Origin of the sequence: Sulfitobacter pacificus, from assembly GCF_030159975.1 — a bacterium.
In the GTDB taxonomy this organism is placed as follows: domain Bacteria; phylum Pseudomonadota; class Alphaproteobacteria; order Rhodobacterales; family Rhodobacteraceae; genus Sulfitobacter; species Sulfitobacter pacificus.
The window spans coordinates 1-57,671 of record NZ_BSNL01000002.1 but is presented as its reverse complement, the minus strand read 5'-3'; the positions used below and the strand labels follow the sequence as shown (position 1 = coordinate 57,671).

General features: G+C 57.1%; 38 protein-coding genes and 1 rRNA gene (1 of these 39 running past the window's edge). 23 read left to right on the top strand and 16 right to left on the bottom strand.

Features of this window, described 5'->3' with window-relative positions; translation table 11 throughout:
- From QQL78_RS17925 to QQL78_RS17905, 5 genes are all read right to left on the bottom strand, one after another.
- On the bottom strand, positions 1-666 hold the 5' portion of the coding sequence (locus tag QQL78_RS17925) for a fumarylacetoacetate hydrolase family protein (protein ID WP_284375724.1). Its footprint begins 258 nt before the window's first position; only the first 666 of its 924 coding nucleotides appear in the window; its start codon is at positions 664-666; its stop codon lies off the left edge, out of view.
- 12 nt (positions 667-678) lie between these two features.
- Complete coding sequence (locus QQL78_RS17920) at positions 679-1,797, bottom strand: cupin domain-containing protein (protein WP_284375722.1); 1,119 nt, start codon at positions 1,795-1,797, stop codon at positions 679-681.
- 83 nt (positions 1,798-1,880) lie between these two features.
- Complete coding sequence (locus QQL78_RS17915) at positions 1,881-3,818, bottom strand: caspase family protein (RefSeq protein ID WP_284375720.1); 1,938 nt, start codon at positions 3,816-3,818, stop codon at positions 1,881-1,883.
- A gap of 13 nt (positions 3,819-3,831) precedes the next feature.
- Entirely contained in the window at positions 3,832-8,709 is a 4,878-nt protein-coding gene (locus QQL78_RS17910; RefSeq protein ID WP_284375718.1) for a two-partner secretion domain-containing protein, read from the bottom strand.
- The gene (locus tag QQL78_RS17905; RefSeq protein WP_284375716.1) at positions 8,654-10,351 is read right to left on the bottom strand and encodes a ShlB/FhaC/HecB family hemolysin secretion/activation protein; all 1,698 of its coding nucleotides are present in this window, start codon (positions 10,349-10,351) and stop codon (positions 8,654-8,656) included. Before QQL78_RS17905 ends, QQL78_RS17910 begins: the two co-directional genes overlap by 56 nt.
- 375 nt (positions 10,352-10,726) lie before the next feature.
- Between QQL78_RS17905 and QQL78_RS17900 the strand changes: the two genes are divergently transcribed.
- A complete protein-coding gene (locus tag QQL78_RS17900) occupies positions 10,727-15,835 on the top strand; it encodes a hypothetical protein (protein ID WP_284375714.1) in 5,109 nt (1,702 codons plus the stop codon).
- Positions 15,835-16,533, top strand: a complete 699-nt coding sequence (locus QQL78_RS17895) for a CpXC domain-containing protein (RefSeq protein ID WP_284375712.1) — start codon at positions 15,835-15,837, stop codon at positions 16,531-16,533. Before QQL78_RS17900 ends, QQL78_RS17895 begins: the two co-directional genes overlap by 1 nt.
- Before the next feature lie 18 nt (positions 16,534-16,551).
- Here the strand turns inward: QQL78_RS17895 and QQL78_RS17890 are convergent, their stop codons facing one another.
- The 6 genes from QQL78_RS17890 to QQL78_RS17865 are packed head-to-tail and all read right to left on the bottom strand — an operon-like array spanning position 16,552 to position 21,705.
- Positions 16,552-18,003 (bottom strand): DUF4384 domain-containing protein, encoded by a 1,452-nt coding sequence (locus tag QQL78_RS17890; RefSeq protein ID WP_284375710.1) that lies wholly within the window; start codon positions 18,001-18,003, stop codon positions 16,552-16,554.
- Positions 18,000-18,398 (bottom strand): ExbD/TolR family protein, encoded by a 399-nt coding sequence (locus QQL78_RS17885; RefSeq protein ID WP_284375708.1) that lies wholly within the window; start codon positions 18,396-18,398, stop codon positions 18,000-18,002. The genes QQL78_RS17890 and QQL78_RS17885 overlap by 4 nt, the downstream gene beginning before the upstream one ends.
- Positions 18,395-18,826, bottom strand: coding sequence for an ExbD/TolR family protein (locus QQL78_RS17880; RefSeq protein ID WP_284375706.1), 432 nt, complete (start codon positions 18,824-18,826; stop codon positions 18,395-18,397). Before QQL78_RS17880 ends, QQL78_RS17885 begins: the two co-directional genes overlap by 4 nt.
- A 19-nt stretch (positions 18,827-18,845) precedes the next feature.
- Positions 18,846-19,472 (bottom strand): MotA/TolQ/ExbB proton channel family protein, encoded by a 627-nt coding sequence (locus QQL78_RS17875; protein ID WP_348540767.1) that lies wholly within the window; start codon positions 19,470-19,472, stop codon positions 18,846-18,848.
- 2 nt (positions 19,473-19,474) lie between these two features.
- Positions 19,475-19,900: a hypothetical protein gene (locus tag QQL78_RS17870; RefSeq protein WP_284375705.1), complete on the bottom strand. Its 426-nt coding sequence runs from the start codon at positions 19,898-19,900 to the stop codon at positions 19,475-19,477.
- Positions 19,901-19,920: 20 nt separating this feature from the next.
- The gene (locus QQL78_RS17865; protein ID WP_284375703.1) at positions 19,921-21,705 is read right to left on the bottom strand and encodes a hypothetical protein; all 1,785 of its coding nucleotides are present in this window, start codon (positions 21,703-21,705) and stop codon (positions 19,921-19,923) included.
- 217 nt (positions 21,706-21,922) lie between these two features.
- On the opposite strand from QQL78_RS17865, the gene tssA reads away from it, so the two are divergent.
- The 20 genes from tssA (at position 21,923) to QQL78_RS17765 (ending at position 50,220) form a co-directional block, all read left to right on the top strand.
- Entirely contained in the window at positions 21,923-22,951 is a 1,029-nt protein-coding gene (tssA, locus tag QQL78_RS17860; RefSeq protein ID WP_284375701.1) for a type VI secretion system protein TssA, read from the top strand.
- A 77-nt stretch (positions 22,952-23,028) separates the two neighbouring features.
- Positions 23,029-23,538 carry a type VI secretion system contractile sheath small subunit gene (tssB, locus tag QQL78_RS17855; protein WP_284375699.1) on the top strand — a complete coding sequence of 170 codons (510 nt, stop codon included), beginning with the start codon at positions 23,029-23,031 and terminating at the stop codon, positions 23,536-23,538.
- A 3-nt stretch (positions 23,539-23,541) separates the two neighbouring features.
- The gene (gene tssC / locus QQL78_RS17850; protein WP_284375697.1) at positions 23,542-25,038 is read left to right on the top strand and encodes a type VI secretion system contractile sheath large subunit; all 1,497 of its coding nucleotides are present in this window, start codon (positions 23,542-23,544) and stop codon (positions 25,036-25,038) included.
- 74 nt (positions 25,039-25,112) lie between these two features.
- Positions 25,113-25,628 carry an Hcp family type VI secretion system effector gene (locus tag QQL78_RS17845; protein WP_284375695.1) on the top strand — a complete coding sequence of 172 codons (516 nt, stop codon included), beginning with the start codon at positions 25,113-25,115 and terminating at the stop codon, positions 25,626-25,628.
- A gap of 87 nt (positions 25,629-25,715) precedes the next feature.
- Positions 25,716-26,540: a type VI secretion system accessory protein TagJ gene (locus QQL78_RS17840; RefSeq protein WP_284375694.1), complete on the top strand. Its 825-nt coding sequence runs from the start codon at positions 25,716-25,718 to the stop codon at positions 26,538-26,540.
- Positions 26,533-27,030: a type VI secretion system baseplate subunit TssE gene (gene tssE, locus QQL78_RS17835; protein WP_284375692.1), complete on the top strand. Its 498-nt coding sequence runs from the start codon at positions 26,533-26,535 to the stop codon at positions 27,028-27,030. The genes QQL78_RS17840 and tssE overlap by 8 nt, the downstream gene beginning before the upstream one ends.
- Before the next feature lie 5 nt (positions 27,031-27,035).
- On the top strand, positions 27,036-28,913 hold the full coding sequence (gene tssF, locus QQL78_RS17830; protein ID WP_284375690.1) for a type VI secretion system baseplate subunit TssF: 1,878 nt from the start codon (positions 27,036-27,038) through the stop codon (positions 28,911-28,913).
- Positions 28,877-29,908, top strand: a complete 1,032-nt coding sequence (tssG, locus tag QQL78_RS17825; RefSeq protein WP_284375688.1) for a type VI secretion system baseplate subunit TssG — start codon at positions 28,877-28,879, stop codon at positions 29,906-29,908. The genes tssF and tssG overlap by 37 nt, the downstream gene beginning before the upstream one ends.
- Before the next feature lie 24 nt (positions 29,909-29,932).
- The gene (tssH, locus tag QQL78_RS17820) at positions 29,933-32,641 is read left to right on the top strand and encodes a type VI secretion system ATPase TssH (RefSeq protein WP_284375685.1); all 2,709 of its coding nucleotides are present in this window, start codon (positions 29,933-29,935) and stop codon (positions 32,639-32,641) included.
- Between the two features lie 89 nt (positions 32,642-32,730).
- The gene (locus QQL78_RS17815) at positions 32,731-33,564 is read left to right on the top strand and encodes an ion transporter (RefSeq protein WP_284375779.1); all 834 of its coding nucleotides are present in this window, start codon (positions 32,731-32,733) and stop codon (positions 33,562-33,564) included.
- Between the two features lie 7 nt (positions 33,565-33,571).
- Positions 33,572-37,858 carry a type VI secretion system contractile sheath domain-containing protein gene (locus tag QQL78_RS17810; protein WP_284375683.1) on the top strand — a complete coding sequence of 1,429 codons (4,287 nt, stop codon included), beginning with the start codon at positions 33,572-33,574 and terminating at the stop codon, positions 37,856-37,858.
- A gap of 51 nt (positions 37,859-37,909) precedes the next feature.
- Positions 37,910-40,009: a type VI secretion system Vgr family protein gene (locus QQL78_RS17805; RefSeq protein WP_284375681.1), complete on the top strand. Its 2,100-nt coding sequence runs from the start codon at positions 37,910-37,912 to the stop codon at positions 40,007-40,009.
- Between the two features lie 9 nt (positions 40,010-40,018).
- A complete protein-coding gene (locus QQL78_RS17800) occupies positions 40,019-40,630 on the top strand; it encodes a DUF6931 family protein (protein WP_284375679.1) in 612 nt (203 codons plus the stop codon).
- Positions 40,627-40,938, top strand: coding sequence for a PAAR domain-containing protein (locus QQL78_RS17795; protein ID WP_348540766.1), 312 nt, complete (start codon positions 40,627-40,629; stop codon positions 40,936-40,938). Before QQL78_RS17800 ends, QQL78_RS17795 begins: the two co-directional genes overlap by 4 nt.
- Before the next feature lie 8 nt (positions 40,939-40,946).
- A complete protein-coding gene (tagH, locus tag QQL78_RS17790) occupies positions 40,947-42,428 on the top strand; it encodes a type VI secretion system-associated FHA domain protein TagH (protein WP_284375677.1) in 1,482 nt (493 codons plus the stop codon).
- 40 nt (positions 42,429-42,468) lie between these two features.
- On the top strand, positions 42,469-43,809 hold the full coding sequence (tssK, locus tag QQL78_RS17785) for a type VI secretion system baseplate subunit TssK (protein ID WP_284375675.1): 1,341 nt from the start codon (positions 42,469-42,471) through the stop codon (positions 43,807-43,809).
- A 21-nt stretch (positions 43,810-43,830) separates the two neighbouring features.
- Positions 43,831-45,243 carry a type IVB secretion system protein IcmH/DotU gene (gene icmH, locus QQL78_RS17780; RefSeq protein WP_284375674.1) on the top strand — a complete coding sequence of 471 codons (1,413 nt, stop codon included), beginning with the start codon at positions 43,831-43,833 and terminating at the stop codon, positions 45,241-45,243.
- Positions 45,243-48,824 carry a type VI secretion system membrane subunit TssM gene (tssM, locus tag QQL78_RS17775; RefSeq protein ID WP_284375672.1) on the top strand — a complete coding sequence of 1,194 codons (3,582 nt, stop codon included), beginning with the start codon at positions 45,243-45,245 and terminating at the stop codon, positions 48,822-48,824. The genes icmH and tssM overlap by 1 nt, the downstream gene beginning before the upstream one ends.
- The gene (gene tagF / locus QQL78_RS17770) at positions 48,824-49,507 is read left to right on the top strand and encodes a type VI secretion system-associated protein TagF (RefSeq protein WP_284375670.1); all 684 of its coding nucleotides are present in this window, start codon (positions 48,824-48,826) and stop codon (positions 49,505-49,507) included. Before tssM ends, tagF begins: the two co-directional genes overlap by 1 nt.
- The gene (locus tag QQL78_RS17765; RefSeq protein WP_284375668.1) at positions 49,504-50,220 is read left to right on the top strand and encodes a PP2C family protein-serine/threonine phosphatase; all 717 of its coding nucleotides are present in this window, start codon (positions 49,504-49,506) and stop codon (positions 50,218-50,220) included. The genes tagF and QQL78_RS17765 overlap by 4 nt, the downstream gene beginning before the upstream one ends.
- A 19-nt stretch (positions 50,221-50,239) precedes the next feature.
- On the opposite strand, the gene QQL78_RS17760 is transcribed toward QQL78_RS17765, so the two are convergent.
- Complete coding sequence (locus QQL78_RS17760; protein ID WP_284375666.1) at positions 50,240-52,429, bottom strand: serine/threonine-protein kinase; 2,190 nt, start codon at positions 52,427-52,429, stop codon at positions 50,240-50,242.
- A 38-nt stretch (positions 52,430-52,467) separates the two neighbouring features.
- Positions 52,468-53,028, bottom strand: coding sequence for an OmpA family protein (locus QQL78_RS17755; protein ID WP_284375664.1), 561 nt, complete (start codon positions 53,026-53,028; stop codon positions 52,468-52,470).
- 148 nt (positions 53,029-53,176) lie between these two features.
- On the opposite strand from QQL78_RS17755, the gene QQL78_RS17750 reads away from it, so the two are divergent.
- Entirely contained in the window at positions 53,177-54,055 is an 879-nt protein-coding gene (locus QQL78_RS17750) for a M15 family metallopeptidase (RefSeq protein WP_284375662.1), read from the top strand.
- A gap of 41 nt (positions 54,056-54,096) precedes the next feature.
- Here QQL78_RS17750 and QQL78_RS17745 read toward each other — a convergent pair whose 3' ends face one another.
- From QQL78_RS17745 to rrf, 3 genes are all read right to left on the bottom strand, one after another.
- Entirely contained in the window at positions 54,097-56,190 is a 2,094-nt protein-coding gene (locus QQL78_RS17745; protein ID WP_284375660.1) for an NAD-dependent epimerase/dehydratase family protein, read from the bottom strand.
- 7 nt (positions 56,191-56,197) lie between these two features.
- Complete coding sequence (locus QQL78_RS17740; protein ID WP_284375658.1) at positions 56,198-57,178, bottom strand: glycosyltransferase family 2 protein; 981 nt, start codon at positions 57,176-57,178, stop codon at positions 56,198-56,200.
- Between the two features lie 198 nt (positions 57,179-57,376).
- Positions 57,377-57,491: ribosomal RNA gene (gene rrf, locus QQL78_RS17735) — 5S ribosomal RNA — on the bottom strand.
- Positions 57,492-57,671 lie beyond the last annotated feature (180 nt).

Below are 57,671 nucleotides of genomic sequence, written 5' to 3'. Positions count from 1 at the left end.
GAGGTCCAGCCGTTGTGGATCGGGAATTTCATCAGCGGTCACAATGCAGGGGCCGAAGGGCGCATATGTGTCCATGCCTTTGGAGAAAATCCACTGCCCTGCGCGGCGGTTGTCGCGGGCGGAAATGTCGATCATCACCGAATAGCCAAACACATGGTCCAACGCATTTTCACGCGCTGTGTGGCTGGCGGTGGTGCCGATGATCACGGCCAGTTCGACCTCCCAATCAAGTTGTTGGGTCATATCCGCGTCATGGCGCACTGGGTCATTTGGGCCGACAACAGAGGTGGGCGGTTTAGAGAAAACCACCGGTTCTTTCGGCAGCGCATCATCGGTATCCAGCGCCTTTGCGCTTTCGGTGACGTGATCGAGATAGTTCAGCCCGATGCCAAAGATGTTCTTGCGTGGACGCGGGATCGGGGCCAGCAGGGTCACGGTTTCAATGGGCAGGGCCAGCGCGTTGCCCCAATCGCCATCCGCGATGTGCAGGGCCTCGCGCAGCTGGCGCACGGCAACCGGGCCAAGGTCGATGAAATCCAGCATGCGGGACGGCAGATCAAGGCCGGATGCCTCGCCAAAGCCTGCAACATCGACAACAATACCGTCTTCGATCACGCCAAGGCGTGCGGCCGCTTCAACATCGGTTTTATAGGTGACAAGTTTCATATTGGTCCTGACTTATGTGGGCTGGTGCCCGCCGTTTTCCCCCAATGCTTCTTCGCGGTAGAGGCCAAGGGCACGGATGACGGGCAGATCGTTTAGGCAAAAGAGAACAGCATCATCGCTGGCAGAGGCATTGGCATGTTCGTGCCATGCCCAGGAGGGGACGCAGAAAATGTCGCGCTCGGTCCAGTCGAACCGCTGACCGTTGATCACGGAATGACCTGACCCTTTGGCAACCTGATAGAGGTAGCTGCCGGTATGGCGGTGGGCCTTGGTCCGTTCGGACGGGGCCAGTCGTTGCATGCTGGCACCCAGCGTTTTCATCACCGGTCCGTTGGTGGTGGGGTTCACATATTCCATCAATGTGCCGTCAAACGGCGAGGGGTCGGAGACGCTGGCATAGGCGTTCAATGCCTCATAGGTGCGGTCCCATTCGTATTTGAACATCGGGGAATAGCCTTTGTCCCACGCGCCACCGCCCGGTGTCAGCCCGGCGTTGCCCCATGTCTTGGTCATGTCGTCGACGGCAAAGGCAACGGGTTCGCTGAGGTCTGGGTGGACCTCGAAAAAGTTTGCTTCCATTGCGTTGACGAAAGGGATGTCCAGGCCATCCTGCCAGATGCAGGGGGTGCCGTTTTCCTCAACCGCATGTTCGTGCCATGTGCCGTTGGGGGTCAGGACAAAATCGTTCTGGCCCAATGTCATCTTGTGCCCGTCGACAACCGTATAAGCACCGCTGCCTTCCATGATAAAGCGGATGGCGGAGGCGGAATGGCGGTGCGCGGTGGCTTTTTCGCCCGGATGCATGACCTGCAACCCGGCATAGATCCAGCCGACAGCGGCGGAAACATCGGTGCGGCCCGGGTTGTTGAAGTAGATCACCCGGCGGCCCGCTTTTTCCGGTGTTACCAGATCAACAGAACGCAGCACTTTTTCGCGCAGATCGGCGTAGCGCCACAGAACCGGAACCGATGTTGATTTCGGCTCCCATGGTTCGATCTTGTTGGCGACGGTCCACAGGGCACCGGTGTGATGTCCGTCAAGTTCGTCGTAATAGGCCAGCAGCTCCGGTGTGTCCTCGACATTGGCGCGGCCCGCCACATCCTCGCGGTGGTTTTCATCTGTCTGTGCCATACGATCCCCCTTTTTGTTTTAACCTTAAAGGATATCGTAGCTATTAAGGCTGACAAGGCAACCCTTTGCGGCACTTTAGGGTGTTATTCGATCAAAACATCCGGTTCAAAACCGCCATTTCGCCATGTTTCAAGGGCTGCGGCGAAATTTGGACCGCTCTGCCCGTCGATGGTGCTGGTGTAATATCCGGCGGCTTTCAGGCGCGCCTGCACGGCTTTGATGGTGTCGGGTGACCAGTCGGAGGTGTTCTGGGTCAGTTGCCGGATGCTTTCGCCGGCATCTTCGGCGGCACCGCGCAGCAGCATATTGGCGGCGGCGTCAGGGTTGCGCGGGGTGATGCGCCCCTCGTCCAACAGGATGGCGCTGGCCACATAGGCGCGGGGTTCGCCGGAGGTAATCGCCCGTTTGAAATATCCCAGCGCTTCCGAAGGATCCCCGGCGGCACCGTCACGGGCCAGCACCCCAAGGTTGAAAGTCGCAATGGCAGAGCCAAGGTCGGCGGCTTCTTTCAAGAGTTCAACGGCGCGATCTGCATCTTTCTCAAGTCCCTGTCCCTCGAAGAGGGCAACGGCAAGGTTGATCTTGGCGTCCGGGCTGCCAAGGCTGGCGGCCCGCTGGTAAAGCCGCAGGGCCTCTACCGGGCTGGCGGGCACGCCGTTGCCGGTTTCAGTGAGTAGGGCAAGGCTGACCATGGCGCGCAGATCACCGCGTGTTGCCGCCTCTCGGTAAAGCTGGACCGCCTGTTCCATGTCTCCTGCCGCCACAGTAGCGCGTGCAAGCAGGGCGGTATAATGCGGCAGTTCAGGGTTTTCTTTCGCGGCGGCCAGACAGGCCTGCATCGCCGACAATGCGTTCTCTTTCAACTTGCTGAACGGAACACCGGAGGTATTGGCCGTTGCGTCCCGCGGATGGGTGGCAAGCCGTTCACACAGACGGCCCGATCCTGCATCCCCTTCGGCAGGCAAGGTGGCAATCAAACGGCTGGCATCGCCCAGATAGGTGCCATTCGGATATTTCTCGATGTAAAATTCCACCAAGGGCCGCATCCGGCTGCGCCGTGCCAGTTGCCACAGGCGTTCCTCCTGGGCATCGCGTTCCTGCGGGGAGTAATCGCGCGACAGGGTGGCACCGGGATTGGCGGGATCGAGAAAGGCCAGTACCTCAGCAACATGTGCCCCTTGGGGGTAGCGTTCGGCGTAAAGCTCCATCAGCTGCGGATCGCCGGCGTTTGCGGCAACCTGCCAGAGCAGCGTTTCGGCAGAACCGGCATCGGGGCGTGGGTCGAACCGGAACTGGCGGGTCAGTGAAGAGTTTTCCCAAGGAATCTGACGCCCGCCGGTGGCGGCCAGCACGTCCTTGCGCACGTTGATCATCAAATCCGAGATATCAAGTCCGGGTGTATAGATATGACTGAGCAGGGCAGAGGTAAAAAAGCTGTTTCGTCCAGACCCATCATAGGCAACATTGTCAGGCTGGGTGGCAAAAGAGATCATAAAGTCACGCGCGTTGCCGATCCGCGCCAGTCCTTCGGAGACCGCGGCCACGGCCCCCTCAAACGGATCGTTGCGGCAGGCATCAAGGAAAACAAATTTGATGCCCGGTGCCTGTTCCATCTTGCTTAAGATATCGGTCAACCGGATGGTTTGGTCCTGCACATCCTGTGGAGTCTGGATTTCGGCATCCACCGGCACCAGGTAGTTTTGCCCGCCGACCTGAAACCCGTGTCCGGCATAATAGAATAGCGCCACATCAGCAGTATCGAGGCCGGCGACAAATTTATCCGCCAGCTCCGACATTTCCGCGCTGGTCAGATCGAGACCAAGCAGCACCTCAAATCCCAACCCCTCAAGTGCGACATGTAAATCCGTGGCATCATTGCCCGGATTGTCCAGCGGCGTGACCTGTTGATAGTCGGAATTGCCGATGATCAGCGCAACCCGGCGTTCTTGCGCCTGTGCCTGCAAGGGCAGGGCCACTGCAAACATCAGAAAGGCAATCGTGCGGATCAGGATCCTGCGCATTTGGCCCCCGGGGTTACAGTTCAACGGCGCGGACCAAAGATGTCTCTACCGTGTCAAACGCCTGTACGATCCGGGCACCGGTGCTGCGCTGTACGGCGGTCACTTCGGGATCTTCAGCGCGGATCAGCGAAATGGCTTTGCGGATTTCCGATTTGGCCGTGTTGATTGCGCCGATCGCTTCGCCAACCGCCTCGCGGCGGATTGCGCGGCGCTGTGCATCGGTGGTGGCGCTGGCCAGACGACGCTGGGCGCGGGCGGCTGAGGCTTTGATTTCATCCGCGGCGGTGCGGATCGTGGCAGATACGGTTTCCAGCCCTTGGGGCAGATCATTCACGATTTCATCCAAAGCATTGGCATAGGTATCCAGCGAGGCGCTGAGACAGGTCATGTAATTGTCAAAATCCTGATCAGCAGAGCCACAGGATTGGACCTGCAATTCAAGCTCTGTTGAAATCGTATCAACAAAATCTGCGGTTCTTTCCGCGTCTTGCAAGGTTTGTGAAGGCCCGCCGTTGCGGCCGGCTGATTGAATGCCGCCGGTGGCGCCCCGATCAGGGAAGGAAATGTTGATCGTGTCGCGCGGGTTGAAAATGGTTCTGCTGCCACCGGGGCCGGGAGTCACGGCAGGGGGTGCAATCAGGTTTTGCACAAAGAAGGTGCCGTTTTCTGTGGTGACATTGTAGTTTTCCAAACCTGTGCCGGTGACATCGCTAAGCTGGATGACGAACGGGCTGTCTTCAACTGTGGCGTCGGGGTTGGCACCGTCGCTGGTCAGGGTGACGCTGGTCACGGCGTCATCGTTGAACAGGGTGGCTGTTGTGAACTCTGTCCCGTTGAAGGTGAAAGGCTGATCAGGTTGTTTGAACTGATCCAGCGCGGTGACGGTCAGAGGGGCAGGGGTCACGGTAAAGCTGCCATCGGCGAAGACCAGCGTGTAATTCTCAAGACCGGTGCCTATGGCGTTGCTGGCGGTGATGGTGAAAGGCCCATCTCCAACCTGCGCGGTGCCATCCGCACCGGCACTGGTCAATGTCACACTGTCAACGCTGTCCCCTTCGGCCAGCCCGGTCACGGAAAATTCTGTGCCGTTGAAGGTAAAGACACTGCCGTAGACCTTGGTTTGATCCAGAGCGGTGATGATCAGATCGCCGGAGGCAACAATGAAGATGCCATTCACCAGGGTGATTTCGTAATTCTCAAGTCCGGTGCCCTGCGGATCAGTGATAAGGATTGCGGCTGCCGGGCCATCCCCGGTCAGGGGCGCATCAGCCCCGGCGGCGGCGCTGGACAAGGTTGCGCTGGTCACGGTGTCGTCGTTCACCAATCCTTCGACGGTGAATTCAGTGCCGGTAAAGGTAAAGACGGCGCCCAAGGATTTGCTTTGATCATCCGCTGTCACGGTCAGCGGCGCAGGGGTTACTTCGAGCGTGCCGGGGATGACGGTCAGAGTGTAATTGCTCAACCCGGTTCCGGTCAGGTTCTCAACCGTCAGATCATAGGTCGCCACATCTGCCGTTGCCGTTGCCCCGTCGCTGAGGATATCCGCGCCGGTTATTTCATCGGTGCCAAACAGGGTGTCTGTGGTGAAATCGATGCCTTCAAGGTCCAACTCTTCGCCATAGGTTTTGCTGGTTGCGTTTACGGTGAGGGTCAAAGGTGCCGGGACAACGGTGGCGTCTTTCGGGAAAGATCGCACATCAAAGACCTGTCCCAAATCGCTGGTGTAGCTGGTGGGGAAGGTAAAGGTGACATCGCCGACATTGGCATCGGACAAGACAATCTCGTCGACCATCACGGACAGGTCGCCGGTGTCATTCAACGGACCAAAGAGATAGTCAGCAGGCCCACCGGAAAAGATGCCAGCTTCGGCGGAAAAGCCGGTGGTGGTGCCGTTATATTCAAACTCCGGTATCGATTCTGTCGGGTCTGTTGCGGTTATGACTGGATCAATGGAATACAGCCGCGCCATATCAACGCCATCCTGTGGGATGGCCCAGGTGTTTGAAAAATCCCACCCGCCGGAGATGGCTGCACTGGTGAAGAGTTCGACATCCTGCAGGCTGGCGGTGGTTTCGCCAAAGGCGCCCTCGAACTGGCCAAAGCCGGTGGGGGTTCCGGTGATTTCACCCGACTGGCCGCTGAGGCTTTGGCCGGTGGTCTCGATATTCCAGAAAGAGGACAGAATGCTTTCGTTGGATGTGGTATCTGCGCCGACCAGCCCACCCGTCAGGGCGAAACCGCCACAACATCCCGGGATCAAGCTGACGGCACCTGTGGCAATCGCGTTCTCGATCGTGCCGCCAAAACGGTTTTCGCCGACCAGCCCGCCGATGGTTGCCTCGGCAAATGGCGCGGTATTGGCCGCAGTCACGGAGGCTTCGGAATAGGCGTCGCGAATGATGTCTTCACTTTCACCGACCAGCCCGCCAGCAAAACCTTCCTCGGCAAAGCGCAGGGTAACGCTGCCCGCGCTGCTGGCATTCAGAATGTCACCGTCGCTGATCCCGACCAGCCCACCCAGGCTGGTAACGCCCGCTGGATTGGCGTTGATGTCAGAAGGATCGATTGCATCGGTTACGGTGACATTTGCCGAGCTGTCCCTCAGAACGCCGAAGGGCATGTAACCGTTGATGCCGCCGCCCGCCTCACCATAGGAAACAACGGTGCCGGTCACATGGACGCCCTGTGTGAAACTGCCGTTGCTGCCGGCAAGGATGCCAGCGCGCCCGCCTGCAACATCCGCATCCAGAATGCTGAAATTCGTGATTGACGGGTTGTCGCCAAGTGATCCGAACAGGCCGGTATCACCACCGTCCGCTGCGGGATACTGGCGGATGAACAGATCGGTAATGGCGTGACGGTTGCCTTCAAAATTGCCGGAAAAGGACAGTGGCACAAAGCCGGAATTGCGCAGCCCGTTAGTCAGAGGGTCAAGCGACTCCCAGCCGTTTGTCGTGGATGCGTCGATGTCGTTGGCCAAAGCAAAGTTGAAAGAACCATGCACCCCTTGCAGCCCGTAAATATCGGTCAGCAGGAAAGGGCTGCCTGCGCCATCGCCACTGATGGCGCGCAGGAAATTGGCATTATCAAGGACAAAGTTGTCAGCGGTAAAGGAGGGCAGGCCGCTTCCCGGGAAATCCGTTCCGAGCTGAAGCCAGTCCCCTTCAACGATGTGGAACTGGGCGACATTGATGTCACCGTTTGTGCCGGTTTCGATGACTTGCGGGCTGGGCCCGGATGCACCCGGCGTTTCGGCTGCGGTCAGGCGGAGTTCGCCATTGGGGGCGGTAATAGGTGCGTTGATTTCAATGGCATTGGGCACCACAGCGCCAAATGCGGTTTCGGCGTTTAATGCCAGTGTTGTACCGCTGGACCATGTAATAGGCGCATTGATTTCAATCCGGCCATCGTCAGGACCGGCACCGGCTGTGGAGAGCAGAACATTGCCGCCTGCCAGATTGGCCTGCACCGTCGAGGCGAGGATGTCCCCGTCATTTCCGGTGTTAAATGCGACCACAAAGATATCGTTGGGATCCAGCAGCAGGCTGCCCCAATTGCCGTTTGCGGCACGGGTATCGGTGAAACCGCTATAGCGCAGGACCTCTTTGCCCGAGACTTCGACAAAGCCGCCATCGCCGGATTGCGCCCCACCCTGTGCAGAGATATTGCCGGTAAACTCTGTGCGGTTGTCGGACCATAAAACGATGCGCCCGCCGTCGCCCTGGGTTTCGCCATCAGCGCGGATTGTGGTGCCCGCATCGCCGCGAAGCTGTGCGGCGGTCATCAGGCCGGCAGCACCATGTGCATTGCCGCCGATGCGGATATTGCCGCCACCCGCTGCGCCGCTGGCGTCAAGCGTGGCCCCTTCAAGGGTAATATCGCGACCGGTGATGGTGATGTCGCCGCCCCGTTCAGGGCGCAGGGCAGGGCGCGCGGATTGGGTGACCTGAATGGCGGGTCGGCGGGATTGGGTGCGCACCTTGCCGGTGACCTTGACCCCACCGCCGCTGCCGCCGCCCAAGGTGACACGCCCGTTGCGGCCAGAAACACTGCGCGCCTCGATGACGCCGCTCATGTTGATGGCCTGTCGTGCCGCGTTGCGGGCGGTTGCTGCCGAAATCTGCACCGTGCCGCCATTGGCCTGAATGGTGCCGGAGTTTTCGATCAGGGCATCCAGCCCGTCGTCATCTGAATTGGTCGGGATCGCGACCTGCAGGAAACCATCCCCGGCCAGATCCAGTGTGATGCGTTCACCAGAGCCAAGGCCGACAAAACCCAAAGGTGCCTGAATCATACCGGAGTTCTTGACCTTGCCACCGATCAGCGCGGCATAACCGCCGGTCACAACCTGAATGCTGCCTTCGTTGACAACCGTGGCCGAAGATCCGTTGCCCTCAAACACCGTCTGGCCGGTCACAAAATCATCGGTGCGGATGCCCAGCGTGGAGGCCACAAAGCTGCCGGTGTTCACCGACCCTGTTGGTCCGATGAAAATGCCGTTGGGATTGACCACAAAGACCCGGCCATTGGCGTTGATCTGACCATGGATCTGGCTGGTGGTGTCGCCGGTCACCCGGTTGAGGATGGCGGAATTTGCGTTTGGCTGGTTGATATCCACACGGTTGCCGGCACCGACGGAAAACCCGTCCCAGTTTACGACTGCACGGTCGCTGCCCTGGTTGATCACCATGGTATTTGTATTGGGGGTGGCGATGGTGGCGGTGCCATGCACAACGGTCCCGCCGCTTGGCAGATCCTGTGCGGTGGCCCAAACCGGTGTCAGCGCAGTGGCAATAGCCAAAGCGTTGCGGGTAAACCGGCGGCGCGTCTGCCCCTTAGAAGCGGAAGGAGCCTTGGATGCTGAAGCGGTTGTTGTCCGGCAGGTTGTCATCGCGGGTTCCTCTTGCGTATTCGATCCGCACGGTTGCGGTCGAGAAATTGGATTTGCTTAAACTGTTCAGCTCAACGCCGATTCCGACGGAGGTGGCAGACAGGTCTGCGACCTCTTGGGCAGTGGGTGATTCCAGCGATACGTCGCCGTAGGCCCCGAAAATATATGGGCTTATTAAAAGGGGTGTATCGCCATAGCTAACCTGCTTTGGCATGGAAATCTCTGCGCGGGCGACAAATCCGCTGTCCCCTTTGATGGCACCGGCATCAAAGGCAGACAATTCCTGACTGCCGGCAATGCCGAACTGTTCTGCGGTCAACAGGGGGTCGCCAAAGGAGGTCTGCATGCGTCCGGCCAGCGAGAAATTGAACCTATCATTGATCGGACGGCGGATACGCCCGGAAAGGACCAGTTTGGTAAATTCGGCATCCGCCCCTTGTCGCGACAGCGGTGTGCCGCCCCCGACATCGGCCAGCGTACGCGCGCCCAGAGCGTCGATGCCATGTGACAGGGATGCGCCCGCCTCGATGGCAGCGCCGCCTTCGGTCAGCCAGAAACCGTCCAGCGCGGCGCGCAGAACCGTGGTTTCATCCTTGTACACCGGTGTGCGGGTATTGCCGGCCCCGACGAGGAATTGTTCATCTGACTGCCGGTCCAAGGTGAGTTGGCCGGAAATATTGCGGTTGCGGCTACGGATGAACGGGTAGAACAGGCGCACCGATGTGCGGTCAAAACGGCTGGTTGTTGGCAGCGGCAGCGGATCAGGTGCGGTGCGGCTGTCGGTGGCTTCGATGTTGAGGGTCAGACCCTTGTATCCCAGGGGCACCACACCCCCAACTGAAAGCGTGCGCACCCGCGGGTCACTGCCGAAGAAAGCCCCAAGACCGTTGGCATTGTCGCTGGCCGGTGAACCGGAAATACGGGCATAGAAGGTTTCACCCAGATTGAAGGGAGAGTTCACCTCAACCCCGGCGCTTAGATTGATCGGGCCGAGAGAACTGGCGTTGGCATTGTCAAAAGCAAAGAAGCCGGTGACGGGCCGGAATTCGGGTTGTAGGATCAAAGAAGTGCCACCGGGCGTGGCCCCCGCAGCCAGCGCTGAGCCAAGCGATACGCCATAGGTATCCCCGGCCAAAAGCAACTGTCGTTCGATTTCGGGCAGGCGCAAACTGCGCTTGCCGACAAGGGGATCGGTGATGCGGCTGATGCGGTTGCGCACGGGGGCGGGGACATTGGCCGTGTCGACAGTTTCGACAAACCCGTCGATGACGACAATCTTAAGCCGCCCGCCGTCACGCAATTCCTGTGCCGGAAGAACCACACGGGCCAGCACAAAACCGGCTTGGGTATAGGCGGTTTCAAGATCCGAAGCGGCGTTGAATATTTCAGCAACAGTGATGGTTTTACCCGACAGCCGCGCCTTGGTCGCCGCGTTGACCTCTGCCATCTGGGGTAGACCGTCGGTCAGGGTGACACCTGACAGGTTGATCAGCAGTTTTTCTGCCCCTGCGGGTGGTTTTGTCCCGCGCGCCCCGGAAAACACCACCGCCCCTTTCAGACGTTGTGCATCGGGGGCAAAGGAGGAAGGGGCGATATCACTGGCGGTCTGGGCGTGTAGCTGTGGCACTGCACCAAGAGACACAGCGGTGCCCAATATCAATGCGGCAAACAATTTGCTGTGCTTTGATGGCTGCCCTTGGACGGCCGCTTTGCACATAGAAAAAATGGGCTCCGACACAACAGAACTCCCGGATAAAATAGGGTTAGAAAAATAGTTTCGAAAAATTGCCGTTAAGTCAACTTAGCACTCATGGCAGAGAGCCGTAAACAGTGGAATTGCGTAAGGGCCCTCTCAAGCTGAAGTATTCTTGCCACTGCCCTCGTTTCGGAAAATACTTGCAATGCGACGGATGCTGGTTTTGACTTGGTCCCAGACTGCCACGCAATTTTTCAGATTTTATTTTTTCCGGCGGTCGCCAAACGTTTATTTAACGACGTTCTTTTGGAGGACAGTGCAATGGCAATCGAAGGATTGACCCAGCAGCAAAGCAATTTCATTGAGCGCTTTTTGAAAGTGCCCAAGGTTTTTAACCGCAAGGCGAAAAAGCAGGCACGGCGCGAGGCGACAGAGCAGTTTCGCCTGTTCAATGCAGAGCATGATCTGCTGCGCGATGAGATCGCCGGAGTCGAGGACCCTAACCTGCGCGCGGTGTTCATGGCGCGGTTGCGGGCAGCGGAGGCGATTGTTGAAAACGATCCCAAGGCGTTGAATTTCGAAGGTGGACACCAACAGATTGATGATGTGCGTGCTGATTTGCTGACCCACATCAAAAAGAATGATGCGGTAAATGCCCACGCCCAGCTTGAGAAAGCGATGGCGCGGATGGAGAGTGAAAATCCCGCTGTGGCAAAGGATGGCCCCTTTGACGGGCAAAGCGATATTGCCCTGACATGGGCCTTTATCGAGGAAAAGTTTGCCAGCGGTACAGCAACGGATAATCCCAAGGACCTTGACGCGGCGCTCAAGGCGATGGGGCGTCTTGAAGTGATGATGCGGAGTGCAGAGAAAGCGGATCAGAACCCGTTTGAACAACGGGTTGAGGCGCTTGCCAATGTGAAGGCCTCTGCACAAAAAGGGTTGTCGCCAGAGGTGCTGGCGGCACGCAACCGGTTAAGTGACACCCATAACCAGCTGGAGGCCTTGCGCCAGAAACTTGCCGCGCAGTTCGAGGCCGATACTGTGCCGCTAGCCCTGCGTATGGGGTGTCAATCGGTACAGAGCAAACTGGATGAAGCCACAAAAGCGGATGTTGGTGATCTGGCGGATCTGGCTGATGATGCCGAAGCGGCGCATCAGGTTGTGAACCGGGATTCACAGAAACTGATCGCTCAAGCGCAGGAATGGGTTAAAGACAACGCGGCTTTCCAAGTGCGCTATCAGGTGATGCTCGCGCATCCCTATGCCAAGAATAAATATGTGAAACTCAAGTTCGAAGAGATCACAACCGCCTATACCGCCGCGGCGGATAAGGCCAAGACCCATGAATATACGCAGGCCAGCCAGCAGATCGCAGTTGTGCGCAATGATCTGAAAGACACGCTTGATTTTGCGGATGACTTTGCGAATTACGCTACTGTTTTCAATGCCCGCAAGGCGCTGTTGGCCAGCCTACCTGCGCCGACGAGCTATCCCGTGGCGGCGCTGCGGGCGGATCATACGGCGGCAATCCAGCTGTTGCCCCGCGCGGAAGCTGCGCGCAAAGCGGGTCAGATGAGCGGTGCATTGACCCTGCTGAACAGCATCCCCAAGGCGGTGGATGAACTGCTTGAGACGAACCGCTTCGCGTCCAACTACAAAGAAATGAAGAAGAACTGGGAAGATTGGCACGCCCATGTCCTAGGCAATGTTCCCGCGACTGCGCAGGCTTTGCTGACGGCAGATCTGGAATATGCGGTGAGAACTGCAGCGCAGGCCGATGATGATGCGGCGGCGGGCAATTATCGCAAGGCCTCTGCCGCGTTGAATGCACTTTGTGCCTTTGCCAAACAAAGCTTGTTCGAGAAGGGTCAACTGATCGCCCAGTATCAGACCGAGAAAAGCGAATTCAAAGCCCGCGCCCGTGCCATACGCGCCACCAAGGGTCCTGAGGGACGTATTGCCATCGAGGGATATCATCAGGGTCTTGTTGGCGATGACATCAAACGCAAGGCCGCCGAGGCGAGCGGAGATTTCAAGCTGGCCCTTGCCATGTGTCTGCGCGGCAAGGACGATCATGACGCCATGCTTAGGCTGGCGGGGCAGGCCAAAGCCTATATCGCGGAAGATGCGAAGTTTCAGGCGGCGTTGGCCAAACTGAAAACGGCAACCTCGCCCGATGCGATGGAGGCCAAGCAGAACGCCAGAGACATGAAAGACAATGCTTTTGCCGCGACCGAAAGGGGCAATTGGCTGGCTGGGACAAACCTGCTGGAGAACGCGAATCTGGAATTGAAACGTGCGCTTGATGACTTTGAAACGGCCAGTCTGATTGATGGTGCGCAGGGCGGTGGGGACAAGATTACTTTGACCTCTGATACCGAATTCGGGCCGGTTTATGCGGCGTTTTCCAAGGTCCTTGCCCATGTGCGATCCCTTGATAAATATGATGTTTTTGAGGATAAACTGGATGCTGCGGACGCTTCGGCTAAATCTGCCGAGGCATTGATGAGCAAGGACCTGACCCGCGCGGAAAACACCCTGAACGATGCGGTTGCAAGCTGTCGGCGGATTGCCAAAATCTGTACTGAATCAATCGGATATACGGCGCAAAAACTATCGGCCAAAACGGTGATTGATCAGGCCAAAAGCGAGAACGCGCAGAATATTATCGATGCCGAGGTGAAAGAGGCCGAAGACAGTTTCGCCGCCGCAGAAAAGGCGGTGCAAGCACCGGCGTATGATTATGCCGCTGGGATCAAACTGCTTGGCACCGCGCAGGCCGCGGCGCGCAAGGGGTTGGGGGCGATGCAGCTTTTCACCGGCACGATCGAAGATGCGCGCAGCAAGATGACCGCGGCAATCAACGCCTATACTGCGCCTGATGTGACACCGTATCTTGACGGCCATGCTGCCCGTATCAGGACAATTCTGGATGAAATGAACGCGGATTTTGACCAGCGCAAGTTCACCGATGCACAGGCGAAAGCGGCCAAGGGTGTCGAGCTGGCGAGTTTTCACACGACAACTTGCGCGGACTGCAAAGAGGCGGTTGGCGTCATGTGGTATTTTGCACCTGCAAGATTGGGTGCAGAAGTGGGTCATGCGACGACAACGCAGGAAGAGGCGATGAAGGCCAATTTGCTGGCCTCGGCGCAGGAGGCGATCAACAAGGGCAGCTTTGGGGCGGCTCACAAGATTGCTTCACAGGCCTATTGGGTGATGATGGGTGCCCGCAAAAAGGCAGAAGCATTTGATCTCTATCTGCCGGTGAAAATCGACCATCAACAAAAGCTGGAAGACCTTGAGGCGCGTTCAGTCGTTGCCGCCGGGCCGGGACATGATGCGGTTCTCGCCTTGCGGGCGCGGTTTGACGCGGCGGTGGTTCAGGACCAGTTGGAAAACTTTGGCGGGGCGCTGAAACGGCTTGACGGGTTCGACGCAGAGGTGACTGCGGCGTCGGCACTTCTGGATATTTACGACCGCTATCTGTTGCGCCAATCGCAGGCGGTGCAGGCGCTGGACCGTGTGCGCAGCATGAAATCACCAGCGATTGAAACCCTGCTGACCCGTTTGGAGGGCAAGGAGCGCAATGCAGAGCGCAAAGGCCAAGGGTTTGATTTTGCGATCGCAATCGCGCTTTTTGAGGAGCTGAAAGCAGAGTGTGACGGGGCCAAGGGCGCGGCCGATGCGGTTGATCAATTGGCGGCCATGACGGCGGATATCAAGGACCTGCCAACAGAGGATGCTGACGGCCTGTTGGCGGCAATTTCCAAGGCGCGCCAGACGTTGGATGGGTTCAAGGGGCAGATGTCAGCGATGTATGCTCATGGCGAAATCATGGAGAATGAGGCAAAGCTGAAGAACGCTGAAACGCTTGTCCCAACCGATTTTGACGCCGCCCGTGTGGATCTTGAAGCGGTGGTGGATGCCTGTATAGAGATCACAATTCTGCTGGCACAATATGATCAGTTGAACGATTCCGCAGCGGTTGCGCGGGGGCTGGCTGATAAACTGCTGAAACGCGGTGCCGAGGCGGATTTCGCCCGCGATGAAATCAACGGGCGGATTGCCGCATTGGATCTGGCGATGTCCGCCGCGCGATTGTCGAAATCAAACCGCGCCCAAACCCAGATCGACGTGGAAGAGGCCATTGCTGCCCTGCGGGACCTGCGCAAGGTGATTGACGCCCATGCAGCCTATCTGAAAAACCGCGCACCCATTGAGCTTGCCATGACAACGCTGGAAAAGAGCAAACAGCGCCATTTGATCCGCGAGGATATGACCGAGTTGCGCAAATTGCTTGATACGGCAGCGACACGGGCGGCAGATCGTAAACACAGCTCTGCCGAGGCGGAGTTGAAAAAGGCGGTGATCCGCGTTGATATGGCCAAGCTACGCGCGAAACTTGCGACCAACCGCAAGCCGAAACCGGAAGACTTTGCCGCGATACTTGATGCGCCCGGCGGAATCGAAAACCTTGATAGTATTGTGGAAAACCTTGAGGATTCTGTGCAGCGCCGCGTCATGGCTGTTGCGTTTGAGGCGCGGTTCGGGTGCAAGCTGGATCTGAAAGAAGCCGATGACACCGGGACAGTTACGGATGTGGACCGCGATGGGCGGAAACTGCCAGCGGCCAATATCCGCAGGTTCTATGATGTGATGTCCAAACTGCCGGAAAGCAATACGTTGGATAATGACAGCATGCTGACCTTTGAACAGGTCGGCGGCAAAGGATTGGGTTCGGAGTATAATTCGCAAGAGAAAAAGGTGTTGATGCGCGATGGTGACGAAGCGGAATCACGCATTTACGGTATTTCGATCGAACATGAGATTGGCGAAATTGACGAAGATGCCCTGCCCAAACCGGGACAGGCGCGCACCGGGTTCAGCTGGAATACCTTGCATGAGGTGGGCCACGCGGTGGATGACAAGCTGGGCTATATGAAAAAGCACGGCGCGCGGCTGGCTGGTTGGAAGGTTTATGGTGCCGACGTCAAGGAACCGGCCAAGATCATTGCGGATCAGTTCAATTTTGATGCTGATTACGTGGCTGAATACATGATGGGATCAGCGGGGCGTAAAATGCCGATGCCGGACCCTGTTGGTTGTGACGGCGAGGAATGGCGTCGCCGGATGGAGGAATGCCGCAATTTTGTGGACCGCGCCCGCGAGGGGAACAAGCCGTGGCAATCCGCCAGCGTTGCGGCGGCCTGTGCAATTGGCAATTACACCTATGTTGAAAGCTATGAAGGGAACTGGGCGAGATACAGCACGGACCAGCGTAAATATGCGGTTTCGGGCTATCAATTCCGCGCACCGGGTGAATGGTTCTCGGAAATCTATGCTGCTGTAGCCTCGGACCGGTTGAATGACAATCACCCGCACCGCGAAGAGATTGCGAAACTTTGCCTGAAGGAAGATGCCTGATGTCCCTGTTCGAAACCACATCTATTCAATGCCCGGTGTGCGACACGCTGAGCGATTTTCAAGCCGCAGGCAGTGTGAACGCGGACCGCCGCCCTGATCTGCGTGAGGAGATTCTGGACAACAGCTTTCAGAACGTCACCTGCCCGTCATGCAACGAGATGATGCGGCTGGAGCCGGTGGTGAATTATCTGGACGTTGAACTGGGACTGTGGCTGGCGGCCTATCCTCCACGTCAGATTGGCGAATATCTGGCGCTGGAAGATGAGGTGCAGATGCTGTTTGACGAAAGCTATGGTGCGGCGGCATCAGCAAGTGCGCAGGAGGTTGGGGCGGATTTACAGCCGCGTCTGACCTTTGGTTGGCCCGCCACCCGTGAAAAGCTGTTTCTGCGCAAGGAAGGGCTGGATGATGTGGTGATTGAGATGCTGAAGCTCGATCTGCTGCGCCGCCTGCCCGAAGCGCCGCTGCGCCCCGGGGTGGAGCTGCGGGTGACATCAGTGAGCGATGATGCGCTTGGCTTTGTCTGGATCGAAACTGCCAGCGAGGAAATTTTGCAGGCGTTCGAGTGTAACAAGGCCCTGTTGGTAGAGATTGAGGGCAACCTTGACGCATGGGCAGCGGTGCGCAGCGATCTGACACGGGGGCTGTTTGTCGATATGCAAAAACTCTATCTGGGCGAGGGGAGAGATGCAGCCTAGAGCGGTTTTCGAAACGCCCTAATTGGCCGCAGTCGTCACAAAGAAATACACCCATTCCCCTTTGAAATCAGCATGTTCCGTACGAGCGGCGGCGACTTTCTCCTTTAGCCATTCCAGATAGGCACCGGCCGGCTCGACAAGGGGGCGGGTGCCCTCGTACAGCGGGGCAGAGGCCGCAAAGGCGGCTGCGATCTCTTGCCCGTAAGGCGGGCCGATGGTCACAAACAACCCCGGCGCATCGGTATTTTCTGCACCGATTTGCAGGGCTGATTTCGGCTGAACCGCTTGCAAGGGTGCCCGGTCGTTTGGCGACAGGTGGATCACATTTCCATCCGCATCAAAATAATCAACATAGACATAGGCCGGATAATCAGGTGCGGTCAGCGACATCACCAGCGGATCACCCGCGACATAGCGAAAGGCGCGGGCATGGGTGTCGGCACCGACGATCAAAGGGTTGGTGATCTGGTCAGTGGATTGCGGCAGGCCAACATCGGCAATGCCGGTCAGCGCGCCGCATTGTGGGGCAGGCAGCACCAGAAGGTTTTCCGCAACGGCGATATCGCTGCCCATCTGTGCCTGCAAGGCGGCAAGTACCGGTGCGCGCTGGCTGGCGTCTGGCACATGGCCTGTCACGTTCAACGTTGTTGTTTCCGGGTCAAAAGTGACCTGCATGCGCGCGCAGGGCAGGGAAAGCGCGGCGCCAAGGCTGTCGCGTAAATCCGCGCCAGAGGCCGCGCTTGGCTGCATAAAACTTTGGAAGGCAGCAAAGGAAACCGGATCAACCGGGCCGGCGGTGGGGAAGGCAAGCATGGCTTTGGTTGTTGTCACATCCGGTGCTTGCTGAGGTGCCGTGATATTGGCAGGGGGCTGTTGGGAAGCGGGTATGCTGTCGGGGGTTTGCGGCAGACCCGCCAGCAGCACAGGGGCGCTAGATGCAAGGGGAGAAATTTCTGGTGATTGTGGCAGAGTGGTGGAAACAGGAGGCGCGTTTATCGGCGTTTTGGTAACTTTGATCGGCGCAGAATTAGTTTTGAAGGCAATGGGTTGAACCGCGTCTGCGATTTGTGAGATTGGGTTCTTTGCGGTGGTTAGCGGGACTGCGGGTTGCGCGGCAGAAAGCATTGGCGGGGGTGTTTGCAGAACTTCGGCGGGGGCGGTTTGCGGTTCTTGGGCGTGAAGGGAAGTAGAGGGCGCAGCTTGGGCCTTGGCCTGTGATTGCGCAACTGTGCCATTATCCAGTTTGGCCCCCTTTGCAGCCCCCTCAGTCGCTGTTTGCGATTGTGGCTCCTGCGCGGTCGCTTCGCTGCGCGTGACGGCCTGTGCCTCCACATTCAGACGGCTTTCGGGGACGGGTTGATCTGCAATCGGTTGTGGCTGCATCGCGGCCATCAACGCCGCCGCAACGCCAAGGTTCAGGGCGAGGGAGGCTGTGCCACCCAAAACCCATATGCCTGCTGAGCTCCTCATGGGTTGGCCGGTGTCACAACAAGGGCCACCTCCCGTGCGCCCGCCGCTTCTAGCGCGGCAATCACCGGCAGGATGTGGCGCAGCTCTGCCGCGTGATGGGCGTTGATCCGCACCAGTGTTTCGGGGTTTTGGGCGATGCGTTGCAACAGCAGATCCAGCGGCGCATCTGTCGGGGCACCATCAACCGCCGTGTCTCCTGTTGCACTGACCGACAGGGTGACGCCGCCCGCTGGCATGTCCGTACCGGTGGCGGCGATGGGGGGGGTGACATCAAACGGGGCCGTTGCGTCCATACGGCCAATCAACATGAAAAAGACCAGCAGGAAAAACACCACATCAATCAGGGCGATGATTGTTTCGGGGGCTTGTCGCTGGGCCGGGCGCGTTAACCTCATGGGCGTGCCTCAAGGCGGATCACCCGCACCTGCCGCGCACCCGCTTTGGTGGCTGCATCCATCACTGAAACAAGGGCCTGTGTCCGCGCCACGCCGGTGGGCAGGATCATCACCGGCAGGGTAGGTTCGGTATTTAACCGAGAGCGAATAAGCGCATCAAATTGCTCAAGCGACATGGGTTTTCCCTGGATCACCGGCTGTCCGTCCGCACCAATCCGCACCAGCAAAGGCTGTGCTCTTTCCCCGTCTGTGATTTGACGGGCACCACTGTCTTGTGAAACCGCGGGGATCATGTCGAGGTTCAGATAGGTAGAGGTGACCATGAAAAACACCAGTAATATCAACAGGACATCGATCATCGCCACCAATGAGATCAGCGCAGGTGCCGGGCGCGGGCGTCTGAGGGTCAGGGCAGGGGCGTCACTCATTGTCATGCTCCGGTCCGGTTCAGGCGGCGTTCGGGTCTTCCTCAACCAACATCAACCGGCCCACTGAATTTTCGATCATCTGTGCGGCACTTTCTGCACGGGCTGACAACAGTGTCGCGCCAACAGCTGCCGGAATTGCAACAAGCAGCCCAACAGCGGTGGTCAGAAGCGCCTGCCAGATACCGCCGGCAAGGATCGACGCATTGGCCGCACCTTCGGCCATTTCCAGCGCCTGAAACGACTGGATCATTCCCATCACGGTACCAAGCAGCCCCAGCAGCGGGCTGATCATCGCGATCAGCTCCAGCACCCGGATCAGACTGTTCATTCTGGCAAATTCTTCATTGCCACGGCGCAGGAGTTCGCTGTGCAATGTGGACCCGGTAAACCCGCCTGCAAGTGATTTCATTGCATAGATCATCACCCGATCTGCTGGGCTTTTTCCATTTTTTACAACGTCTTGCGCCTGATCTTTTTCACCCTTTGCCCAAAGGGAAATCGCCTGTTCCCGCTGTGCCGCGCCTGATCGCGCGGGCAGGAGTTGCACAATTTTGACGAGGATCAGTGTGAGCGACAGGGCCGAGAGCAGCCCCAACACCACAATGATAATGCCGCCCGCCCCCAATGATCCCAGATCATATGACACCGCTATTTCACCAGTGCCGCGGCTGCGCGGCTGTGCAGGGTGAGGATGGGAAAGCAATCCATTTCATCGCCGTTTTGCGGACGGCAGGAAGTCAGATCATGTAGCAGGATTTCAGAAATATCTTCGCAAGCGATTTCCGGGATTTCAAACAGTTTGAGAGTTGTGCGGCTGACCGGCAGGGGTGCTGCGTCAATGGACAGCAGACGGTCGATCACACCCTGGGTGTCCAGAATGGCCAGTGACATTTCGAAACCGTCAAAGCTGTTGTTGGTCTCGTTACGGAACAGGAAAAACGCACTGCATCCGCCGGTGTCTGATGCTTCTACTTTGTTCAGTTCAACCGTCAGGCCACTGGTTTGAGCGGATGCAACGATTGGCAACAGCAACCCGAGGGCAAGAGATAAGCCTTTGAAGAAGTTGGATAACATCACGGGGCCTCCTTTGAAGGTCAGGCAGCAAGGGCGGTTTCGACACCAAAGAGGGCGGTCAAGGCGGTGTTGCGAATGGCGGTATTGGTAAAGCCGTTGTCGTCCACCGATTTGAAGAACTCATTGTCCAGGGTGCTGCGATAGGTTTCGATGATCTTGATCGCCTCACCCTTCAGTTTTTCCCGCTCGGGGCCGTCAGGCGTGCCCAGCAGCGCATCAAGTGTGCCCTCCAGAGAGGCATCAATTTCTTCGATATAGTCGAATAAAACCTCGGTATTCTGGGCGATGTCCTCCAGCCCCTCGATGCCGCGCGTCTGTGCATCAATTGCCATTTTGAGCTTGGTCAGTTCCGCCTGTAGCCCGCTGCGGGTTTTGCTCCAGTCGGTGCGGGATTTACGGTAGGCAATGACATTGTCGGGCACGCCATCTGCCGCTTCTTGTGCGCGGGCATTGACGGGGGACATGGCGGCCGCCTTAAGCAGTTTGACGGTATTGGTGGCGGCGGCAACAGCGCTTTCATACTCACCCGCGTCAGCCTGTGATTTGGCAAAGTTGAACGCGCGGTTGATCGCATCCAGGTCACCCCGATTGGCCTGCATCGCGGCGTCCACACTGGTCTGCACCTGCCCTGACATGGCCTCCCATTTCTTCTTTGATTTGGCGGCTGCCTTGCCGTCATCCTGCGCGGATTCCTCTGCCGCTTCGGCCTGCTGGTTGTCATCTTCGGCCGCGTTTTCATCTGCGGCTGCCTGTGTGTTTTCGTCAGGGTCAGCAGCCTTTTGATCCGGCGTTTCAGGCAGGTTTTCCAAGGCGGTTTCCGCCTCACTCAACAGGGTCTCAGCAGTGGCGACATCCTGGGCCTTGATCGCTGCAAGTGCTTGAACAAGCGTCTTTTTAATGGGCGCAGTTTCGTCACCCTGTACCGCATCGACGGCACTGCGCAGGGCGGCGGCACGGGCGGTTACCCCGGACATGTCCGGGGTGTCCTTCGCCTCCTGCGTTTGTTGTTCAGGCTGGTCGGATTTGCCTGCGTCCTTCGTGGCGGCAGCGCGCGCTTGCGCTTTGGCAAGGCCGGCTTCGATCTTGGTCAGGGTGGCGTCGGCGGTATCGAGTGAGCCTGCCTTGATCTGGGCCACGACCGCACCCGCCGCCTTGCCAAGCGGTGCCCCGGACTTGCCCAAGTCCGCGATTGGTGCTTGCAAAGCGCGCAGGCGTTCGCTGAGCGCGGCACGTTGGGCAGAGGTGTCAGGCGCATCCGCAGCTTCTGCGTCCTGTTGGTCCGCCGGTTCTGGGTCGGGCATATTTGCTTCGGGCTGCTTGCCATCCTGAACCTGCGTGAACCGGCCATCGTTTTCAGGTGCAGCCTGATCTGCCGCTGCTTGTTCCGGCTTTGGCTCCGGTGTTGCGTCTTGCGCAGGTGCGGCTGCCTTTTGCGCCTGTTCTTGCTGTTCCTCATCCGTCAGATCGGCCTCAAGCACTGCGCCATCAAGATCGAGCACTTCAATGCTGAAAGAGAAATCCAGCTTCTTGAGGTATTTGCGCAGCTTCTTGGCCAGCCCGGGCAATTCCTTGGCCACCTTTATCGAGAACTTCTTGCCCTCCAGCTCAAAGGTGCCTGCCGCAACTTTGGTGCCTTTGCCTTCCTTCTTCGCGATCCGGCCCAGAACATCCGGTTGTTTGATCCGGTCGATGATCATCAGATCCTCGTCTTTTGGCCCCGGATTATAGGCAAAATTCATCGGGCGTTTTTTGCCCATCATCACCATTTTTTTGAGCTCTTCGGTCTTCATCGGGACATAGGCCAATTTAGATTCCTCTCGTTTTTTGGTGGAAAGCCATTGACATAGAATTGACGATAAGGCTGACTACAGGTCAACCTTGCATTTTCCTTCATGCAATTTCGATGGGGGACAGAGTGTTATTTTATTTATTGTTTTTAACCGTTTGTGATTTTGTGATCTATGAACTTGGACTGCGCCGCTGCTGCCGATCACATAAAATCCAGCTTTTGGGGGGCTAGAAATGGACGTTGCTAAGTTGCTTGAACCCCATGGGGATGACGAGCCGAGCGGTGAAAATCTTGAGTATGACCCCGGGTTTGTGGACATGGAACTGGCCGCGCAACCCGGCGAAGAGAAGCAAGAAGGCGACAAGATTCTTGAAGCCGAAGACCCGGACTTTGGCGATGTTGTTAAAAAAGCTGTGGCGGTACTGGAACGCAGCCACGACATTCGCGCCGCTGTGTTTTTTGCGGAAGCGACGCTGCATACCAAAGGGCTGACCGGGTTCGCCGAAGCGACCGCTTTTGTACGTGGTTGCCTTGAGACCTACTGGGACAGCTGCCACCCGGAACTGGATGAAGACGACGACAATGATCCCACCATGCGGATCAACGCGGTTCAGGGGCTGAACGGCGGCGACACGGTGATCCGGGCCTTGCGTAAGGCACCGCTGACTGAAAGCCGAATGTTTGGCAACATGGGCTTGCGGATGATCGAGATTGCTGAAGGGACCGCGACGGCCCCGGCTGGCATGGCAGAGGTGCCCGATAGCGCGGCGGTAAACGCAGCCTTTCAGGATACCGATTCGCAAATTCTGTCAGATTTCCTTGCCGCGGCCTTGAGCGCACAGGCGGATCTCAAGGCGATTGACGCTATTTTTGTTGAGAAAACCCCAGGTCAGGGCCCGGATCTGGAAGATGTGCAAAAGGTTCTGAACCAAGTTGTGCGCCGCCTTTCCGAAGTGGTTGGCGGAGATGCCGTTGTCCCCGAAGAAGGGGCCGAAGTTGCAGCAGGGGACGCACCCGCTGCGGGTGGGGCACCGGCGGCTGCGCCAAGTGCCCCTGCCGGGATTCAATCCCCCTCTGATGTGTCGAACGCGCTGGACCGGATCATCAGTTATTATGAACGCCAAGAACCTTCCAGTCCGATGCCGATCCTGCTGGAGCGCGCCAAGAAACTGGTTGGTGCTGATTTCCTGACGATCATGAAGGAAATTGCACCTCAGGGCCTGGAGCAGGCCAAGAATGTTGCGGGGATCAGAGGTGATTAACCTTTCCGCCAACACAAATTTGTTTTTCACCGCAGGGCCTCCCCTGCATTTTATTATTCAAGACCAAGGAGCCCTTCATGGCCGGTAGTTCCCAAAAATTCATTGCTCGCAACAGGGCCCCCCGCGTCCAGATCGAATACGATGTGGAGCTTTATGGTGCCGAGAAAAAGGTGCAATTGCCGTTTGTCATGGGCGTGATGAGCGACCTTGCCGGTAAATCCGAAGTTGAACAGCCTGCGGTTGCTGATCGCAAGTTCCTTGAGATTGACGTTGATAACTTCGATGACCGGATGAAGTCGATTGCGCCGCGCGCCGCCTTTACCGTGCCCAATACCCTGACGGGTGAAGGCAACATGGCAGTTGATATCACTTTCAACAGCATGGATGATTTTTCCCCGGCTGCGATTGCGGCCAAGGTTGAGCCGCTGGCCGAGCTGCTGGATGCGCGCACCCAGTTGAGCAACCTGATGACCTATATGGACGGTAAATCCGGTGCCGAGGATCTGATCAGCAAGATCATGCAGGACCCGGCGCTGCTTAAGACCTTGGCGGCACAGCCAAAACCTGACGCGAAAGAGGAGGGATAACCCATGGCTGAAGAAGACGTCCAAGTAGAAGCAGCTGGCGGTGAAACGGCATTTGGCTCCTCCGAGTTTGAAAGCCTGCTGCAAAAGGAATTCCGTCCAAAGTCCGATCAGGCCAAGACGGCGGTTGAATCTGCGGTCAAGGCATTGGCGGAACAGGCGCTGAGCAATACGGCGCTGATTTCTGACGATGCGCTGCGCTCTATCGAAGGCATTGTTGCCGAGATTGACAAAAAGCTGACAGAGCAGGTGAATCTGATCCTGCACCACGAAGAGTTCCAGCAAATGGAAAGCGCGTGGCGCGGCATGCATTATCTGGTCAACAACACTGAATCAGATGAGAACCTGAAAATCCGGTTCATGAGCATTTCCAAGAAAGAGATGCACAAGACCCTGCGCAAATTCAAAGGCACGGCTTGGGATCAATCGCCGATCTTCAAGAAGCTCTATACAGAAGAGTTCTCGCAACTGGGTGGCGAACCCTATGGCTCTCTGGTGGCGGATTACCACTTTGACCACAGTCCGCAGGATGTTGAGCTGCTGGGCGAGATGGCCAAGATTGCCGCAGCCGGTCACGCACCGCTGATCACCGGGGCCAAGCCCGAGCTGTTCCAGATGGACAGCTGGTCAGAGCTGAGCAACCCGCGCGATCTGACCAAGATTTTCCAGACACCGGAATATGCGTCCTGGAAATCCCTGCGTGAAAGCGAAGACTCCAAATATGTCGGCCTTGCGATGCCGCGTTTTCTGGGGCGTCTGCCTTATGGCGCCAAAACCGAACCGGTTGAGGCTTTTTCGTTTGAAGAAGATACCGACGGGTCGGATCACAGCAAATATGGCTGGATCAATGCGGCCTATGGGATGGCGGTTAATATCAACCGCTCGTTCAAGGAATACGGCTGGTGCTCGCGCATTCGCGGCGTGGAATCCGGCGGTACGTTGGAAAACCTGCCTTCGCATACTTTCCCAACGACAGATGGTGGCGTGGACCAGAAATGCCCCACGGAAATCGCCATCGACGACCGGCGCGAAGCGGAGCTTGCCAAGAATGGCATGATGCCGCTGATCCACCGGAAAAACACGGACGTTGCAACATTTATGGGCGCTCAGTCTCTGCACAAGCCTGCAGAATATGACGACCCGGACGCGACGGCCAACGCAAATCTTGCAGCCCGCCTGCCTTATCTTTTCGCCACATGCCGTTTTGCACATTACCTTAAATGCATGGTGCGCGACAAAGTCGGGTCTTTCAAAAGCCGTCAGGATATGGAAAGATGGCTGCAAGAGTGGATCAACAATTACGTTGATTTCAACGCCGACATTTCGTCGGAAAACGAGAAGGCGCGGAAGCCGCTCGCAGCAGCAGAAGTTGTTGTCGAAGAGGTGGAAGGCAATCCCGGATATTACACGTCGAAGTTCTTCCTGCGCCCACATTACCAGTTGGAAGGCCTTTCGGTTTCATTGCGGCTTGTATCCAAGCTCCCTTCTGAAAAAGGCGCCTGATCCCTCGAATTAGCTTGGGGTCCGCCATTACGGCCTAACTTAAACTTAACAATCTTTTTGAAAGGAATAGCACAATGGCTGCTAATATGTTCATGGAAATCGACAAAATCCCTGGTGATGCGACCGAAGGGAACCATAAGAACTGGATCGTTCTGGAATCTGCTACCTTTGAACTGGAACGTGCGGTTGATATGACCGATCTGGGATCAAACCAGCGTGCACATGCCAACACCAACTTCCAGAAAATCGAACTGACGTCACAGGTTGGTAAAGCCTCCAACTTGCTGGCGCTGGCTGTTGCCAACGGCACGGTCAAGGATTCCGTCACGATGCACTGGTGCCGTTCCGGTGATGGCGACGGTGAAGGTCTGAAACCTTTTGCGATCTGGACATTCAAGAACGTGATCGTTGACAAGTTCAGCATCTCTGCCAGCGCGGATGGTATCCCGGAAGAGACGTGGTCACTGGCCTATGTTGGTGTGAAAATGGAATACCACCACACCGATCAGGCAACTGGTGCTCTGGCCAAAGAGAACGAATTCCTCTGGAACCTGCGTTCCGGCAAGATGGAAACCTATTCCGGCGATTGATAATGGCGTCGCGCGCGGTCGCCCGCGCGCGACCTTCCCTATTTGCGCCCTTTCTCCTCGCATCCTAACCCGAGCGGAGGCTGTCATATGACGCCCGAAGAACATCTTAAATCTGGCGATCTGGCTGCCACACTCACTGCATTGCAGGACAAGGTCCGCGCAGAACCTGCGGAAGCCAAGCTGCGCATTTTTCTGTTCCAGCTGCTGTGTGTTCTGGGCGATTGGAAGCGGGCGATTAATCAACTGAAGCTTAGTGGTGAAATGGATCCCTTGGCCCTGATGATGGCCCAGACTTATCGCGAGGGGATCATCTGTGAAGTCTACCGCGAGAAGGTCTTTAAGGGCGAAAAGGAACCGATGGTTTTTGGTGAGCCTGACCCTTGGCTTGCCCTATTGATCGAAGCGCAGAAAATGCTGGCCCAAGGCAAACCTGCCGAGGCCGCTGCCCTGCGTGAACAGGCTTTTGAACAGGCACCGACCAGTTCGGGGACCGTAAATGGCACCGCATTTGAATGGATCGCCGATGCTGATATGCGCATGGGCCCGGTGCTGGAGATTGTGATCAACGGGCGGTATTTCTGGCTGCCCTTTGCACAGGTTTCGAAACTTGTGATCGAAGAACCCGCAGATTTGCGCGATGCGGTCTGGACTGCCGCCACCGTGACCCTGCGCAATGGCGGTGAAGTGGTGGCCCTAATCCCGACCAGATATGCCGGCACGCCTGAGAATGGTGGCGACGCTGAAAAATTATCCCGCGCAACCAATTGGATAGACGCGGGTGGCGAAACCTTTGTTGGTGTTGGACAACGGCTGTTTGCAACCGATCAGGATGATGTTGCACTGCTTGATGTGCGCGAGTTGATCATCGATCACGGCCCGGATGAACCGGAAGAGGCTGCACAAGATGGCTGAAAAAATGCTTGCTGAACGGTTGCAGCCGTCCCTTCTGGACCGGCTGACCGACGAAGAACCAACCCAAAAGCAAGAAAGCCGTGCCCATCGCGCCATCGACATCACCCGCCTGCGCGAGATCATCAAGAGGGACCTGTCATGGCTGCTGAACACCAACAGCCTTGGCAAAGCGTTGGACTCCGAGAAATACCCAAATGCCGCGAAATCCGTGTTGAACTACGGTGTGCGTGAAGTGGCGGGTGAATATTCCACCTCTGTGCGGGCAGAGCTGATCCGCAAGTCGATTTTGAATGCCATTTCGGTGCATGAACCGCGCATCATCATGGGCTCCACCGCAGTTGAGTTGCGCACAGAACAAGCCAAGGGCGAAACCCAGATTGCGTTTGATATTCATGCCGATATGTGGGCCCAGCCCGTGCCGCTTGAGCTGTATTTGCGCAGCAAAGTCGATGTGACAACGGGTGAGATTTCGCTCGACAGGGTGGGGTAGGCGCGATGGATACCCGACTGCTCAGACATTACGAAAATGAACTGTCCTTCATGCGCGATATGGGGGCGGAATTTGCAGATGCCTATCCAAAGATTGCCAATCGCCTGGGGATGGAAGGGGTCGAGGTCATGGACCCCTATGTCGAGCGTTTGCTTGAAGGGGTCGCGTTTCTGTCAGCACGGGTGCAGCTGGAACTGGAAATGCAGTTTCCGGTTTTCACCTCGCACCTGCTTGAGATTATCTATCCGCATTATCTGGCACCCACACCCTCGATGATGATTGCGCAATTCAAACCTGACCTGTCGAATGCGGGTTTGAAAACCGGTTATGTCCTGCCGCGTCATACAACTGTACGCAGCCGTTTGTTGGACGGCGAACAAACAGCTTGTGAATTTCGCACCGCTCATAAAGTCACCCTCTGGCCGATCGAGATTTCCGAGGCAGAATATATCGACAGCCGTGGTGGTCTGGTTGCGGCGGGTGTCGGGACCAGCAGCAAGGCGCGCGCGGGCATCCGATTGCGGCTGAAGCGGTTGGACGGCGATCCGATTTCCGAACTCAGCATGGATGATCTGACGCTTTATCTGGATCGTCAATCCGGGCGCAGTTGGCAATTGCATGAACTGCTCTGCACCCAGACGGTTGGTGTTGCCGGGCGGTCTGCGGATCGGCGGGCGGATTGGACAATGGGCCTGCCCAAGGGCGCGTTGAAACAGGTTGGCCTGACACGGGAAGAGGCGCTACTGCCGACCCCGCGCCGCACGTTTGACGGGTATCGGTTGTTGCAGGAGTATTTTGCAATGCCCGAAAGGTTCATGTTTGTGAATCTCAGCGGTTTGCAACCGGCCCTGCGCAAGGCCAAAGGGGCAGAGGTGGATATTTACATCCTGCTGGGCGATGGCAACAAGGATCTGGCACCGGCCATCACACCCGAAGCCTTTGGTCTGAACGCCGTGCCCGCCGTTAATCTGTTTCGCAAACGCTGTGACCGGCTGCATGTGACGGCGCGGGATACAGAACAGCATGTTGTGCCCAACCGCACGGCGGGGCTGGATTTCGAGATTTACAATATCGAATCCGTCACCGGCATCAGTGGCGATGGTGCCGATGATGTCGAATTCCGGCCCTTCTATTCCGCAACGGATTTTACCGCCGCCGGTGATATGCACGCGACCTATTACACACAAAGCCGCAAGATGCGCCAACGCAGTGAAAAGGAACGGCTGCGCGGTGTGCGCACCTCTTATCTGGGATCGGAGGTTTACCTGTCTTTGGTGGATCGCAAACAGGCGCCTTATTCTGCCAAACTGGACCAACTGGCCGTCACCGCTCTTTGCACCAACCGTGATCTTCCGATGTTGCTGTCCACGGGAGATGACAATGTTTTCCACCTGCCGGAGGGGGGGCCGGTCAAGACGGTGCGCACCCCTATTTCGCCGACACGGCCGCATCCGACACTGGCACAGGGCGATACTGCCTGGCGTCTGATCAGCCATCTTTCACTGAATTACCTGTCGATTGCCCAGACCACCGATGGCAGCTCTGCTGAGGCGCTGCGCGAATTGATCGGGATTTACGCGCCTCTTGGCAACCGCGTTACCGAAAAGCAGCTTGAAGGGATTACTAATGTTTCAAGCCGGCCGATTGTGCGCCGGATGAGCGACGAGGTGCTGTCCACCGCCGTGCGCGGATTAGAAATTACCATAGAATTTGACGAGACTTTTTTTGAAGGCACCAGCGTTTATGTGCTGGGCGCCGTGATGGAGCGGTTTTTCCGCAAATACACCACCATCAATAGTTTTACTGAGACGGTCTTAAAGACCGAACGACGGGGGGAAATCGCCAGATGGCGACCGACAAGCGGCCTGGGCCAGACACTCTAGGACATTTCGCCAAGCTGGTGGAAAGCCCTGAAGAACATCATGTTTTTCAGGCCATGCGTGTGATTGATGCCGCCTATCCCGACGCGCCGCGTTTGGGGGAATCGCGCCGTCCGCGTGAAGATCGTGTGCGGCTGGGTCAAGAGGCCGAACTGTCTTTCCCGCCCTCAACCATCCGCAGTTTCAAACCTGGCACCGATAAGGTGCCCGGCACCATGATCAGCCGGTTTTTCGGATTGTTCGGGCCGCAGGGGCCGTTGCCGCTGCACCTGACCGAATACGCCCGCAACCGGCAACGCAACCATCGCGACAACACAATTGTTGCCTTTGCCAATATGCTGACCCATCGGATGATGAGCCTGCTGTACCGCGCATGGCGCAGCGGCAATCCGGCGCCCAGCTATGACCGTGGCGATGATGCCTTTGAGCAGCGGGTTGCGGCGATTGCCGGATATCGCGGGAACGGGTTTCAGGAACGTGACGCGATGCCCGATGTCGCGCGTCGCCATTTTGCCGCCTATATGTCGCAGGGCCCCAAAAACCCGGATGGGTTAATCTCCTTGATCAGTCATTTCTTTGATGTACCGGCAGAGATTGACCAGTTTGTCGGCACATGGCTGCATCTTGAACCGGATGATTGCTGGGAATTGGGCAGCATGGTCGGACTGGGCCAGACCACTAGCGTCGGCAGCAAGGTCTGGAGCCGCGCATCGAAATTCCGCATCCGTATCGGCCCGTTGAGCCGCGAACGTTATGAACGCTTCATGCCCGGTACGGATGGGTTTGACCGGCTTGAATCGATTGTGCGCAGCTATGTGGGAGACAGTTTGGACTGGGATGTGCAGCTGATCCTCAAAGGGGATGAGGTACCCAGATCGGTCTTGGGCGGAACCACCCGTCTGGGACAGACATCCTGGGTAGATATGAAACGCGAAGACGACACACCGCGCCCCGATGCAGAGGATCTTTTCCTCACGCCTCGGGGCCGGGTGGCGTGAAATGAATGATAGGGGGACGTTAAAATGAGCGAGATCAGCAGGGTCGCATTGTTTGGGAAGCTGAACAGCCTTGGATATAAAGCAGTGGAAGGTGCCACGGTCTTTTGTAAAATGCGCGGCAACCCCTATGTCGAAGTTGTGCATTGGATGCATCAGATTTTACAGGGTCAGGACAGCGATCTGCATCGCATTGTTGACCACTATGATCTGGATGTGGGCAAGATTGCCGCCGAAATGACCCGCAATCTGGACGGGCTGCCGCGCGGGGCCTCTGCGATTTCGGACCTGTCGGATCATTTGATGGACGCGATGGAGCGTGGCTGGGTTTTTGGTTCGCTGCTGTTCAGTTCTTCCAATGTGCGCACCGGTCATCTGCTGTTGGGCATGTTAAAAACACCGGCCTTGCGCAACATCCTCAGCAGCATTTCACCGGAGCTGGCCAAGATCAAACATGATGATCTGGCTGAGAATTTTCATGAAGCAACGGATGGTTCTCCTGAGGAACGCATGGGTGCGCAAGACGGGTCAACCACTGGCGGTGGTGCCGTTCCGGGTGAGGCATCCGATGCCATGTCCCCCGCGCAGATGGGCAAGGGCGAGGCACTTCAGCAATATTGCACCGACCTGACCGAACAGGCCCGCAACGGCGAGATTGACCCGATTGTCGGACGTGATGAAGAAATCCGCCAGATTGTCGATGTATTGATGCGCCGCCGGCAGAATAACCCGATCCTGACGGGTGAGGCGGGCGTTGGCAAAACCGCGGTCGTTGAAGGCTTTGCCCTGCGTATCTCGCGCGGCGATGTGCCACCCGCCTTGCAGGACGTGCGTCTGCTGGTGCTGGATGTGGGGCTGTTGCAGGCAGGTGCCAGCATGAAGGGCGAGTTTGAAAACCGCCTGCGTTCGGTCATCGACGAGGTGCAATCAAGCCCGACACCGATCATCATGTTTGTCGATGAAACCCACACCCTTGTCGGTGCTGGTGGCGCGGCAGGCACAGGCGATGCGGCCAACTTGCTGAAGCCTGCGCTGGCGCGCGGTACATTGCGCACCATCGGTGCCACCACATGGGCCGAATATAAGAAATACATTGAAAAAGACCCCGCCTTGACGCGGCGCTTTCAGGTGGTGCAGGTCGATGAACCCAGCGTGCCAAAGGCGATCATGATGATGCGTGGCATCGCTTCGATGTTGGAAAACCATCATAAGGTGCAGGTGCTGGACGAGGGGATCGAGGCCGCAGTTGCCCTGTCGGCCCGTTACATTCCCGCCCGCCAATTGCCGGATAAATCGGTGAGCGTGCTTGATACCGCCTGCGCACGTGTCGCCGTCAGCCAGCATGCGGTGCCCGCACAGGTCGACGATGCGCAGCGCAAGATTGAATCGCTGAACACCGAGTTGGAGATCATTGGCCGCGATGAGACTGCCGGGTATGACGTGGATGAACGCCGCGCCAAGGTAGAGGCGCAAAAGGCCGAAGTCGAAGAGCGGTTGACCGGGCTGCAAGCGGCTTGGGACGTGGAGAAAGAGATCGTCGCCGAAATACTGGACCTGCGTGCGCAGTTGCGGGCAGGAGGCGCGCCGGTTGAAGAGGGTTCCGAACTTGCGCCGGAAGGGGGCGAGGATGCGTTGGATGATGCTGCCCGCGCCGAGGTGATGGAAAAGCTGAAAGCGGCCAACGCCAAGCTGCACGAAGCGCAGGGCGAAAGCCCGCTGATACTGCCGATTGTGGATGAGCAGGCGGTCGCCAGCGTGGTCGGGGATTGGACCGGCATTCCGGTTGGCCGGATGGTGTCGGATGAACTGGCCACAGTCCTCAGCCTTGAGGAACATCTGGGCAAACGCGTCATCGGGCAGGATCACGCCATGGCGATGATCGCCAAACGCATCCAGACCAGCCGCGCGGGTTTGGACAATCCTAACAAACCTATTGGTGTCTTCATGCTGGCCGGGACGTCCGGCGTGGGTAAGACGGAAACCGCACTGGCGCTGGCAGAGGTGCTTTATGGCGGCGAGCAGAACGTCATCACAATCAACATGTCGGAATATCAGGAAGCGCATTCTGTCAGTTCCCTGAAAGGTGCGCCTCCCGGCTATGTCGGTTATGGCGAGGGCGGCGTGCTGACCGAAGCGGTGCGGCGCAAACCATACTCTGTCGTATTGTTGGACGAGGTGGAAAAGGCACACCCCGATGTGCATGAGATCTTCTTTCAGGTCTTTGACAAGGGCGTGATGGAAGACGGCGAGGGGCGCACGATTGATTTCAAGAACACATTGATCCTGCTGACCTCGAACGCGGGTTCTGATTTGATCATGGACCTGTGCAGCGACCCAGATCTGTTGCCGGAACCTGAAGGCATCGCCAAAGCCTTGCGCGAACCCTTGTTGAAAATCTTCCCTGCTGCCCTGCTGGGCCGCTTGGTGACGATCCCTTATTATCCGCTCAGCCCGCATATGATTGCAGAGATTACCAAGTTGCAGCTGGGCCGGATCAAGAAACGCGTGGAAAGCACACATGATGTGCCGTTCGAATATTCTGAGGCTGTGGTCGATTTGATTGTTGACCGCTGTCAGGAACTGGAAAGCGGTGGCCGCATGATCGACGCGATTGTGACCAACACCATGCTGCCCGACATTTCCGCAGAGTTTCTGCGCCGGATGATGGAAGGTAAATCGATCGAGAAAGTGTCGATTGACGTGGCCGACAACACCTTCACCTACGGCTTTAACTAAGAGAAAGGTGCCGGGACAGCCCGTTTTGTCCCGCCCCGACAATATCTGATGCGACGGAGAGAGTTTTGACAACACCCGACAAACCCCAAATGAACGCAAGCCGCGCGCGGGTCTATGATCTGGTGGAAAGCGAGTGGTTCAAGAATACCATTCTGGGTGTGATCATCTTCAATGCGATCACCCTTGGCATGTCCACATCCGACTATCTGATGGACCGGATCGGGAGCATCTTGTCCATTGTCGACAACCTTGTGCTTGTCATCTTTGTCGCGGAACTGCTGCTTAAATTCTACGCCTACCGGATGGCATTTTTCAAAAGTGCCTGGAATATTTTCGACCTATTGGTGGTCGGCCTGGGATTGATGCCAAAACAGGAAGGCCTGTCAGCACTGCGCGGATTGCGGGTGATCCGTGCGATGCGCCTGCTGTCCGTGGTGCCGCAAATGCGGGCCGTGGTGCAGGCGCTGCTGGATGCTTTACCGGGCATGGGCGCGGTTATCGTGATGATCTCTATCGTGTTTTACGTCTTTGGCGTGATGGCGACCTTGATGTACGGCACCGCCTTTCCCGATTGGTTCGGCACATTGGGCCGATCGCTTTATTCACTGTTCCAGATCATGACATTGGAAAGCTGGTCCATGGGCATCGTGCGCCCGGTGATGGAGGTTTTTCCATCAGCTTGGGCGTTCTTTGTCCCTTTCATCATCATCACCGCCTTTTCGGTGCTGAACCTGTTTATCGGTCTGTTGGTCAACACCATGCAAGACGCGGTGGAGGAAGAGACCGAAGCCGAGTTCGACAATCTGCGCCAACTGGTGCGGGATGAGACCGACACGGTGGACCGCAATGTTATGGCCTTGATGGAAGAGGTCAAAGCCCTGCGGGAAGAACTGAAACTGGCTAACGGCAAGAAGGGGGGCTAGGGCTCCGATGGCGGGCAGGGCGCAGAAATTCATCATTGGCAAAACGGCGGCCCGTGTTCACACCGAATACGATCTGGCGCTTTATGGTGCTGTGAAACCTGTGCAATTGCCCTTTGTTCTGGGACTGTTCGGGGAATTGACCGATCCTGCACAACTTGACGCACGCTCCATCGAGGACCCCGGATTTTTCCAAATCAACGTTGAAGGTTTTTCGGCGCAACCGGATATGACCGGCGCAGCAATTGAGGCGCGCAACAAGGCCCTGCATCCGTTGTTGCAGGGGCATGCCGAGTTCAGCGATCTGATCACCTATCTGGAGGGTGCTACAGCGGATGCTGCACCCGAAGTAAACGAACAAGCCAGTGCATTGGACGCCCTGCGGGCCATGAAAATGCCCGAGCCAGAGGAAGATACCAGTGGTTCAATCCTGGACAGCCTGCGGGCGACCGCCGCCCCCGACATTCCAGAGGTAGACGAAAGCGCGACGGCACTGGATGCGCTGCGCAGCGTTGAAATTGCGGAGACACCTTCTGACGATGGCACGGCCGCGCTAGATGCATTGCGCGCTGTGGAGGTTGCACAGGAAAGTCAGGAAGACGACGGTGTCACGACATTGGACGCTTTGCGCAACCAAGAGCTTACGGAGACCGTACCAGAAGACAGCGGTGCTGCACTGGATGCGCTACGGGCGGTAGATCTTGGTGACGTGGATGAGGATGCCGGGGACAGCGCAGCAGAAGCACTAGACGCCTTGCGCGCCGCCGATATTCCCACGCCAGAGGCTGCAGATCAGACAGATGCCATCCTCGCCGGGATTGAAGAGATCGAAATTGCAGAGGATCAAGACACCTCAGATTCGGTTCTGGCCGGTATTGAAGTGGTCGAGGATACGCCTCAAACAGATGATGTCGCGGATGCATTGGCTGGGCTGGAAGCACCCGAAGAGGTTGAAGAAACCGATGATCTGGACGCGATCCTCTCTGATCTGGAAGCACCGCTTGAGGAGGAGCAAGCGGATAGGGCGGAGGATATCCTCGCGGGGATCGAAGCTGTTGACGAGGCTGAGCTCGAAGATACCTCCGATGCTGTCCTCGCCAGTATCGAAACCGTGGAGGACACGCCTCAGACCGACGATGTCGCGAATACATTGGCTGGGCTGGAAGCGCCCGAAGAGGTTGAAGAAACCGATGATCTGGACGCGATCCTCTCTGATCTGGAAGCACCGCTTGAGGAGGAGCAAGCGGATAGGGCGGAGGATATCCTCGCGGGGATCGAAGCTGTTGACGAGGCTGCAGTTGAAGATACTTCCAACACTGTGCTCGCCAGTATCGAAACCCTAGAGGATACGCCTCAGACCGATGATATCACGGATGCATTGGCTGGGCTGGAAGCACCCGAAGAGGCTGAGGAGGAGGATAACCTTGATGCAATCCTCTCTGATCTGGAAATCCCAGAAGCCGTAGCAGAGGAAGATGATCTTGACGCGGTTCTATCAGGGTTGGATCAGCCCGATGCACAAGAGGTGGACGATGGTGGCGTGGAAGATGTCCTTGCCGGGTTGGACATAGCTGCGCCGGTTGAGGACAGTCCAGAGGATGTTGATGACATCCTTTCTTCCCTTGATGGGGTTGCATCAGAGGAAGATCAAGCTGAGGTACTGGACACGACATTGGCCGGTTTGCAAGCACCGGATGAGGCATCTGCAGAAGATATTCCGGTTCTGGCCGATGAGGAACCAGAGCCAGCAGAAGAGGCTGATATTGAAGATGTGCTGGCTGATCTGGAGGAAACACCTTCAGCGGAAGACAAGCTTGACGCGCTGCTGGTGGACCCCGCAGACAGCACAAGTGCTGGCGATGCTGATGATCTTGAAGCGCTGTTGGATGACATTGGGGCGGAGGATAGCGGCGCAGATGAGGATCTTGAGGACCTGTCGGCAGATGTGAGTGCTGCCGAGGTACCGGAGGAGGATGAGCTTGAAGGAATGCTGGATGGGTTGGGTTCAGCGCCGCCTGTCGAGGACCTCATTGAGACACCCGAACCCGATCCTGAAACTCCCGCGCCTGAAGATACCGCCGCGCTTGATGGCGCCGAGGCCTCTCTAGACGATGCTTTGACCAAGGAAGAAGAGCAGGCCGCGCGGGAGATGGAAGAGCTGTTGGCGGATTTGCAGCCTGACGTGCCGGATGACGAAGATGATGATCTGGACGCTCTGCTTGGGGCGCTTGAGGACCCGCCGGAAGAGGAAGAACCGGAACCCGCGGCCCTTGACGATCTGGACGCTTTACTGGCCGGGTTGGAGGGCGACATCGAGGAAGCGGAGGAAGAGGCCGCAATCGATCAGGACGCGCCGGCCGAAGCTGCGGCAGATGATATGGATGCCCTGCTTGATGGGCTGGAGACAGAGGCTTCCGACGCGCTGGCTCCTGAGAGCGAGCAGAATGCACCACCGGCGGCAGAGGATGATCTCGACGCGCTGCTTGACGGATTGGATGCAGAGACCGCTGACAGCAAAGATACCGACGGGAGCGCCGCAGAAGAGGGGAAGAGTGATATGCCTGCTGATACAGCGGACGGAACGGCCAAGGCGACCCTCAGCTCAGAACCGGAGTTTGCCTTTGGCACCATGAGCGGCGAACGCCCCGACGCGCAAAGACTAGAGCGTAAACGGTTCCGCATTGCGCTTTTGGGTGATTTCACCGGACGCTCTGCACAGGGGTTGATCGAGGTCGGCGATGGGCTGGCGGCCCGCAAACCGATCCTGCTGGATACCGACACGGTCGAGGATGTGATCGAAGGGTTTGCCACAACGCTTGTCTTGCCCATCGGCAAAGACGGGGCTGGGGTGGAAGTCAAACTGGGCGGGCTGGACGATCTGCACCCCGATGAACTGTATGAGAATGTTGAGCTTTTCGCCGCGTTGAAAAGCCTGAAATCGCAGCTGGGCAATGGCGGCACGGCGGAGAGTGCCGCCAAGTCGCTGATCGCCTGGGGCGAACAGCATGGCCGCGCGGTCGCGCCTGCGCGTGCGACCTCTGGCGGCAATACCGTGCGCGCCGATCTTAAGCTAAGTGATTTTCAAAAGCTGATTGGGGATACGGAAAAAACGCTGGCGCAACCATCGCCGGTGGACGAGCTGATGGCCCGGGTGGTGGGGCCCCATATCCGCAAACTGCCCGATCCTGATGTCACCGCAATGGCCGGGGCGGTGGATGATGCCCTTTCGGGTGCGATGCGCATGGTCTTGCACCACCCTGAATTCCAATCGGTAGAGGCCCAGTGGCGCGCGCTTGATCTGATCGCGCGCAGCATTGAAACCGATGATACGCTTGAGGTGATGCTGTATGATGTTTCTGCCGAAGAGATCGCGGCGGATCTGACGCAATCAGATGATTTGTCCACCAGCGGCCTTGCGCGGTTGCTGACCGAAGGGCCGATGGATGAGGAATTCGGGCGCGGTGCCTATTCTGCCTTGATCGGCATGTACACCTTTGAAGAAACACCACCTCACGCGCAGCTTCTGGGCCGCATCGCACGGGTTGCTGCCCATGTCGACGCGCCTTTCTTCGCAGCGATCACGCCCAGCTTTATCGAGACACCCAAACAGGACCGTCACCCGCTGGTGGCAAAGGAATGGGACACCCTGCGCGCCATGCCCGAAGCGCGGCATTTGGCACTGGCCACGCCACGCTTCTTGATGCGGCGGCCATATGGTGCCAAAACAGAACCTATATACGAGTTTGATTTTGAAGAATTCACCCAAAGCGCCGGATTGTCTGGTATGCTCTGGGCGAACCCTGTGGTTTTGGTTGCTATTTTGCTGGCCAAATCTTTCAAGGAGAATGGTCCGTCGATGGGGTTGGGGGAAATCATGTCGCTTGGCGATATGCCCTATCACTTTGTTTTGGACCGCTATGGCGATCAGGTGGCACTGCCGTGCACAGAACGGAACCTGACGCTGGATAAGGTCGAAACCGTTTTGGGGCGTGGATATCTGCCTGTGGTTTCGATCAAGGGACGTGACGACATTCGGCTGGCTTCTTTCCAGTCGCTGGGGGGAGGCGAAATTCTGGGCCCCTGGAGCGGCGTTCAACCACCGCCACCCTCTGCACCAACACCACCCAAGGCCGCGCCTGAAGCCGCGGATGGAAACGACAACGACGCCGCTGGAGATGACGACGATCTGGACGATTTGCTGTCAGGTTTTGATCTCGATGCGGATGATAGTGACGAAGACATTGATAATGATGAGGACATGGATGCCGAACTGGCTGCGCTGCTGGCCGATCTTTGAGCAAGGGAAATTACGCCCTGCAACGGCCGCGCCATTTTTGAGGAACATTTAATGACGATTAGCAAACCAAGAGACGACGCTTCGACATGGATGTCGGGGACTTACACAACAAAGAAGCTGCGGCTGAAACAGGCCGTGGTCAAAGAGAAACTGTCGACGCTGACAGAAACCACAGTTGAGTTTCTGGCCCGCAAGACAAACGTAAAACTGGCCGATTTTGTCGGCCAGATCATGACAGTACACGTTCAGCAGGACAGCGCCGGTGACAACGGGCGCATGTTCACCGGTACCTGTATTTCGGTCGAGGCCATGGGCATGCGCGACGGCGACGACCACTATGTCGCGCAGATCCGCCCGTGGTTCTGGATGCTGACCATTGAACGCAACACCCGCGTTTTTCAGGAGATGTCAGTCAAGGACATCATCGAAGAGGTGTTGGGCAAACACGGCTTTTCGGACTACCAGATCAAGACCTCGGAAACATATGAGAAACGCGAATATTGCGTGCAATATCGCGAAACCGATTTCGCCTTTCTGTCGCGGCTGATGGAAGAAGAGGGGATGTACTACTTCTTTGACCATTCCGACGCGCATATGAAGAACGAAAAACTGGTGATCTGCGACGGCGTGTCAGCGCATAAGGCGATCGACGATGATGTCGAACTGAAATTCAAGCCGCGTGACGGTGCGGACACCAAAACCCAGCCGACGATCAGCGAATGGGCCGCGGCCAATAGTGTAACGCGGGGCAAGGTCAGCCTTGCGGATTACGATTTCGAAAAACCCTCTGTGCGTCAGATGGAAACCACCAGCATGACGCGGGGCGATCACCAGTATAAGGAAAAGGAATACTATGATCTGCCCGGTCACTATCGCGGCAAAAAACAACTGGGTGACACGCGCACGCGGGTACGGGTAGAGGCTGATGCGATCCAGCATTTGATGTATCGCGGTGCCGGGGACGTGCGCCATTTCGCCACCGGATTTCTGTTCAAACTGTCAGAACACCCGGAAGAGGCGAATAACACCGACTATCTGATCACCGAGGCCGAGCATACCATCCTTGATTCCGACGAGATGAAGAAGAGCGACAAGGAAGTCTGGCTGGCGCTGCAACCCAAGAACATCGACATCGATGAAGAGATCAAGAACGACTATTCCTTTACCTTCGGTGCCGTGGCCAAGGTCAAACAATACCGCGCACCTTTCGTGACACCATGGCCGGAAATTCCGGGCATCCAGATTGGCGAGGTCGTGGGGCCAGAGGGCAAGGAAATCCATACCGACGAGTATGGCCGGATCAAGGTTCTTTTCAGATGGGACAGGATTAATCCGCCTGATGACACGGCGTCTTGTTGGATTCGGGTGGTGACCCAGTGGTCGGGCAATAACTGGGGTTTGTTGTCGATCCCGCGCATCGGTCAGGAAGTCGTCGTGCAATTTGAAGACGGTGATCCTGATCGGCCCATCGTCACCGGCATGATGTATAACAAGGACAAGATGCCCCCCTATGTCGACCCGCAGAAACCGACACGCACCGGCCTGATGACACGCACCTCGCCAAGTGGTGGGGAAACCGACTATAATGCACTGGTGTTCGAAGACGACGCGGGCAAGGAATACACCCATTTCCAGTCACAAAAAGACTATCAAATGGTTGTAAAAGACAGCGCACAGATCACCATTGGTGATGACGGTGTGAATGTCGCCCCTGATGCACATACGGTAGCCGCTGGCAGCCTGTTGCAAACGGTCAAACAGGATGTGACCGAAATGGTTCAGGAAGGGAACAAGCTGGAGACGGTGGATACCGGCACGCTTGACCTGATTGTCGAGGGGGACATGACCGAAACCGTGCGCACCGGCAATTATTCAGAGGTGGTTAACACGGGTAACAAGTCCGTTCAGGTCAAGACCGGGAACATCAGTGTCGATGCCGATGCAGGCAAGATCAATGTCAAGGCGGCAACAACAATCACGATGGAGGCAATGCAAAAGATCACACTAAAGGTCGGGGGCAGCTCAATCGAGATTTCGCAGGCGGGGGTCACCATCAAAGGCACCGGCACCGCGAAAATGGAAGCACCCTTGGTCACCGCGCAAGCTTCAGGGATGTTGACCCTGAAGGGCTCAGTGACGAAGATAAACTAAGGCGGTATGATGGGAAATCGATTCACAAATATGGTGAAAGTGCCGAAAGAGCCGGCGGCAAAATTGCTGTCCATGGCGAACACGCGGCTCGAAACACCTATTTCCGCCCCTGTCGCGGCCCTGCCGGATGTGGTGCTGGAAGAGCTGGACGAGAAAGGCGCAATGATCGACATCATCCGCCTGTTGTCGATCGTGCTGCCACCGCGCGAACGGGTCTGGTGGGCCTGTATGGCCGCGCGGGATTATGTCGGGCCAAAATCGGAAAACGATCCGAAATCATTGGCGGCTTCGGAAGACTGGGTGTTCAAACCGACAGAGGAAAACCGCGAGCGCGCCCGACTGTCGATGGACGAGGCCTATATCGACGATGACACGGTCAACATTGCCCTCTCGGTTGTTTATTCCGATGGCACCTTGGGGCCTGCGGATCTGGCGGAATACCCTGCACCTGCAGGGGCTGCGGAAACCAGTGCCTTTGCTATGAATATCGTGGCGTTAGACAAAAACTCTGATAGGTTTGAGGAGTATGGCCAAATGCTGATTGACCGCGCGGTTGATATTGCACGTGGCGGAAACGGCCGGATGGAGAACAAGGACAAGATGAAGGAGGCGACACAATGACATTACCCGCCGCCCGCATGACCGATATGCACTTGTGCTTGATGCCCGCACCGCCCCCCGCGCCGCCTGTTCCGCCCCCCGGTGTGCCCATGCCGATTTTAACGCCCTGTTGTCCAAGCGTCTTGATCAACTATCTGCCCGCAGCCCGCATGACGGATATGTCGCCGCTTGGTGTGCCACATCCTATTGTCAAAGGGTCAGCAACCGTTCTGATTAATTTTCTGCCGGCGGCGCGGGTTACCGATAACGTCGCTTGCGGGGGCATGATGATACCACCGTGCTGCCCCACTGTCCTGATCGGAGGTTAGCGTCAGGTATGCCGGTTAAACTTTCTTTCCAGTCTTCTGGCACCATGCCGGGTGATGTCGGCCCAATGCAGATGCCCACGGGTGGATCGCTTAGCATCGGGCGTGGTCCGGCCAATGACATCGTCTTGCCTGATCCCGAACGCCAGCTGTCCAAAAGCCACTGTGTAATCGAAGATCACAATGGCAATGTTGTGCTGGTCGATTTTTCCACCAATGGCACCTTTCTGAATTATTCCAAAACGCCGCTGGGGCGCATCCCGACACCGATCAACAACGGCGATATCCTGTCAGTGGGCAGCTATGAGCTGCTGGTTGAGATCACCGAGGCAGCTGCCGCACCGATCCCCGATCCGGTAGGGCATAGCCAGGTTTCACACGGGCAGGCGGATAACGCACCCGATCCTCTGGACCTGTTGGATGATGTGGGGCCGGGCGGGGATTTTCTGGATGACCTGCTGGGGTCTCCCGAAGGGCCCAAAGGGCCAAGCCAGATCAACACAGCAGATCCCATTGATGATCTTCTGCCGCCTTTGGGAGAGGAGGAAGATCCGTTTTTCGCCAAACCTTCTGATGGGTTGAACGACGATCTGGGGCCAAGTCAGGCCATGCATAACGCCAGCGCCAGCGACAGCTTTCGCCCGTCACATTCCAGCGGCCCTGCGGTTATTCCCGACGATTGGGATGATGACCTTTTGTCACCCTCCACGCCGGAGGCGGAACCCGCACCGAAGCCCGCGCCGGAACCAGAGCCGGTCACAACCCAGAAACCGATTGCCCCCAAGGCACCGGCTAAACCTGCCAAACAGGCGGCCCCTGATCCGACAAAACCCCCGACTGCGGACAAGGACGAGACAACAGCCGCCCCCGCGACCACCGAAAGAACCGAAAAACAGGCCATCGCGGCCGGTGATCAGGGTGCGGCGCGCGCGTTCTTCGATGCGCTGGACGTGGAGGGACTTGAGATACCGGATGAGGATTTGCACACCTCGATGGGGCGCATGGGACGGGTGATGCGCACGATGATCACCGGCCTGCGCGAGATCCTGATGACGCGTACCTCAATCAAATCCGAATTTCGTATTGAGCAAACGATGATCAGCTCTGGTGGCAACAACCCGCTGAAATTCTCGATCAGCGCGGATCAGGCGATTGAGGCTTTGATCAAGCCAAAGTCGCGCGGTTATCTTGGCTCTGAGACGGCAACCGAACAGGCGCTGAATGACATCAAGGCGCATGAGGTGGCCATGGTCACCGGAATGGAAGCCGCGCTGAAAGGCATTTTGGCAAAACTTGACCCCGAAGTCTTGGGGGCGCAAATTGAATCCGGTGGCAGCTTTAGCTCACTTTTGAAGGGCAAGAAGGCGCGCTATTGGGAAACCTACGAAAAAATGTATGGCCAGATCGCAGATCAGGCCGAGAATGATTTTCACGAACTGTTCAGCCGCGAATTTGCGCGGGCATATAAAGACCAGCTCGAAAAGTTAAAATAATCCGGCCTCGACACGGGGCGGACGGCACAGGGAGAATTATGTGTCCTGGGACAGTAAAGTGCTTTGGACGGAGGGGTTGTTTTTGCAACCCCACCATTTCCAACAGGCAGATCGCCACAAAGAAGCGCTGATTGCAGGGCTGGCGCGTCGTATCCGGCCTTATGGCTGGGGTGTTAATGCGCTTGAGATTGACGAGGAAGTGCTCAAGGTCGGGCAGTTCGCGCTTAAGGGCTGTTCGGGTCTGACCCATGACGGCATGGTCTTTCGCGTACCACAAACCGAAGATCACCCGCCCGCGCTGGAAGTGCCGGAAACGATCAAGGATTGCGTGGTTTACCTGACAGTGCCGCAGCGCCGCCAAGGCGCCGTTGAGGTGGATCTGACCGGCGCGGAACAATCGGTCAGCCGGTTGCGCCCTGCCGAGCTGGAGATCACTGACACCATGGGGCATGATCAGAAACCGGTCACCATCGGTGTAGGCAAGATGCGTTTGCAATTTGCACTGGCGGTGGACGAACTGGCCGATATGCTGGCGATCCCGATTGCGCGGATCATCGAAGTGCGTCCCGACAAAGAGATCATTCTGGACCGCAGTTTCATCCCCAGCTGTATCGACCTGCGCGCGGCGCCGCCGCTGGAAGGGTTCATTCGCGAAGTTGAGGGATTGTTGTCACATCGCATGACCGCCCTTGCCGGGCGCCTCTCCGAAGGGGGGGCGGCAAAAGCTGTGGCCGAAGTGTCTGATTTCCTTCTGCTGACTGTAATCAACCGGATGATTCCGGTGTTTCGTCATCTGACCACACTGGAAAATCTGCACCCTGAAGATGCTTATCGTCATTGTGTGGCGCTGGCGGGCGAATTGTCGGTCTTTATGACCACCAATAAACAGCCCCCTGAATTTCCGCCCTATCAACATGATAACCTCTCGATCAGCTTTGCGCCGGTGATCCGCACCTTGCGGCAATACCTCAGTTCTGTTCTGGAACAGACCGCGATTTCGATCCCGCTAGAGGCGCGCAAATATGGCGTCAGCGTTGGCGTTATTTCAGATCGCAAGCTGATCAGCACCGCGGGTTTTGTCCTCGCCGTTCAGGCAGAGATTCCCGCCGAAGACGTGCGCCGCCATTTCGCGGGGCAGGCCAAGATCGGGCCGGTCGAAGAAATCCGCCAATTGGTCAACTCTGCCCTGCCGGGGATCACGCTGCGTCCGATGCCAGTCGCGCCGCGTCAGATCCCCTATCATGCAGGTGTTGTGTATTTTGAACTGGCCGCTGACAGCCCGTATTGGGGCAAAATGACAACGTCAGGCGGCATCGCTGTGCATGTTTCAGGTCAATACCCCGGCCTGAACATGGAACTTTGGGCGATTCGTAACTCGTAGAATTAGGAAAAGGGGCAAGCCATGTCATCCGACGACCCGTTTGCAGAACCCGAGGATACAGACAAGACGGTGATCCGTCCCAATCCGGGCGGGCGGCGCACCGCCGCAACACCACCAGCCAGCGCGGCAGTGATGGCCGAACCGATGGCCGCACCCGCCCAGCCGACAGGTTCCATGGGGATTCCAGCTGCGGCCGCCGCCCCACAAGCCACCAAACGCGACGGTGCCCAAGAGACCGAAATGGTCCATACCGGCATGAACCAGCTGACCGCCTGTGCAGCACCGCTGTTTTCGCTGATCAGCCGGATTCGCAACCGTGCGCAACATATGGACCCGGACAAGCTGCGCTCCTCGGTGGTTGCAGAGGTACGGGCATTTGAAAACCGCGCCTTGCAGGCGGGCGTGCCTGCGCAAACGGTAAAGATTGCGCGTTATTCGCTCTGTGCGACTTTGGATGATGTGGTGCTGAACACCCCTTGGGGTGGGCAATCCAGCTGGGGCTTGCAATCCATGGTGGGCACCTTCCACCGCGAAACCGTGGGGGGTGATCGGTTTTACGACCTGCTGGCGCGGCTTGAGAAAGAGCCGGGTAGCAACCTTGATGTGCTTGAATTCATCTACATGTGCCTGTCACTGGGTTTCGAGGGGCGTTTGCGCGTTGAGCAGGGCGGATCAGACAAACATCTGCAAATCCGGCAAGGGCTGGCGCGGATCATTCGAGGGCAACGCGGTGATGTCGAACGCGACCTCTCTCCCCATTGGGAAGGCGAGAACAAACCGTTCAAGGTGCTCTCCGCATGGCGTCTGGTCTGGATCGCCCTTGGTGTGACTGCCGCGCTTCTTGCCCTGCAATTCACTGGATTTTCCTATCTTCTGGGCACGCAAACCGAACGGTTGATTGGGCAGCTTTCGGTCATCGACAGTGGCCCGGTTGCCGAACTGCAACGCCGCGCGCCGCCGCCGCCGCCAACCCCGCCGGCCTCTTCCGAAGAAGTTCGGCTGAAAAAGGTCGTGACCTTCCTACAAAAGGAAATCGACGAGGGTATCGTCAACGTCTTTCAAAAAGGCAACACGTTGGTCATTCGCATCGCCGGGTCCAACATGTTTGGCTCGGGGTCGGACACGCTGACAGATAAATTTGTCGAACCCATCGCGCGGGTGGCGGTTGCCCTGAATGATGAACCGGGTCCGGTGATCATCACCGGCCATTCGGACAATGTACCGATCAAATCCTCGCGTTTCCCGTCCAACATGCATCTTAGCCTTGCGCGGGCCAAATCTGTGATGGCCTCGATGGCGAAAACCATCGAAGACAAGGACCGGCTGACCGCAGAGGGGCGCGCCGAAAAAGAACCCATCGCTGACAATGGCACACGTGAAGGGCGGGCCACAAACCGCCGCATCGAAGTGTTGCTTGTGCAGGAGACCCAATAATGTACGTCCGCCGCTTCTTTGTCATGATGTTCAGGTCGATCTATACGATCCTGATCCTCGTGGCCGCCGCCTTGTCTCTGGCCGTCTGGTTCCTCGCCCCGTTTATCGGCAGCGAAACCTGGCATCCTTTCGACAGCGTCAAATCGCGGGTCATTTTCATAGGTGGCATCTGGTTCTTCTTCTTTGGCCTTGGCCTGTTCATCTTCTTGCGCCGTCGACGCAAGGAAAAGGCGATGACCGAGGAAATCGCCGAACAGATGGACGATGCCGGTGATGATGTCACCGCCGCCGAACTGGGCGAACTGCGCGACAAGCTGAAAACTGCAATGGCGGAATTGCGCAAATCCGGCAACGGGCGCAAGCATCTGAACGAATTGCCATGGTATGTGATGATCGGCCCGCCAGGTGCCGGTAAAACAACGGCGATTGTCAATTCCGGCCTGAAATTCCCGCTGGCGGATAGTATGGGCAAAACCGCCATTGGTGGTGTGGGCGGCACGCGGAATTGCGACTGGTGGTTCACCAATGACGCGGTGCTGATTGACACCGCCGGGCGTTATACGACGCAGGAAAGTGACCAGGAAACCGACAATGCAGGCTGGATCGGCTTTCTCGGCCTGCTCAAGAAATATCGCAAACGCCAACCGATCAACGGGGCGATGATTGCGATTTCCCTAAGTGATCTGTTGCAACAGGATGAGGTTACACAGGCTGGTCACGCCTTGGCCGTACGCCGCCGTCTGAATGAGCTGCGCGAGAAACTGGGGGTGCGTTTCCCGGTTTATGTTCTGTTTACCAAGGCCGATCTGATCGCCGGTTTTTCCGAGTTTTACGACAATCTGGGCAAGGAAGACCGCGAACAGGTCTGGGGCTTCACCCTGCCGCTGGACAGCTCCAAGGGCGAGGTTTCACCGGTTGCCGCCTTTGATGCGGAATTTGGTCTGTTATTGGGTCAGCTTAACGCGCAATCGCTGGAACGGATGCAGACAGAGATTGATCCGCAACGCCGGTCCCTTGTTGCCGGCTTCCCTAGTCAGGTCGCCTCCATGCGCACGGTTGCGCATAATTTTCTGTCTGAGGTGTTTCAGGACAACCGCTATGAACAGCGCCACATGCTGCGCGGCATCTACTTCACCTCCGGTACACAGGAAGGCACGCCGATTGACCGCCTGATGCTGGGTATGGCGCGGACCTTTGGCATTGGTCGTCAGGCGATTGGTACAGGGCAGGGGCAGGGGCGTTCCTATTTCCTGACCCGCCTGTTTGAACAGGTGATTTTCCCCGAGGCCGGTCTTGTCTCTGCCGATGACAAGGTCGAGCGCCGCTACCGCTGGACCAAACGTGCGGCCATTGCGGCCACTGTTCTTGTGGCCCTTCTGACCGGCACCCTGTTCACCCGCAGCTATCTGGGTAATCAGGAGCTGATCGAACAGGCGTCCACCTATGTGGACAGCTATCAACAGGTCAGCTCGACCTTGCCCGGCAGCCCCTTGGGTGACACTGATCTGCCGCCTGTGGTCGATGCGCTGAACATCCTGCGTGACATGCCGACCAACCCCGCGCTTGGTGATCCCGACCCCGAAGGACGGCTGACCTATGGTCTCTATCAGGGCGAAGTGATCGGCACACAGGCCGCACAAACCTACCGTTCTGCCCTCAATCAACGTTTCCTGCCGCGTCTTTTGCTGCGGCTTGAGGAACAGATTACCGGCAATGTGAACAACCCTGATCTGCTTTATGAGGCGTTGAAAATTTATCTGATGCTGGGTCTTGAGGGGCCAATGAACAGCGAGCTGGTGCAGGAATGGATGGATATCGACTGGTCTATCACCTACGCCGGCGCCAACCGCGCCGGACTGCGGGATGATCTTGCGTTCCACCTCGATGCCATGCTGTCCCAGCCGATGGAGAAAATCGCGTTGAACGGTCCGCTGGTTGAACAGGTGCAGGGCATCCTGTCGGAAATGCCACTGGCGCAGCGCGTGTATAATGGCATCATCAACAGCCCCTCCGCCACCAGCCTGCCAGAATGGCGCATCACCGAAGCGGGCGGTCCAGCGGTTACCCGTGTTCTGGTCCGTTCTTCCGGCAAGGCACTGAACCAGGGGGTCGAGGGGATCTTTACCTATGACGGGTTCAACGACGTCTTTCTGGGTGAAGCTCTGGGTGTTGCGAAGCGCATTCAGGGTGACAGCTGGGTGCTTGGCCCTCGCGGCGAGGCAGAGCAGACCGATGCCGCGCTTACCGCCCTCAGCCGGGACGTGCTGGATCTGTACTATAACGATTACATTGCGCGCTATGACGCGATCCTAGGCGATATTGACGTAATCCCACTGGAATCCCTCAGCCATGCGGTTGAGGTGACCAATGTCTTGTCGGGTCCCACCTCGCCGATTGTGAATATCCTGACGGAAATATCCAAGGAAACCAAACTGACCGCGCCACGCGGGGGCATTTTGGGCGGGGATGAGGTAGCCGAAGGTGTCGGGCGGATTGCCCAGCTTGAAGCGCGTTCCAACCTCAGCATTCAGGGCGAAATCCTGCTGAGTGCCTTGCAAAACTCGGCGCAGGCACAGGCTGACGGGTCTCCGGCAAAGCCGCCGGGGTCTTATGTCGAGGACCGTTTTGAATGGCTGCACACCTTGGTGGAACGCCCCGAAGGGCAGGACAGCCAGCTTGATCTTCTGGTCGGCACATTGCAGGAAGTCTATCAGGAGCTGAACAAGATGTCCTTCAGCGGCGTTGCGGCCACCGCGGTTGATGGTGGCACGGCGACACAGCGGTTTCAGCAAATGGCCAGCCGCATTCCCGGCCCGCTGGAACGCTGGGCAAGCCAGATCACCAGCAGCTCAACCGGGATCACCGCCGATGGCACCAGGTCGTCGATCAATGCCAAATGGCAATCCTCGGTGCTGCCGTTCTGTACGCAAGCATTGGAAAACCGCTATCCGTTTAACCGCCGTGCACGGGCGGATGTGTCGATGTCAGACTTTCAAAAGATATTTGCACCCGGCGGTATGATCGATGTCTTCTTTGGTGAAAATCTGGCCAAATTTGTTGATACTGGCGCGCGGCCATGGGCGTGGAAAAAGGTCAATGACGTTGATCTTGGGATTTCTCCAGCGGTGTTGCAACAGATGCAATATGCCGCCGAAATCCGCGATGCGTTTTTTGCGGGTGCGCCCACCCCACAGGTCAATTTCCAGATCACGCCAGAAGCATTGGACCCCAAGGCACAGTCGGTTCAATTGACCATCGGTTCGCAGAACGTGCTGTTTGAAACCAGACGTCCCAACAACACGCCCGTTGCCATTACATGGCCCGGTTCGGTTGGGCTGGCGGGCGTGGTGTTTCAACCGGGTCTCAGCAATGGTGAAAGCCAACTGGCCAAAGATGGCCCATGGGCATGGTTCCGCCTTTTGGATGCCGCTGAAATCCGGCGCACAAATGTCTCGGACCGCAAACGCGTAATCTTTAATGTTTCGGGCCGCATCGCAATTTTTCAACTACAGTCAGGATCTGTTATCAACCCATTCGCACTCCCTGCGCTCACCAAATTCAGCTGCCCCAAGACGTTCTGATGGGGCAGGGTTTCGGCGCCTTTGGAAAGATGCCCGCCTTGGGCGATTTCTTTCACCTTAATGCCCCACAGGGGTTTGTCAGGGTGTGGGATGACTGGTTGCAGGGTGCGATGATGACGGCGGCGCAATCCGGTGGCGGGGCTTGGGATGATCAATATATGTCTGCCCCGATCTGGCGCTTTACCCTGTCACCCGGGGTGGCAGGGGCTGGCAAGGTTCTGGGCATTCTGATGCCCTCGGTCGACCGTGTCGGGCGGCGGTTCCCCTTGGCCCTGATGGCACCCATCGATCACGAAGGACCATCCGCGCTTGATCACCTGACTCAGGATAAAACCTTTGAAGCCTTGGAAGATCTCGCCCTTTCCTGCCTTGATGACGGTATGGACCGCGACCGACTAGCGGCAGCCTTGGTGGCCATTCCCGCCCCTGCGACACATACATTTGCCCCGCTGCGGCGTGCCGGAAATGCGCTGGTTCTGACACAGGCGGATATTCAGGGCACCGCACCGGAGTTCGCCGCAGGCCTGATCGGTGCGGGCATGGCAAAACCCTGTTTGTGGACCACCCTTGTGGATGGCACGCGCCGCGCTATGGTTTGTGACGGTTTGCCCGATGCACATCAATCGCGCGCCCTTTTTGACTTGAATGCCCCCTTGTGGGTCGAAGCGAGGCCGATCACATGACCCTGCGAACCCGCTATTCCGTACAGACCCATGTCGGCCTCAAGCGAAAAGTGAATGAAGACGCGATGCTGGCCCTGCCGGAATTGAACATCTGGCTGGTCTCTGACGGGATGGGCGGGCACGCTGCTGGCGATTATGCCAGCCGGTTAATTGCAGATATGGCCGCGGGCATTCCCTTGGATCTGGAACCCGGCGACAGGTTGCAAGCGCTGCGCGACACATTGCATGAGGCACACCGGCTGATCCGTGCAGAAGCCGCGGAACAGGGGTTCGATGTGATCGGTGCCACTGTTGTTGCCCTGCTACTGGCAGAGGGGCATTTTGCCGCGATCTGGGCGGGGGACAGTAGGCTTTACCGGCTGCGCGACGGTGAAATCGAGATGCTGACCACAGATCATTCAGTTGTTGCCGCCCTTGTGGAGGCTGGTCATTTGAGTTGGGACGAAGCCGAACATCACCCGCAATCCAATGCAATCACCCGCGCTGTAGGTGTGGGTGAAGAACTGGAGCTGGAAAAGATCAAAGGCGATATTGCCCCCGGCGATCGTTTCCTGATCTGTTCGGACGGGCTGACCAAATATGCGACCTTTGACATGCTGCGTCAGGCCCTCAGCACCCAGCCGATTGAGGTGATCTGCGATCATCTGATCCAGATTGCCCTTGCTGGCGGCGGGGGTGACAACATCACCACCGCAGTCATCGACATCATCTAGGAACAGTCCGAAACCCGGCCTATTTATCCGCGATGGTGAAAATCCACGTATCCAGCGACTCAATCAAATCATCGGCAGAGCGTTCGCTAAGCGCTTCGGTAAACCCGACAGCGGATTCCTGTCGCGGGCGCATCTGGCGGAATAGGGGTGCATAGGAATGCAGCACTAAAATCTTGCTCTTGCCCAATGACGAAGCGTCAATGGTGAAGGCCAGCTCGCCCTCATTACGTTCCTGATTGTCCATGTCGAATGTCACGCGCAGCGGTACTTTGCCATTGCGGCCCTGACGCAGTGTTTCCACCGAATTGTCCGGCCGTCCGGTATTGGGCAGCAGATGAAACACATCCCCGGAAACATCCAGAATTGAGGCCGAAATGTACCCGGTGGTCAGGCTTTCAGGGATCATCAGGTCGATCACCGGGTTCTGACCAACAAGGAAACGGCCATCAGGCACATTGGCACCGCTGACCCCTTCGGTAAACACAATCTCGATCTCGCTTGCGGGGGCTTGCGGCAGATAATTCTCCACCAGACAAAGCGTCGGATTCAGCACCTCGGCGTCAATGACGACAAACCGATCTTCCGCGATATCCTCAATAGCATCCTGCAAGGCGTCAACCGTTGCTGTCCCTGCCAATGCCCCGGAAATCAGGATGGCATCTTCCGGGCCATAACCCACCGGTCCGGGATCACTCGCCTGTGTCAGCGGGCCACAATCGGCATATTGCGCCAACAGATATTCAACCTCAACCGCATCCAGAAACAACGACGTCAGGGAGACATCAAAGGTTCCTGTTAACGCGCCGGGCCATTCGGCGGGATATTTAGCGCTAAGCCGGTCCAACAATGCCGCATCCGTGGTACTGCCGGTAACTGCCGCCTCATTCCCATCCAGCGACAGCTGCCAGTCATCAAGCGCCGCAACATCGTCCAGCACGGTCATAACATCCGCCGCCCAGCTTTCAGCGATGTCACCTGAGGCCAGCGTCAAACTGGGTTCACCCCCCAGATCACGGATCCGCGCGGAAAGGGTTTCTTGCATCTGGGCACTGGGAACAAATCCGCTGGCCGTGGCCGGGGCATTTTCAGGATCCGCAATGACCAGCGCAAAAGGTACGGCCACTGGAAGCTCGGGTTCGCCCGTTCCAAACAACCCGCCAAACCATGCCGCCGCACCGCCGCCAATAAGTACAACCGCTGCCACTGCCGCTATTACGCCCGCAGACCCGCCACCGCTTTTTTTCGGTGTCCGTTTGACCGCTTCCGGTTTCTTGGCTTTTGGCGGTGGTGCGGCGGGGGGTGTCGGTTTCGTCTCTGGCGCTTTTTCCTCTGCCGTCTTTGTCGGGACAACAATCACTGTCTCATCCGACAGCGTATCCTCGACACCGCCACTGGCGATAAACGCCAGAACTTCATCCATGGATTGGAACCGTGCATCCGGCAACGGGGCAGTCATCCGATCCAACAGGCCCTTTAGCGGCTCAGGCACACCCGAGGTATCAAGCGGCAGGGATTTGTTTTTCACAACCTCCATCGGGTTATCCCCGATTTGCGGTTTCTTGCCCCGGAAGTTGGCCAGCAACAACGCACCCAGCGAATAGATATCAGACCGTGCGTCTGTATTCCCGCTCAGCTGTTCAGGCGCCGCATAGGCGTATTTTCCGGCAAACTCATTCCCGACAATGGTTTCCGCGCCAGGGTTGGTATCCTTGGCGATACCAAAATCAATAACCACCGCCTTGGCCGGATCACCGTCACGCAGGATGATGTTATCGGGCGACAGATCGCGGTGCACAATCGACCGGTTGTGCGCCACCCGCAGACCCTCACCAACCCGTTTGCACAGGACCAACAGATCCTCCGCAGACATCGGTCCTTCCCGCAGCTTGGCGTCAAGGCCGGGCCCATCGATATAGTCCATCACCAGATAGACCAGACCTTCAGAGGTTCGGTGGTTTTCGGAATAGCGCACAATCGCATCATGCCGGATCTCGCGAATTTCCTCTTCGCGAGTCATCAGCACAAGGAAATCCTCATTGCCGGAAAATTCGGCCTTCAGCACCTTAATAGCAATCAGCCGGCCAGAAATTTCATTGCGCGCACGGTACACATCAGAGGTGCCGCCGCGCCCCAAAAGTGCTTCGATCCGGTAGGTGTTGTTCAGTACATCACCGATTTGAAACGCATCGCCGGGGCGGGGGTCACTCATAGGTCAATCCAGTCAGCACAACATGGCGCATTACGCGCTTACCCAAGCGCCTGAAACTCAACCCTGCGGTTTGCATCGCTGCGCGGGTCAGCGGTGTCAAAGGGTGCACTTTCCCCCATGCCGATGGCCTGCAACCGGTTCTCGTCGATGCCACAGCTTGCCACCATATGGCGTTTGACCTCCTGGGCACGCAGCAGCGACAGGTTTTCATTATAGCTGGCTGCACCGGAACTATCCGTGTGGCCGATGATTTGAAAAACTGACACATCGACCGCTTTCATCGCTTCACAAAGGCTGGCCAGTTTTGGTTTTTCATCATCACGCAATGCTGCGCTGTCAAAGTCAAAGCTGATCTTCACATTGACCTGATCCGCCTTTTCGACCGCGACATATTCTTCTGTTTTAGCCACTTCCGCTTGCGCATCAGACGTTTGCGCCGCCTCGCCTGCGGGCACGATCACAAGGCCCCGTGTCTTTTGCTTATTGAAGGCATCTTTGATTTCATCCGCAGTCAGATCGGACTGGGCCATTGCGGATTGACCAACCAAAGTCAGCAGTGCGGCCATAGAGCCCGCAGTGAGGGTACGTAGGAAAAACATATCTCCTCCTTTCAAAAAGTGGTTCATTAAATATAGTAGGGTCAAGGTATACGACACGGGCACCGGTCACAACGGTTTTGACGCCGGCGGCCTGCCTGGCCTAGACTTTAGCAGGCCTACGACATTTATTTTCTGAAAGTTCTTATTCATGCGGTTCATTCCAGCCATCATCATCGCCGTCGCCATTATTCTGGCTCCCATTTTATGGTTCACCATTCCCATGATACTTGGCACCAATGACGTCGGCCGGGGCCCGGCCATCGACAGTCAGGCCCGAATTGAAATTGAGGTTTTGAACCAACAGGTTGAGGATATTCGCCTGCGTCTGGAAGACATCCGCGAAGGCATGTCCGCCCTAGGTCAAGAGGTCCGCAACCGTCCCGCCTTCCAACGCCAGATGCCAACTACTGGATTGGGCGGGCAGGTGCCGCAGAATGACGGTGCAGAGGTTTTTGAGCGCAACGGTACCAATGACATCATCGACGCCTATGCGCAGGTTGTTGTGATCGGGGATCGCAGGAATGTGAACAAAGGCCTGAAAACCGCCGGGCCCACCTATCTTGCCCAAAAACTGGGCAGGCCACGCGAGGTATTAAGCGATAAATGTGAGGCGATGACAAACCCCAGGTTAAAGCCCAAGCTGAAAACCCAGCGTGTCGGCCCCATTCGGGTAACCATGCTGCAACCGGCACTGGATTCACTCGCCCGTGTATTTGAAAACGTGCGCGTCACCGATCCCGATCTCTATGCAAGAATCAATACCGCAGGTGCCCTTTGTGTGCGGCGCATTCGCGGCACAAGGGACAGGATCTCTACCCATTCCTTTGGCCTGGCGGTGGATCTGAACATTGATGGCAAACTGGATACACTGGGGGATGGCAAAACGCAGCTGGGCCTGACCATTCTGGCCGATTTCTTTCGCACAGAAGGCTGGGTCTGGGGGGCCTCATGGCGCCGCGAGGACAGCATGCATTTTGAAATCAGCCGCAAACAGCTGGATCAGTGGCTGGCCGAGGGCAAGCTGTGATCCTCGTAATCTGCATTATGTAACATATCTTCCGGGATATATTAGAACCCTAGCAACCCGGCATCACTGATCGCGGCCTTGATGAAACTCTCCCTTTGATCCTCTGGCGCCCAGCCAAGAATCTCTTTGGGTTTGCTGTTATCAAACGGTGAATAATGCGCGCGGCTTTTCCAGTCACGTAAGCTGGGCTTTGACAAACCGCCGCGCCGCAACACTTTGGTTTTAAGGAAAAACTTAACCGCATCCGCGCCATACAACAGACCAAGCGGCCCGGATGAAACCTTGATCCGCGCACCCAGTTTCTGATGGATCGCATCAAAATACCCACGCGCCGACAACATGGGTTCACCGATCAGATTAAAACTCTCGCCTAGGGCTGCGTCATGCTCTGCCATCAGGATCAGCCCGTCAGCCACATCGTCAATCAGCACAAACGGTAAGGTGTTGCGCCCATCACCCCAGATTTTGACAGCACCCGCACCATGCCAACGCCCGATGCCCCAATGTTGCAGCGGCCCACCGGCCCCGACAACAATGCCGGGCCGTGCAATCGTCACCGGCAATCCCTTGTCGTGGTGCATCTTCATCAACCGCGCCTCGCATTCCGCCTTGGAGCGGGCATAGATATTGCGGCTTTCCATATCCTCGCCGAAACCAGTAGCTTCGGTGATGGTGACCTGCGGGTCTGACAGATCGTAAGAGGCGATTGTCCCGGTATAGATCAGGCGTTTCACACCGGCATTCAGGGCGGCCTGCGCAATCCGTTCGGTCACAGCCACGTCGTTTTCCAGGGCCGCCGCCCATGTTTTATCCTCGGATTTGGCCAGGTGATACACATGGGTGATCCCCTGCATCGCTGCCTCAAGCCCTTCGGCATCGCGCAGCGAAACCGCAACGGTTTCGACCTTATCGGCGATATCATCAAACGGGCCGGTCTTACCGCGCGACAGCACACGCACATGGGTGCCATTTTCGGCCAAACGCCGGGTCAGCGCCCGCCCGATAAACCCGGTGCCACCAATGACAAGCGCTGTCGGATTTGGCGTTCCTGTTGGTTTCGCATGCACCACCGGCTTGGGCAAAAGCGCCAGAGTATCCTCGATCGCACGCATCACCTTGATGGCACTGGCACCGCTGAACCGCGCATCAACCTGACGCGCGGCACCCAAGGCACCATATACCTCATCACAGATCCCGCGAAAGCTCAGCCCATATGGGGATTTCTGATTAAGCGAGGTCAGCTGCCGCGCCGCATTCACAACGCCCTCCCGCAGGTACCCGACACTTTGCCCCAGGGCATCGCGCAGCGGATTCAGCACCAGATCAGAGGTATTTACACCAGCAACAACCAGACTGTCCTTGGCATAATCCAGCCGCGCCATGGCAGAGGATCCCCGCAGTACCACCGACCGATCATCATAGGTTTCCACCAAAGCAAGGTTCAACGTCACATCAACGCCCCCTGCCCGCGCCAGAATCCGCCAGCCCTGCGGGCGCGTCCCGCCGCCCGGCAATGCAATTTCTTTGGAGGTTTGCAGGTGCAGGATTTCAATCTCGCCAAACAGATCCTGCATAAATGCATAGAGATGCGGACCAAGTTCCAGCAACAGATTGCGGGTTTCGCACATCATCCAAATACCATACGGACCCGAACGCAACGGCCCGAGCGGGAAACACCAGTTAATCTCCGCTGTGGAGACCCGCCCCAGTTTTCCACTTTCTTTCAATGCCTTGAGACGTTGATAAGACGGAAGCGCAAGGAAGTTATGCCCCGCCGCAAACTGCACACCTGCGCCCTCTGCCGCTGAAACCATCGCTTCAACATCTGAGGCGGACAGGGCGACAGGCTTTTCCACCAGAACATGAAGCCCCCCGGCAATACATTCCTCGCTCACCGCGCGGTGATACTCCGGCGGGGTCAGCACATGCACCGCATCCACGACCCCGGCTGAAAGAAGCTCTTGAACAGAACCAAAGGCGGTAATCCCGCGCTGTGCTGCGAATTCCTGCGCCGCTGCCAGATTGTTATCCACCACAGCTGTCAGCTCTGCCTGATCCGTCGCTTGGATCGCATCCGCATGCCAGTCGGAAATATAGCCAGCCCCGATGATGCCAACACGTGTTCTCTTGCTCATTTCAGGCTCACTTATATTCGATAATCACCATATCAGCGCCCTTACGCTTGCGCTTATGATAGGTTGCTGCGCCGACAATATTGGGGAACTTCGACAGAAATAAGTAGAAACCATGGTGGATGGCCCGCAATCTGGGCAGGCCCGACCGGATCAGCCCCAGCACCGTGCGCAGATAGGAAACCGTAAAAAGCAGCAGCACAAGCGCCAGCAGCGGCCAGAAAAACAGCGCCCCGATCAGAGCCAGAACAGGCAGAACAGCGCCATAAATCCACATTCTTTTGCGCTCCCGTTGAAAATATTCGGGATGCAGATCATTCACCTGTTCAAATCCGTGCCCGGTGCGCACGGCCCTGCTCCACCATTGGCTGAACCGCATCATATGCGCATCATGATGGGTCATCGCCTCAGGCAGGCGGCGCAATCTCCAACCGGCTTTGCGCAAACGGGTGCAAAATTCGTCGTCTTCAGCGGCAATAACCTGCGGGTTGAACCCGCCAACCTGTTGAAATGCAGCTGTTCTGACCATCATATCCCCACCGCAAGCCGAAATTTCGCCAACAGGTCCATGCCATTCATGATCACACATCTGATTGTAAACACTGGCATCCGGGTTAATCTCCGCACGCCAACCCGTTACAACCGCAAGCCTGTCCTGCCCTTCAAACTCTGCCACCGCTTTAGAGAGATATCCCGGTTCCAACCGGCAATCCCCATCCAGAAACTGAACCAGCTGTGGTGGATCAACCCGGTCCATGATCCGTTCAAACCCCGCATTTCTGGCCCGGGCCGCCGTAAAGGGAATGCTCTTGTCCAACAGGATACATTCAGCACCCAGACGGGTGGCATTTTCAAGGGAGGCATCGGTGGATCCGCTGTCAACATAGACCACCAGCGCAACCTCATCTTTCAGGGAGGTCAGACAGTTGATCAAACGCTCACCTTCGTTACGGCCAATGACCACAGCGCCGATTTTTACCTTGGAAGTCATGAAATATCTCGCTTGGATTGAGGCCAGGGGTGTACAAGGCATCTGCAATCACGGGTTTCCGGTCAAGCGGATTTTTTCATTACGACGCGAACATAGTCACGTCATGTATTTGTCCGGGATTACCGGCTATTTTATGATTGAATATGGTTATAATTTTATCGTTAGAGAGATATTTTTGTTATTTGGAGTGATTATTAGGTTTGGCGATGACCTACTCTCCCACGCCTTAAGACGCAGTACCATCGGCGCTAAGGCACTTAACGGCTGGGTTCGGGATGGAACCAGGTGTTTTGCTCTCGCTATGATCACCAAACCAAAAAAGCACTCCAAAGCTTGTTTCGCATTTACATTATATGGGAAGGATGTTCCCTGTTTCTCGCTATCCTGGATAGGCATTGCGGAGGTGTATTTGCGATACAAGCGACATCGCCATCTTTCCTGATGGCGACGTCTAACGCGTCCAAGTCATGTACATCTAATGTATTGTGTATGC

Bases quoted from the DNA above. Each gene is read 5' to 3' on its own strand.
- QQL78_RS17920 (WP_284375722.1), bottom strand. From the start codon at position 1,797: ATGGCACAGACAGATGAAAACCACCGCGAGGATGTGGCGGGCCGCGCC.
- QQL78_RS17915 (WP_284375720.1), bottom strand. From the start codon at position 3,818: ATGCGCAGGATCCTGATCCGCACGATTGCCTTTCTGATGTTTGCAGTG.
- QQL78_RS17910 (WP_284375718.1), bottom strand. From the start codon at position 8,709: ATGACAACCTGCCGGACAACAACCGCTTCAGCATCCAAGGCTCCTTCC.
- QQL78_RS17900 (WP_284375714.1), top strand. From the start codon at position 10,727: ATGGCAATCGAAGGATTGACCCAGCAGCAAAGCAATTTCATTGAGCGC.
- QQL78_RS17895 (WP_284375712.1), top strand. From the start codon at position 15,835: ATGTCCCTGTTCGAAACCACATCTATTCAATGCCCGGTGTGCGACACG.
- QQL78_RS17890 (WP_284375710.1), bottom strand. From the start codon at position 18,003: ATGAGGAGCTCAGCAGGCATATGGGTTTTGGGTGGCACAGCCTCCCTC.
- QQL78_RS17885 (WP_284375708.1), bottom strand. From the start codon at position 18,398: ATGAGGTTAACGCGCCCGGCCCAGCGACAAGCCCCCGAAACAATCATC.
- QQL78_RS17880 (WP_284375706.1), bottom strand. From the start codon at position 18,826: ATGAGTGACGCCCCTGCCCTGACCCTCAGACGCCCGCGCCCGGCACCT.
- QQL78_RS17870 (WP_284375705.1), bottom strand. From the start codon at position 19,900: ATGTTATCCAACTTCTTCAAAGGCTTATCTCTTGCCCTCGGGTTGCTG.
- tssA (WP_284375701.1), top strand. From the start codon at position 21,923: ATGGACGTTGCTAAGTTGCTTGAACCCCATGGGGATGACGAGCCGAGC.
- tssB (WP_284375699.1), top strand. From the start codon at position 23,029: ATGGCCGGTAGTTCCCAAAAATTCATTGCTCGCAACAGGGCCCCCCGC.
- tssC (WP_284375697.1), top strand. From the start codon at position 23,542: ATGGCTGAAGAAGACGTCCAAGTAGAAGCAGCTGGCGGTGAAACGGCA.
- QQL78_RS17845 (WP_284375695.1), top strand. From the start codon at position 25,113: ATGGCTGCTAATATGTTCATGGAAATCGACAAAATCCCTGGTGATGCG.
- QQL78_RS17840 (WP_284375694.1), top strand. From the start codon at position 25,716: ATGACGCCCGAAGAACATCTTAAATCTGGCGATCTGGCTGCCACACTC.
- tssE (WP_284375692.1), top strand. From the start codon at position 26,533: ATGGCTGAAAAAATGCTTGCTGAACGGTTGCAGCCGTCCCTTCTGGAC.
- tssF (WP_284375690.1), top strand. From the start codon at position 27,036: ATGGATACCCGACTGCTCAGACATTACGAAAATGAACTGTCCTTCATG.
- tssG (WP_284375688.1), top strand. From the start codon at position 28,877: ATGGCGACCGACAAGCGGCCTGGGCCAGACACTCTAGGACATTTCGCC.
- tssH (WP_284375685.1), top strand. From the start codon at position 29,933: ATGAGCGAGATCAGCAGGGTCGCATTGTTTGGGAAGCTGAACAGCCTT.
- QQL78_RS17815 (WP_284375779.1), top strand. From the start codon at position 32,731: ATGAACGCAAGCCGCGCGCGGGTCTATGATCTGGTGGAAAGCGAGTGG.
- QQL78_RS17810 (WP_284375683.1), top strand. From the start codon at position 33,572: ATGGCGGGCAGGGCGCAGAAATTCATCATTGGCAAAACGGCGGCCCGT.
- QQL78_RS17805 (WP_284375681.1), top strand. From the start codon at position 37,910: ATGACGATTAGCAAACCAAGAGACGACGCTTCGACATGGATGTCGGGG.
- QQL78_RS17800 (WP_284375679.1), top strand. From the start codon at position 40,019: ATGGGAAATCGATTCACAAATATGGTGAAAGTGCCGAAAGAGCCGGCG.
- QQL78_RS17795 (WP_348540766.1), top strand. From the start codon at position 40,627: ATGACATTACCCGCCGCCCGCATGACCGATATGCACTTGTGCTTGATG.
- tagH (WP_284375677.1), top strand. From the start codon at position 40,947: ATGCCGGTTAAACTTTCTTTCCAGTCTTCTGGCACCATGCCGGGTGAT.
- icmH (WP_284375674.1), top strand. From the start codon at position 43,831: ATGTCATCCGACGACCCGTTTGCAGAACCCGAGGATACAGACAAGACG.
- tssM (WP_284375672.1), top strand. From the start codon at position 45,243: ATGTACGTCCGCCGCTTCTTTGTCATGATGTTCAGGTCGATCTATACG.
- tagF (WP_284375670.1), top strand. From the start codon at position 48,824: ATGGGGCAGGGTTTCGGCGCCTTTGGAAAGATGCCCGCCTTGGGCGAT.
- QQL78_RS17765 (WP_284375668.1), top strand. From the start codon at position 49,504: ATGACCCTGCGAACCCGCTATTCCGTACAGACCCATGTCGGCCTCAAG.
- QQL78_RS17760 (WP_284375666.1), bottom strand. From the start codon at position 52,429: ATGAGTGACCCCCGCCCCGGCGATGCGTTTCAAATCGGTGATGTACTG.
- QQL78_RS17755 (WP_284375664.1), bottom strand. From the start codon at position 53,028: ATGTTTTTCCTACGTACCCTCACTGCGGGCTCTATGGCCGCACTGCTG.
- QQL78_RS17750 (WP_284375662.1), top strand. From the start codon at position 53,177: ATGCGGTTCATTCCAGCCATCATCATCGCCGTCGCCATTATTCTGGCT.
- QQL78_RS17745 (WP_284375660.1), bottom strand. From the start codon at position 56,190: ATGAGCAAGAGAACACGTGTTGGCATCATCGGGGCTGGCTATATTTCC.
- QQL78_RS17740 (WP_284375658.1), bottom strand. From the start codon at position 57,178: ATGACTTCCAAGGTAAAAATCGGCGCTGTGGTCATTGGCCGTAACGAA.